General features: G+C 66.5%; 54 protein-coding genes, 2 tRNA genes and 1 pseudogene (2 of these 57 running past the window's edge). 29 read left to right on the top strand and 28 right to left on the bottom strand.

Annotation, left to right across the window (positions count from 1 at the left end):
• A protein-coding gene (gene recG / locus OG405_RS04580) for an ATP-dependent DNA helicase RecG (protein WP_327150390.1) crosses the window boundary here: on the bottom strand, nt 1–1038 show its 5' portion. Its footprint begins 1227 nt before the window's first position; 1038 of the gene's 2265 nt are visible here — the first part of the coding sequence; it begins with the start codon at nt 1036–1038; its stop codon lies beyond the left edge, outside the window.
• A gap of 46 nt (nt 1039–1084) precedes the next feature.
• Nucleotides 1085–2767, bottom strand: coding sequence for a DAK2 domain-containing protein (locus OG405_RS04575; protein ID WP_327152201.1), 1683 nt, complete (start codon nt 2765–2767; stop codon nt 1085–1087).
• A 405-nt stretch (nt 2768–3172) separates the two neighbouring features.
• On the opposite strand from OG405_RS04575, the gene rpmB reads away from it, so the two are divergent.
• Genes rpmB through OG405_RS04560 form a run of 3 tightly spaced genes read left to right on the top strand, consistent with a single transcriptional unit; the run spans nt 3173 to nt 4821 of the window.
• Nucleotides 3173–3364 carry a 50S ribosomal protein L28 gene (rpmB, locus tag OG405_RS04570; RefSeq protein ID WP_011210730.1) on the top strand — a complete coding sequence of 64 codons (192 nt, stop codon included), beginning with the start codon at nt 3173–3175 and terminating at the stop codon, nt 3362–3364.
• Nucleotides 3322–3996 carry a GNAT family N-acetyltransferase gene (locus OG405_RS04565; RefSeq protein WP_327150389.1) on the top strand — a complete coding sequence of 225 codons (675 nt, stop codon included), beginning with the start codon at nt 3322–3324 and terminating at the stop codon, nt 3994–3996. The genes rpmB and OG405_RS04565 overlap by 43 nt, the downstream gene beginning before the upstream one ends.
• A gap of 39 nt (nt 3997–4035) precedes the next feature.
• Nucleotides 4036–4821: an enoyl-CoA hydratase/isomerase family protein gene (locus OG405_RS04560; RefSeq protein WP_327150388.1), complete on the top strand. Its 786-nt coding sequence runs from the start codon at nt 4036–4038 to the stop codon at nt 4819–4821.
• Nucleotides 4822–4879: 58 nt separating this feature from the next.
• Here OG405_RS04560 and OG405_RS04555 read toward each other — a convergent pair whose 3' ends face one another.
• The 4 genes from OG405_RS04555 to OG405_RS04540 are packed head-to-tail and all read right to left on the bottom strand — an operon-like array spanning nt 4880 to nt 7766.
• Nucleotides 4880–5743, bottom strand: a complete 864-nt coding sequence (locus OG405_RS04555) for an alpha/beta fold hydrolase (RefSeq protein WP_327150387.1) — start codon at nt 5741–5743, stop codon at nt 4880–4882.
• Nucleotides 5744–5793: 50 nt separating this feature from the next.
• The gene (locus tag OG405_RS04550) at nt 5794–6033 is read right to left on the bottom strand and encodes a hypothetical protein (RefSeq protein WP_327150386.1); all 240 of its coding nucleotides are present in this window, start codon (nt 6031–6033) and stop codon (nt 5794–5796) included.
• A gap of 36 nt (nt 6034–6069) precedes the next feature.
• Nucleotides 6070–6753, bottom strand: coding sequence for a uracil-DNA glycosylase (locus OG405_RS04545; protein ID WP_327150385.1), 684 nt, complete (start codon nt 6751–6753; stop codon nt 6070–6072).
• Between the two features lie 11 nt (nt 6754–6764).
• The gene (locus OG405_RS04540) at nt 6765–7766 is read right to left on the bottom strand and encodes a thiamine-phosphate kinase (protein WP_327152200.1); all 1002 of its coding nucleotides are present in this window, start codon (nt 7764–7766) and stop codon (nt 6765–6767) included.
• A gap of 249 nt (nt 7767–8015) precedes the next feature.
• Between OG405_RS04540 and OG405_RS04535 the strand changes: the two genes are divergently transcribed.
• Nucleotides 8016–8603 (top strand): DUF3515 domain-containing protein, encoded by a 588-nt coding sequence (locus OG405_RS04535; protein ID WP_327150384.1) that lies wholly within the window; start codon nt 8016–8018, stop codon nt 8601–8603.
• 67 nt (nt 8604–8670) lie between these two features.
• Here OG405_RS04535 and OG405_RS04530 read toward each other — a convergent pair whose 3' ends face one another.
• A complete protein-coding gene (locus tag OG405_RS04530) occupies nt 8671–9792 on the bottom strand; it encodes a D-alanine--D-alanine ligase family protein (RefSeq protein WP_327150383.1) in 1122 nt (373 codons plus the stop codon).
• Between the two features lie 55 nt (nt 9793–9847).
• Complete coding sequence (locus tag OG405_RS04525; protein ID WP_327150382.1) at nt 9848–10843, bottom strand: NAD(P)H-dependent glycerol-3-phosphate dehydrogenase; 996 nt, start codon at nt 10841–10843, stop codon at nt 9848–9850.
• Between the two features lie 30 nt (nt 10844–10873).
• Between OG405_RS04525 and cofC the strand changes: the two genes are divergently transcribed.
• From cofC to OG405_RS04510, 3 genes are all read left to right on the top strand, one after another.
• The gene (gene cofC / locus OG405_RS04520; RefSeq protein ID WP_327150381.1) at nt 10874–11560 is read left to right on the top strand and encodes a 2-phospho-L-lactate guanylyltransferase; all 687 of its coding nucleotides are present in this window, start codon (nt 10874–10876) and stop codon (nt 11558–11560) included.
• Nucleotides 11561–11812: 252 nt separating this feature from the next.
• Complete coding sequence (locus tag OG405_RS04515; protein ID WP_327150380.1) at nt 11813–14002, top strand: RNA degradosome polyphosphate kinase; 2190 nt, start codon at nt 11813–11815, stop codon at nt 14000–14002.
• Nucleotides 13999–14964 (top strand): NUDIX hydrolase, encoded by a 966-nt coding sequence (locus OG405_RS04510; protein ID WP_327150379.1) that lies wholly within the window; start codon nt 13999–14001, stop codon nt 14962–14964. Before OG405_RS04515 ends, OG405_RS04510 begins: the two co-directional genes overlap by 4 nt.
• A gap of 298 nt (nt 14965–15262) precedes the next feature.
• On the opposite strand, the gene OG405_RS04505 is transcribed toward OG405_RS04510, so the two are convergent.
• The 3 genes from OG405_RS04505 to leuC form a co-directional block, all read right to left on the bottom strand.
• The gene (locus OG405_RS04505; protein WP_327150378.1) at nt 15263–15907 is read right to left on the bottom strand and encodes an HU family DNA-binding protein; all 645 of its coding nucleotides are present in this window, start codon (nt 15905–15907) and stop codon (nt 15263–15265) included.
• 156 nt (nt 15908–16063) lie between these two features.
• Nucleotides 16064–16672: a 3-isopropylmalate dehydratase small subunit gene (gene leuD, locus OG405_RS04500; RefSeq protein ID WP_327150377.1), complete on the bottom strand. Its 609-nt coding sequence runs from the start codon at nt 16670–16672 to the stop codon at nt 16064–16066.
• Nucleotides 16673–16720: 48 nt separating this feature from the next.
• Nucleotides 16721–18136: a 3-isopropylmalate dehydratase large subunit gene (gene leuC / locus OG405_RS04495; RefSeq protein ID WP_327150376.1), complete on the bottom strand. Its 1416-nt coding sequence runs from the start codon at nt 18134–18136 to the stop codon at nt 16721–16723.
• 146 nt (nt 18137–18282) lie between these two features.
• On the opposite strand from leuC, the gene OG405_RS04490 reads away from it, so the two are divergent.
• Together OG405_RS04490 and OG405_RS04485 are read left to right on the top strand one after the other, a co-directional pair.
• Complete coding sequence (locus tag OG405_RS04490; RefSeq protein WP_327150375.1) at nt 18283–18984, top strand: IclR family transcriptional regulator; 702 nt, start codon at nt 18283–18285, stop codon at nt 18982–18984.
• 34 nt (nt 18985–19018) lie between these two features.
• Complete coding sequence (locus OG405_RS04485; protein WP_327150374.1) at nt 19019–19546, top strand: pyridoxamine 5'-phosphate oxidase family protein; 528 nt, start codon at nt 19019–19021, stop codon at nt 19544–19546.
• Between the two features lie 645 nt (nt 19547–20191).
• On the opposite strand, the gene OG405_RS04480 is transcribed toward OG405_RS04485, so the two are convergent.
• The 4 genes from OG405_RS04480 to OG405_RS04465 form a co-directional block, all read right to left on the bottom strand.
• A tRNA-Glu gene (locus OG405_RS04480) sits at nt 20192–20264 on the bottom strand.
• A 149-nt stretch (nt 20265–20413) separates the two neighbouring features.
• A tRNA-Gln gene (locus tag OG405_RS04475) sits at nt 20414–20485 on the bottom strand.
• Between the two features lie 220 nt (nt 20486–20705).
• On the bottom strand, nt 20706–22181 hold the full coding sequence (gene gltX / locus OG405_RS04470; RefSeq protein ID WP_327150373.1) for a glutamate--tRNA ligase: 1476 nt from the start codon (nt 22179–22181) through the stop codon (nt 20706–20708).
• Nucleotides 22182–22194: 13 nt separating this feature from the next.
• A complete protein-coding gene (locus OG405_RS04465) occupies nt 22195–22956 on the bottom strand; it encodes a fumarylacetoacetate hydrolase family protein (RefSeq protein ID WP_327150372.1) in 762 nt (253 codons plus the stop codon).
• A gap of 186 nt (nt 22957–23142) precedes the next feature.
• Between OG405_RS04465 and OG405_RS04460 the strand changes: the two genes are divergently transcribed.
• Nucleotides 23143–24360, top strand: a complete 1218-nt coding sequence (locus OG405_RS04460; protein WP_327150371.1) for an MFS transporter — start codon at nt 23143–23145, stop codon at nt 24358–24360.
• 35 nt (nt 24361–24395) lie between these two features.
• Here the strand turns inward: OG405_RS04460 and OG405_RS04455 are convergent, their stop codons facing one another.
• The 4 genes from OG405_RS04455 to OG405_RS04440 form a co-directional block, all read right to left on the bottom strand.
• Complete coding sequence (locus tag OG405_RS04455; protein WP_327150370.1) at nt 24396–24833, bottom strand: Uma2 family endonuclease; 438 nt, start codon at nt 24831–24833, stop codon at nt 24396–24398.
• Nucleotides 24834–24940: 107 nt separating this feature from the next.
• A complete protein-coding gene (locus tag OG405_RS04450) occupies nt 24941–25948 on the bottom strand; it encodes a 3-isopropylmalate dehydrogenase (protein WP_327152199.1) in 1008 nt (335 codons plus the stop codon).
• 229 nt (nt 25949–26177) lie between these two features.
• Nucleotides 26178–27776, bottom strand: a complete 1599-nt coding sequence (serA, locus tag OG405_RS04445) for a phosphoglycerate dehydrogenase (RefSeq protein WP_327150369.1) — start codon at nt 27774–27776, stop codon at nt 26178–26180.
• 285 nt (nt 27777–28061) lie between these two features.
• Complete coding sequence (locus OG405_RS04440; protein ID WP_327150368.1) at nt 28062–28265, bottom strand: cold-shock protein; 204 nt, start codon at nt 28263–28265, stop codon at nt 28062–28064.
• A gap of 362 nt (nt 28266–28627) precedes the next feature.
• On the opposite strand from OG405_RS04440, the gene OG405_RS04435 reads away from it, so the two are divergent.
• Together OG405_RS04435 and OG405_RS04430 are read left to right on the top strand one after the other, a co-directional pair.
• The gene (locus OG405_RS04435; protein ID WP_327150367.1) at nt 28628–28981 is read left to right on the top strand and encodes a hypothetical protein; all 354 of its coding nucleotides are present in this window, start codon (nt 28628–28630) and stop codon (nt 28979–28981) included.
• A 202-nt stretch (nt 28982–29183) separates the two neighbouring features.
• Nucleotides 29184–29555: a helix-turn-helix domain-containing protein gene (locus tag OG405_RS04430; RefSeq protein ID WP_327150366.1), complete on the top strand. Its 372-nt coding sequence runs from the start codon at nt 29184–29186 to the stop codon at nt 29553–29555.
• Between the two features lie 44 nt (nt 29556–29599).
• Here OG405_RS04430 and OG405_RS04425 read toward each other — a convergent pair whose 3' ends face one another.
• Both OG405_RS04425 and OG405_RS04420 read right to left on the bottom strand, forming a co-directional pair.
• The gene (locus tag OG405_RS04425; RefSeq protein WP_327150365.1) at nt 29600–30205 is read right to left on the bottom strand and encodes a ClpP family protease; all 606 of its coding nucleotides are present in this window, start codon (nt 30203–30205) and stop codon (nt 29600–29602) included.
• Between the two features lie 25 nt (nt 30206–30230).
• Nucleotides 30231–30845, bottom strand: a complete 615-nt coding sequence (locus OG405_RS04420) for a ClpP family protease (protein WP_327150364.1) — start codon at nt 30843–30845, stop codon at nt 30231–30233.
• A 269-nt stretch (nt 30846–31114) separates the two neighbouring features.
• Between OG405_RS04420 and urtA the strand changes: the two genes are divergently transcribed.
• From urtA to OG405_RS04365, 11 genes are all read left to right on the top strand, one after another.
• Nucleotides 31115–32404, top strand: a complete 1290-nt coding sequence (gene urtA, locus OG405_RS04415; RefSeq protein WP_327150363.1) for an urea ABC transporter substrate-binding protein — start codon at nt 31115–31117, stop codon at nt 32402–32404.
• Nucleotides 32405–32410: 6 nt separating this feature from the next.
• Entirely contained in the window at nt 32411–33298 is an 888-nt protein-coding gene (gene urtB / locus OG405_RS04410; RefSeq protein ID WP_327150362.1) for an urea ABC transporter permease subunit UrtB, read from the top strand.
• Complete coding sequence (gene urtC / locus OG405_RS04405; RefSeq protein WP_327150361.1) at nt 33295–34413, top strand: urea ABC transporter permease subunit UrtC; 1119 nt, start codon at nt 33295–33297, stop codon at nt 34411–34413. Before urtB ends, urtC begins: the two co-directional genes overlap by 4 nt.
• Nucleotides 34410–35333 carry an urea ABC transporter ATP-binding protein UrtD gene (urtD, locus tag OG405_RS04400; RefSeq protein WP_327150360.1) on the top strand — a complete coding sequence of 308 codons (924 nt, stop codon included), beginning with the start codon at nt 34410–34412 and terminating at the stop codon, nt 35331–35333. The genes urtC and urtD overlap by 4 nt, the downstream gene beginning before the upstream one ends.
• A gap of 5 nt (nt 35334–35338) precedes the next feature.
• Nucleotides 35339–36031: an urea ABC transporter ATP-binding subunit UrtE gene (gene urtE, locus OG405_RS04395; RefSeq protein WP_327150359.1), complete on the top strand. Its 693-nt coding sequence runs from the start codon at nt 35339–35341 to the stop codon at nt 36029–36031.
• 79 nt (nt 36032–36110) lie between these two features.
• On the top strand, nt 36111–36743 hold the full coding sequence (locus OG405_RS04390) for a GntR family transcriptional regulator (RefSeq protein ID WP_327152198.1): 633 nt from the start codon (nt 36111–36113) through the stop codon (nt 36741–36743).
• Between the two features lie 50 nt (nt 36744–36793).
• Nucleotides 36794–40453 (top strand): urea carboxylase, encoded by a 3660-nt coding sequence (uca, locus tag OG405_RS04385; RefSeq protein ID WP_327150358.1) that lies wholly within the window; start codon nt 36794–36796, stop codon nt 40451–40453.
• 2 nt (nt 40454–40455) lie between these two features.
• The gene (gene atzF, locus OG405_RS04380; RefSeq protein ID WP_442790721.1) at nt 40456–42192 is read left to right on the top strand and encodes an allophanate hydrolase; all 1737 of its coding nucleotides are present in this window, start codon (nt 40456–40458) and stop codon (nt 42190–42192) included.
• A gap of 257 nt (nt 42193–42449) precedes the next feature.
• Complete coding sequence (locus OG405_RS04375; RefSeq protein ID WP_327150356.1) at nt 42450–42932, top strand: hypothetical protein; 483 nt, start codon at nt 42450–42452, stop codon at nt 42930–42932.
• 140 nt (nt 42933–43072) lie between these two features.
• Nucleotides 43073–43813 carry an ABC transporter ATP-binding protein gene (locus OG405_RS04370; protein WP_327150355.1) on the top strand — a complete coding sequence of 247 codons (741 nt, stop codon included), beginning with the start codon at nt 43073–43075 and terminating at the stop codon, nt 43811–43813.
• Nucleotides 43810–44598: an ABC transporter permease gene (locus OG405_RS04365; RefSeq protein WP_327150354.1), complete on the top strand. Its 789-nt coding sequence runs from the start codon at nt 43810–43812 to the stop codon at nt 44596–44598. The genes OG405_RS04370 and OG405_RS04365 overlap by 4 nt, the downstream gene beginning before the upstream one ends.
• A gap of 615 nt (nt 44599–45213) precedes the next feature.
• On the opposite strand, the gene OG405_RS04360 is transcribed toward OG405_RS04365, so the two are convergent.
• Both OG405_RS04360 and OG405_RS04355 read right to left on the bottom strand, forming a co-directional pair.
• Nucleotides 45214–45411 carry a hypothetical protein gene (locus tag OG405_RS04360; RefSeq protein WP_327150353.1) on the bottom strand — a complete coding sequence of 66 codons (198 nt, stop codon included), beginning with the start codon at nt 45409–45411 and terminating at the stop codon, nt 45214–45216.
• A gap of 248 nt (nt 45412–45659) precedes the next feature.
• Nucleotides 45660–46574 (bottom strand): annotated as a pseudogene (locus tag OG405_RS04355) (IS256 family transposase); the annotation flags it as partial.
• 261 nt (nt 46575–46835) lie between these two features.
• Here OG405_RS04355 and OG405_RS04350 point away from each other — a divergent pair.
• The gene (locus tag OG405_RS04350) at nt 46836–47720 is read left to right on the top strand and encodes an HNH endonuclease (RefSeq protein ID WP_327150352.1); all 885 of its coding nucleotides are present in this window, start codon (nt 46836–46838) and stop codon (nt 47718–47720) included.
• 170 nt (nt 47721–47890) lie between these two features.
• Here the strand turns inward: OG405_RS04350 and OG405_RS04345 are convergent, their stop codons facing one another.
• The gene (locus OG405_RS04345) at nt 47891–48106 is read right to left on the bottom strand and encodes a hypothetical protein (protein ID WP_327150351.1); all 216 of its coding nucleotides are present in this window, start codon (nt 48104–48106) and stop codon (nt 47891–47893) included.
• Nucleotides 48103–48762 (bottom strand): hypothetical protein, encoded by a 660-nt coding sequence (locus tag OG405_RS04340; protein ID WP_327150350.1) that lies wholly within the window; start codon nt 48760–48762, stop codon nt 48103–48105. The genes OG405_RS04345 and OG405_RS04340 overlap by 4 nt, the downstream gene beginning before the upstream one ends.
• A gap of 371 nt (nt 48763–49133) precedes the next feature.
• Between OG405_RS04340 and OG405_RS04335 the strand changes: the two genes are divergently transcribed.
• Together OG405_RS04335 and OG405_RS04330 are read left to right on the top strand one after the other, a co-directional pair.
• Nucleotides 49134–49946: a helix-turn-helix domain-containing protein gene (locus OG405_RS04335; protein WP_327150349.1), complete on the top strand. Its 813-nt coding sequence runs from the start codon at nt 49134–49136 to the stop codon at nt 49944–49946.
• On the top strand, nt 49943–50134 hold the full coding sequence (locus OG405_RS04330) for a DUF397 domain-containing protein (protein WP_327150348.1): 192 nt from the start codon (nt 49943–49945) through the stop codon (nt 50132–50134). The genes OG405_RS04335 and OG405_RS04330 overlap by 4 nt, the downstream gene beginning before the upstream one ends.
• 133 nt (nt 50135–50267) lie before the next feature.
• Here the strand turns inward: OG405_RS04330 and OG405_RS04325 are convergent, their stop codons facing one another.
• Entirely contained in the window at nt 50268–50738 is a 471-nt protein-coding gene (locus OG405_RS04325; protein ID WP_327150347.1) for an RDD family protein, read from the bottom strand.
• Nucleotides 50739–51036: 298 nt separating this feature from the next.
• Entirely contained in the window at nt 51037–52203 is a 1167-nt protein-coding gene (locus OG405_RS04320; protein ID WP_327150346.1) for a class I SAM-dependent methyltransferase, read from the bottom strand.
• 463 nt (nt 52204–52666) lie between these two features.
• On the opposite strand from OG405_RS04320, the gene OG405_RS04315 reads away from it, so the two are divergent.
• Complete coding sequence (locus OG405_RS04315) at nt 52667–53665, top strand: AraC family transcriptional regulator (protein WP_327150345.1); 999 nt, start codon at nt 52667–52669, stop codon at nt 53663–53665.
• Nucleotides 53666–53994: 329 nt separating this feature from the next.
• A complete protein-coding gene (locus tag OG405_RS04310) occupies nt 53995–55068 on the top strand; it encodes a phosphotransferase (RefSeq protein ID WP_327150344.1) in 1074 nt (357 codons plus the stop codon).
• Here the strand turns inward: OG405_RS04310 and OG405_RS04305 are convergent.
• Nucleotides 55031–55786: an alpha/beta fold hydrolase gene (locus OG405_RS04305; RefSeq protein ID WP_327150343.1), complete on the bottom strand. Its 756-nt coding sequence runs from the start codon at nt 55784–55786 to the stop codon at nt 55031–55033. The two genes, OG405_RS04310 and OG405_RS04305, sit on opposite strands and share 38 nt — an antisense overlap.
• Before the next feature lie 246 nt (nt 55787–56032).
• On the opposite strand from OG405_RS04305, the gene OG405_RS04300 reads away from it, so the two are divergent.
• Nucleotides 56033–56841 carry the 5' portion of an erythromycin esterase family protein gene (locus OG405_RS04300; protein ID WP_327150342.1) on the top strand. The gene runs 130 nt beyond the window's last position, so the window shows 809 of its 939 coding nt (coding positions 1–809); the start codon lies at nt 56033–56035; its stop codon lies off the right edge, out of view.

Genomic DNA, 56841 nt, shown 5'->3' with positions numbered 1-56841 from the left:
CGCGAGCAGCGCGCACTGCTGGCCCGCGTCGATCACCTGGAGCATCGCCTGCAGTGCCACGATTGTCTTACCCGATCCCACCTCGCCCTGCAGCAGCCGGTGCATGGGCTGTTCCCGGGACAGATCTGCGGAGATCTCCCCGATGACCCGGTGCTGGCCCTCGGTGAGTTCGAACGGCAGCCGCTCGTCGAAAGCGGTGGCGATCCCGTCTTCGCGCCGTGGACAGGCCCGAGCCGTGCGGCCCGATACCTCGTGGCGACGTTCGGCCAGCACCAGTTGCAGCGCCAATGCCTCGTCGAAACGCAACCGCTGCCGGGCCCGCTCGATATCGGAGGAATGCTCGGGCAGGTGGATCAGCCTCAGCGCGTCGCCCACCGGCATCAGTTCCCGCTCGTCACGCACGTTCGCGGGCAGCGGATCGTCGAGCGGGTCGAGCTGATCGAGGATCTGCCGGACGCAGGCCAGGATCTCCCAGCTCTGCACCTTCGCCGTCGCGGGATACACGGGAACGAACTCGCGATCGAAGAAGGACATGTCCACCCCGCCTTCGCCCTTCGCGCTCTGCGCGATACCGCGCAGATCACCCCCGCCGCGCACCGTGGTCAGGGTGGGCTCGTCGTCGGTCTCCGGCAGGATCAGATATCCCGGGTGGCTCAGATTCCATTGGCCGGGCCGCCAATAGTCGACCGTGCCCGACATCATGGCCCGGACGCCCGGCCGGATCACGTATTTCACCTTGTCCCCGTTGAAGAACGTGACATCCACACCACGCCCGCCACCGGTGTCCAGTACCACCTTCAGCAGTGAACCCCGCCGCTGCCGCATCGGCCGCAGATCAGCCTTGGTGACCCGGCCGATCACGGTGATGTGCGCGCCGTCCTCCGGCGCCTCCTCGGTGAGTGGCTGCCCCTGGGTGGCATAGCGCAGCGGATAGTGGCGCAGCAGATCTTCCACCGTGTGCATATCGAACGCGTCGGCCAATGAGGCGGCTGCCTTCGCGCCGAGCAGATGGTCGAGCCGGTCGCTCAGTGTCGCCATCGCGTTACTCCTGTCGCCACTGCCCGCCGAAGGGCCCAGCGGATACTCATTCCACACCGATCTGTATCAGGTCCCCCTGCTGACCACCGGAATACACCGTCACCTCGACACCGGGGAATCCGGCGCCGATATGCCCCGTGAGGTCGCCGGCGAGCCCATCGGGCGCGCCGGCGCCGACCAGTAGTGTCACCAGTTCACCGCCCACCCCGAGCATCCGGTCCAGCAGGGTCCGGCCCGCCGCGCGGGGATCTCGGTCGATGACCACCACATCGTGGCCCACCAGGCCGAGACCGTCGCCGGGCGCACAGGTTCCGACCATGGTGAGTGCACGTTCAGCCGCGCGTCGCAGCGCGCCCCAGCGCGTGCTCGCGGCCGCTTCGGACATGGTGAAGGCATCGTCCACGGCGACCCGGGCCCGGTCGTGCACGGCCAGGGCCGCCAGACCCTGGACCATGCTGGCGCTCGGCAACAGCAGTACGTCCCGGTGGGCGTCGCGCGCCGCCGCACCGACTGCCACCAGTTCGTGTGCCGGCAGGGCCCCGTTCGGCAGCACCAGCACTTCGCGATGCGGCAGCTGCCGGATGGCGGCGAGCAGCACCGCCGATTCCAGCGCACGTTCGGCGCTCAGGACTACCGCCCCGCCCGCCTCGAAGAGCGCTGTCGCACCGCCCCCCGAAGCGACGGCCAGGACTCCGCGATCGGCGGGTTCCCGGATGCGCCCGCTGATCTGCCGGACGGCCCGATCGCGCACCTGCCGTGTATCCGCCGCCTCGCACCCTCCGGTGATCACGACGCTGCCCGTACGCGGGCCCGCCGGGACGCCGTCGCCGGAAGCGTAATCCTCGGCGAGATGTTCGATACGGATCCCGTTCACATCGCCCACGGCCAGCCCGGCTTCCACCGCCGCACCCGCGTCCGCGCAGTGCACGTGGGCAGACCAGCCACCCGCGCCGTCGGCTGCCACCACCACCGAATCACCCAGGCCGGCCAGCCGGGAACGTAGTCCGGCGACGAGATCCTCGCGAGCCCCGTCGATCCGGTACATCACCTCGTAACGCTGCGCCGCTTCGCGCCGCACCGAGAGCTTCCGGGAGGCCGCTGCCCGATACTCCGCCCGCACCGGCGCCGCTCCGGTGACCACGGTGACCAACCCGTCCAGCAATACGAGCAGCCCGCGCGCACCGGCGTCCACCACTCCGGCCTCCCGCAGAACCGCCAACTGGTCCCGGGTATCCGCCAGAGCCCGCGCCGCCGCGTCGGCACCGGCGCGCACCACCGCGGCCAGTCCGGGTTCCGCGCACACGGAGGCCGCGGACCCCGCCCGGTCGAGGACAGTCAGAATGGTGCCCTCCACCGGATCGCTCAAGCTCCCTCGCACCAGCGTTGCCGCCCGGACCAGCGCGACGCGGTAGGTGGTCCCGGTCAGCCCGGCCGCCACCGTCGCCTCCGCGATACCGCGCAGCACCTGCGACAGGATGATCCCGGAATTACCCCGGGCCCCGGCGCTCGCGCCCCGCGCGAGCGCCGCGGTGACCGGATGGGCAGGCCGCCGGTCCGGGGCCCCGGCGGCATCGCCCGCGGACACATGCTCCGCTTCCGCCAGGGCGGCACGCATGGTCGCCAGCAGGTTGGTCCCGGTATCGGAATCGGGTACCGGGAAGACGTTGAGGGCATCGATCTCCGCGCGCCGCTGCTCGAGCTCGGCCACACAGATCCGGCTCCAGGCCATGAATTCGGATCCGCCCAGCCCGCCGGACACCGAACCGGTGGCCGGCGCATCGCCGCCGCTCACCTGCCGAGTTTCGGGCACCGCCACCTCGTTCCAAGTCGTCGCCACCGTCGAAGTTGTCGCCACCGAAGTTGTCGCCACCGTCGAACGCCAGGTTAGCGGCCGCTCCCGACACCGTGACCGGGGCCGGGGCGGTTCGCGCGGGTGGCTGCTCACCCCGGTTTGGTGGATCGCAGCGGGTCGGGCTACCCTTGCAGGGTTGCCTGGCGCGGCCCTTCCCGGTCTGCGCTGTCCGATGGTCATCGAATCCGCCGATGCTCGTCGGCGAGGCATGACGACATTGCTCAGGATCGACCACTGTATTGGTGGCAGGTCCCCCATGATGACATGAAGGAGTTCGCGACTATGGCTGCCGTCTGCGACGTCTGCGCCAAAGGCCCCGGCTTCGGTAAATCGGTCTCGCATTCGCACCGGCGCACCAACCGTCGCTGGAACCCGAATATCCAGACCGTGCGGGCGCAGGTCGCCCCGGGTAACACCCGCCGGATGAACGTGTGCACCTCCTGCCTGAAGGCGGGCAAGGTGGTCCGCGGCTGATCACCGGTTCACCGGTTTCAGCCGAGGAGGCCCACAGCTCTTCGATACGACCTCGCCCCGGCTCCGCACAGGAGCCGGGGCGAGGTCGTATCGCTGTCCGGAAGGAGCACCAGACGAGTACGAACACCGACGAGCCGGGCGGCCCGGGTATCTCCTGGCGGCTCGCCCCACTGGGGCCCGCGCATGCGCACGCGCTGGCTGCCTGTCATATCGCTTGCTGGCGCGAGGCCTACCGGGGTCTGGTCCCCGACCATGTCCTGGACGCCTTCGATCTCGAGCACCGGGCCGCCAACTGGGAGCGGATCGCCCGGAACCACTCCGGTCGGATCCTGGTGGCGGAATCGGGTGCCGGCATCGCGGGATTCACCCACTACAGCGCGCCCCGCGACGAACCCGCGGTGGCCGAGCGAGAACTGCAGGCCATGTACGTCCGGGCAGAGTGGTACGGCAGCGGGCTGGCTCGCGACCTGATGGACGCGGTGCTGGAGCCGGACCGCTCGTGTTCGCTGTGGGTTTTCGAACGCAACCCCCGGGCTCGCGCCTTCTACACCAGATACGGTTTCGCCCCCGACGGCACCACCCGGGCCGAACGGTTCGCCACGGCCACCGAGATCCGTATGGTGCGGCGGTAGCGATATCGTCGGCTTGTCGCGCCCAGTAGTGTCGCGGAAATGAGCACCGAAGCCGACTACGTCCGCCACGACGACGGGGTCCTGGAGATCATCCTGTCCACCGCCGCCAAGGGCACCTCGCTGGATTTCGCCGGGGTCGCTGCGGGGGCCGCCGCCCTCGCCGAACTCGGCTCGGATATCGGTGCGGTACTGCTCACCGGTACGGGCCCGAACTTCTGTGCCGGTGGCGATGTGCGCGACTTCGCGGCGGCACAGGACCGTTCCGCGCATCTATATCAGCTGGCCGATACGCTGCATGTTCTCGTCCGAGCGCTGGACAGTGCCCCGGTGCCGGTAGTCGCCGCCGTCCACGGCTGGGCCGCGGGTGCCGGGATGAGCCTGGTCTGCGCTGCCGATATCGCGGTCGGTGGTCCGGGCACCCGGATGCGACCCGCGTATCCGGGGGTCGGGCTGAGCCCGGACGGCGGTATGTCCTGGACGCTGCCGCGACTCGTGGGCGCGGCCAAGGCCCGCGAGATCCTGCTGACCGATGCGGTACTCGACGCCGCGGAAGCTCACCGGCTCGGGATCCTCGCCCGGCTCGCCGAGAGCGACGAATCGGTCCGCGACGACGCCCGTGCGCTGGCACGCACGCTGGCGCGCGGCCCACGCGCCAGCTACAGCTCCATCCGCAGCCTGCTCAGCCGCTCGGCCACCGCGTCTCTGAGCGAGCAGCTGGATGCCGAACGCGATGCGATGGGTGCGGCCGCCGGAAGCCCGACCGGCCGCGAGGGTGTGGATGCATTTCTCGCCAAACGCGCCCCGGACTATTCCGGGCTGAACTGATGCCCGCGCAGCCGGGTTGACTGATGCCCGCGCAGCGTGGCCTGCGCGGTACCGACAGTCAGCGGGAGCGTATGACGAACTTCGCGACCGCCTCGGTGAACGAGTCGTTGTCGTCGCCGGCGGCAGTATGGGCGGCATTACCGATCTCCACCAGTTCTGCGTGCGGTACCAGCTGCATGAATTCGGCGGCGCCCGCAGCGCTCACTACATCCGATTGCAACCCCCGCACCAGCAGTACCGGGATATCGATCGCGCGCGCCGCTCCGTCGAGGATGCGTGCCATTTCGTCGGGGTCGGCGGATTCGTCGCCGAGAATGCCCGGATCCCAGTGCCAATACCAGCGACCGTCACGTTCGCGCAGATTACGCAGCAGTCCCGCGTTGGATTCGGGCCGTGGCCGATGCGGAAGATATTCGGCGACCGCGTCCGCGGCCTCGTCGAGGGTCGCGAACCCATCCGGATTCCTGTTCAGGAAGGTGAGCACCCGGTTGACGCCTTCGGGTTCGGGCCGGGTGACGATATCCACCAGGACCAGTGCCGAGATGGCGTCGCCGCCGGGCGCGGCAGTGGCGAGCAGGCCGGTGATACCGCCCATGCTGGCGCCGACCACGACCACTGGGCCGCCGCCGAGTTGCTCCAGCACCGCGAGTACATCGCCGACCATGGCCTCGTAGCGATAGTCGCGATCCAGTGCCCACTGGCTGTCGCCGTGGCCGCGCGCGTCGAGGGTGACCGCCCGGAGTCCGGTCGCGCCGAGCTGGGCGCCGGTCTGCTTCCAGGAGTGCCGGGTCTGGCCGCCGCCGTGCAGGAACAGCACGGCCGGGCCGTCCGGTGGGCCGTACCGGTCCGCAACGAGCTCGATCCCGCCCGCGCCGCGTAACCGCAGCTGGACGGGATCGAGCAGATTGTTCGCATTACTCACGATTTTCAGCATCGCAAATATGCGGGCGTTACGCCGTACGAACGGGCAAATCAGCAGTCCAGGTCCATGGCGCTCAGGGTTCGCTGGAACAGGCAAGCGCCCTTGGCGTTCACCGAGGCGGAGATGGTCGACGAACCCGTCGAGGTGAAATCCTCGGCGATGGGGCCCGCGGGCTCGGTCACCGGGCTGGCCGGTTCCAGCCGCAGCGGGGCCGCTCCGGCCGTCGCCCCGGCAGCGCCCGACAGGGCGGCGCCCAGCGCGAGCGTGGCGGTGATGCCGCGCAGTTTCATGTGTGCTCCTCTACTTGTTTCTCATTCGACGCCCGCTCACGGCAGGCGCCAGTCCACCGGCTCGGCGCCGAGTTCGTCCAGTAGTTCATTGACCCGGGAGAACGGACGTGAGCCGAAGAATCCTCGTGACGCCGACAACGGTGACGGGTGTGCGGATTCGATACTGGGCACCTCCGCCGCGGCCAGCGCAGGTTTCAGCGAGGCGGCGTCCCGCCCCCACAGCACCGCGACCAGCGGCTCGTCTCGTGCCACCAGAGCGGCAATCGCCTGCTCGGTGACCTTTTCCCAGCCCTTCCCGCGATGAGAGGCCGGAGTGCCCGGAGCGACTGTCAGGACCCGGTTCAGCATCAGCACACCCTGGCGTGCCCAGGGGCTCAGGTCCCCGCAACTCGGGGTGGGATGGCCGAGATCCTTGCTGTATTCCGAGAAGATGTTGGCGAGGCTGCGCGGGACCGGCGAAACATCGGGCGCTACCGAGAAGCTCAGCCCCATGGCGTGCCCCGGAGTCGGGTAGGGGTCCTGACCGACGATCAGCACCCGGACCTCCTCGAACGGCTCCTGAAAGGCGCGCAGCACATTCTCCCCGGCGGGGAGATATCCGCGGCCCGCGGCATTCTCGGCACGCAGGAACTCGCCCATCTCCGCAATACGGTCGGCGACTGGATCCAGTGCTTTCGCCCAGCCCGGATCGATGATTTCCACGAGTGGTTTCGTGCCCATGACCGCACAACCTATCGTGAGTGGTCCGGTTTCGCCGAGTCCGTCCCGGAGAACGCCTCCCAGCCCTGCGGACCGCCCGGGCGCACCCCGTCCACGGTTACCCCCCGACCAGTATGGATACCGCCGACAACGGTCCATCCGGGCGGCGGAACCGAACCGGGCGGCCAGACCCCGGCGAACACATGATCCTCACCCCCGGTCAGAATCCATTGCCGCGCATCGGCTTCCAGCGATCCGGCCAAATCCTCCAGCCCGGTATCCCGCAGCGCCCCCGAGCGCACATCGATGGCGACTCCGGAAGATTCGGCCAGATGCCCGAGATCGGCGAGCAGTCCGTCGGAGATGTCGGTGAGCGCCACCGGCCGATGATCACCGGCCATGGCACCACGGACGAGGTCGTACGGAGGCCGCGGGGCACGGTGCGCGGCGACAGCGGTCTCCGCGCCGGGGTGAGAATCGACGGGGTGCCCGGCCGTGAGCACGGCATATCCGGCCGCCGACCAGCCCGGTCGCCCGGCGATCGCGAGAATGCCGCCCGCTCGCGCGCCGGACCTGGTCACCGGTTGCTCGCCCAGTGGGTCGCCGAAGGCAGTCACCGAGACAACCCACTGCGGACTCCGCACGATATCTCCGCCCGCGATCGATCCCCCCGCCCGCGCCGCCTCGGCCCAGAGCCCGTCCGCGAACGCGGTCACCGAGTCCACCGGAGTCCGGTCCGGTACTCCCAGACCCACCACATAGCCGACCGGTTCGGCGCCCATCGCATAGATATCCGCGGCGTTCTGGGCGATCGCCTTACGTCCGATATCCACCGGCTCCGACCAGTCCAGCCGGAAATGCCGATCCTCGATCAACATATCCGTGCTCACCGCATAGCGACCGCGTGCCGCCGCCAGTACAGCCGCGTCGTCCCCGGGACCCAGCTGTACGGCGGGCCCCTGTTCCCGGCCTGCGTTGATCCGTGCGATGAGGGCGAATTCGCCCAGTTCGCGCACCGTCGGTCCTGTACTGATCGTGGGACCTTCCTCACTCGCTGCTGCCGACGGCGGAGTCGACCGCCGCCTCGGGGAGTCCGGATCGCGGCCCGGGTCCACGAACCGGGACGACCGCACGCCGTACCGCCGCTCCACGGATCCCCGATCCCGCGCGTCCGGCCGGTACTCCCGCGCTCCCCGCACGACGGTACCCTGTGCCCGGTGACCAGGACGGCGGCCGGGCCTCGCGGCCGTGGTACCACCGCACCGACGAAAGGATCGCCGAGGATGCCGGAGCCAACGCCCGACCAGGACACCGACGCCCCGGCCGGCACCGAGCACACCGGATATCCGCCCGCCCTGATCGCGACCGCGGTGGCACTGCCGATCGCATTGCTGATCGGCGTGGTGGTCGCGGCGGTGATCGCGCTGCGCACCCCGGTCGAACGGGAACCGCTGGCACTCGGTCCGATTCCGGCGCCGGCGGCGGCCGGCCCGGCCTGCTCCGCCTTGATACCCGCGTTGCCCGCCGATCTCGGCGACTACACCCGCTCTGTCCTGGTCGAACCCGCGCCCCCGGCGACGACAGCATGGCAGTTACCCGACGGCGGCGAGCCGATCGTGCTGCGCTGCGGACTCGACCGGCCGCTGGAATTCAACCGGGCATCCGCGTTACAGCTGGTCAACGGTGTGCAATGGTTCGAGGTCCGCGACGACGCGGCCGCCACAGCCACCTGGTTCGCGGTGGACCGCGAAACCTATGTAGCCCTGACGGTTCCCGACGGGTCCGGGCCGACGCCCTTGCAAGCGGTATCGGACACCATCACCGCGCAACTGCCGGCGCAGCCGATCGATCCGGGCGAGCTGCCGAACTGAGCGGGTTCGGCACATCCGGCCGAGCGAGCGGGCTCAGCGCAACCCGGGACTCAGCGCAACCCGGGACTCAGCGCAACCCGGTACCGCGCGCCAACGCTGTTTCCACGAGCGTGGTCAGCAGTTCCGTGTAGCCGACCCCGGTCTCGCCCCACATCCGGGGGTACATCGAAATCGGGGTGAAACCGGGCATGGTATTGATCTCGTTGATCACCGGGCCGTCTTCGGTCACGAAGAAGTCGACCCGGGCCAAGCCCTGGCAGTCCAGTGCGCGGAAGGCGCGAACGGCGATCGCCCGGACCTCGTCGGAGATCTCGTCGTCGAGTTTGGCCGGTACATCGAATTCGCAGACATCGTCGAGATATTTGGTGTCGAAATCGTAGAAGGCGGGCCCGGGCTGCTCACCGGCGTCGGCATCGGCCAGATCCTCGGGCATCCTGATCTCGGCGAGCGCACTGGCTTCCACCCGGCCGTCCGGGAATTCCAGCACACCGCATTCGACCTCACGGCCCGCGATGCCCGCTTCCACGATCACCTTGGGATCGTGGGCGCGCGCCGCGGCGATCGCCGCGTCGAGATCGGCCCAGTCGGTGACCTTGGTGATACCGATCGAGGAACCGCCGCGAGCGGGTTTCACGAACACCGGCAGCCCGAGCCGGTCACGCTCCGCGGGTGTCACGCCGGCGGTACCCGGCCGCAGCACGATCTGCACGCCGACCGGCAGACCGTCCGCGGCGAGCAGTTTCTTGGTGAATTCCTTGTCCATACCGGCCGCGCTCGCCAGCACGCCCGGCCCCACATAGGGGATCCCGGCCAGTTCGAACATGCCCTGTACGGTGCCGTCCTCGCCGAACGCCCCGTGCAGCACCGGGAAAACCACATCGATGGCATCGAGCGCGGTATGCGGATCGTCGAGGGCGACCAGTTTTCCGGCCCGGCTGGGATCTGCGGCCAGGATCAGTTCCGGGCCGCCGCCGGTGACCGACGGCAGGGTACGGTCGTGCCTGCTGAGTTCGGCCGCGTCGCCGCCGGCCAGCATCCAGGTTCCCTCCGGCGTGATCCCGATCGGTACCGCCTCGAAACGCTCCGGGTCGAGGTTCCGCAGCACCGCGCCCGCCGACACACACGAGACCGTGTGTTCGTTGCTGCGTCCGCCGAAGACTACCGCCACCCTGATCCGGTTCGGGTTCATGTCCGAACCGTACCCTGCCGGGACACCCGCCGACCGGGCCGGACCGCCGGTGTGGCTATTCCGGTTTTATCCGGCGTCCCAAGAGTTTCTCCAGCGCCGATTGCACCGCCAGCCCTTCGTGACATACCTGGTGAACCGCTTCGGTGAGCGGCATCTCGACATTCTTCGCCGCGGCGAGCGCGCGCACCGATGTGCACGATTTCACTCCTTCGGCGACCTGGCCGTGCGTGGCTTCCTGCGCCGCCTGCATGGAGCCTCCGCTGCCGAGTACCTGGCCGAAGGACCGGTTCCGCGACAGCGGCGAGGTGCAGGTCGCGATCAGATCCCCGATACCGGCCAGGCCGGCCAAGGTCACCGGTTCGGCGCCCAGCGCCACACCGAGCCGGATGATCTCGGCCAGTCCGCGCGTCATCAGTCCGGCGAGGGAGTTGTCCCCGAAGCCCATTCCCGAAGCGATCCCGCAGGCCAGCGCGATGACGTTCTTGCACGCGCCGCCGAGTTCGCAGCCGATCACATCGGTGTTGGTGTAGGGCCGGAAATATCCGGTGACGCAGGCCCGCTGTACGGCGGCGGCCCGCTCGGCGTCGGTACAGCCGATCACCGTGGCCGCGGGCTGCCCGGCGGCGATCTCCTTGGCCAGATTGGGGCCCGACAGCACCGCGATACGCTCCGGCCCGGCACCGCTGACCTCGGCGATCACCTCGCTCATCCGTAACAGTGTGCCGTTCTCGATCCCTTTGGCCAGGCTCAGCAGGGTGGCGTCCGGGCCGATCGCCGGCGACCAGACCTTCAGGTTCGCGCGCAGCGATTGCGACGGCACCGCGAGGACCACGATATCGGCGCCCTCCAGCGCCCGTGCGTAGTCGTCGGTGGCCGCGACCGGCGGCAACTGCACCCCGGGCAGGTAGTAGGGGTTGCGGTGATCGGTGGCCAGTGCCTCGGCGACCTCGGGCCGGCGGGCCCAGATGGTCACTTCGGTTCCGGCGTCCGCCAACACCTTCCCGAATGCCGTGCCCCACGATCCCGCACCCAGTACCGCCGCCCTCGTCATCAGCCCAATATGCCATGACAGGATGGGTCCATGTGCCCGCACACCGTGCACGCCGTCATCGCGGTGAAAACCCTGGAAAGCGCCAAGAGCCGGCTGGCCGGAGTCCTCGCCCCGCCCCTGCGGTCCCGGTTGGTGCTGGCCATGCTGACCGATACCCTGCGCGCCGCTGCGGCAGCCCCGGAGGTCGCCTCGATCACGGTGGTGACGCCCGATCCCGCGGTATCGCGGGCGGCCCGCGCGCTCGGCGCCGCCGTCCATCCCGAACCCCGGGGCGTCACCACCGACCTCGACGGCCTCAACACCGCCCTGGCTGCCGCCGCGACGGCCCTGCGGGACCGGCACGGCGAGGTGGGACTGCTGGCACTACAGGCCGATCTACCGGCCCTGCGCACCGCGGAATTGTCCGCGGTGCTGGCGGCCGCCCCCACCGGAGCCCGCGCCTTCGTCGCCGACCACGCCGGCACCGGCACCGCGGCACTGCTCGCGCCGCCCGGTACCGCCTTGCGACCCCGGTTCGGGCGGGATTCGGCGCACCACCACCACGGCGACGGTGCGGTCCGGTTGCGCGGGGACTGGCCGGGGCTGCGCCACGATGTCGACACGGCCGACGATCTCGCGGCGGTGCAGGCCCTGGGGGCGGGTCCCGATACCGCCGCACTACTGGACGAACTCGGCTGGCCACATCACGTCCGGGAAGCCGTCACCCAGGTCTGCTAGGCGAACCTTCGCCTTCGCTCCGGCCGGGCGCGGTCGGTGGATGGTCTTCGCCCGGCTGCGCCGAACGGGCGGTCGGCACCGCGTGAACGCGAAACAGACCCCAGCGTGAACGCGAAACAGACCCAGCGTCAACGCGGAACAGGCTCCCGCGTGAACGCGAAAAAAGCTCCCGCGTGAACACGAACCGTGCCGGCGCGTGAACGCGAGATAACAGTCATCTACGGCATATGCACGGCGACCGTTTCGTAAGGAATGATCGTAGGTGTGAGCGATACGGAAACCATCAAGCAACAGCAGGTGCTCCCGACCCCACCTCCGGCCGCCACCCAGATACCGGCCGATGGGAACACACCACGTTTGCCGGCCGATCGCTACTTGAACCGCGAGTTGAGCTGGCTCGATTTCAATGCGCGCGTCCTGGCTCTGGCCGAGGACAGTTCGCTGCCGTTGCTGGAACGCGCCAAATTCCTGGCGATCTTCGCCTCGAACCTCGACGAGTTCTACATGGTCCGCGTCGCCGGTCTCAAACGCCGCGCCGAAACCGGGCTTTCGGTCCGGTCCGCCGACGGCCGCTCACCGAATGAACAACTGGCGCTCATCGCGGCCCGCAGTCAGGATCTCGCGGTTCGCCATGCCGAGGTCTTCCTCACCGAAGTGCTGCCCGCACTCACCGATGAGGGAATCGCGATCATCGATTGGGCCGATCTCGACGACGCCGAACGGGAACGACTATCGGCGCACTTCCAGGAACAGGTCTTTCCCGTTTTGACTCCGTTGGCCGTGGATCCGGCCCATCCGTTCCCCTATATCAGCGGCCTGAGCCTGAATCTCGCGGTGACGGTGCAGGACGAGACGACCGGAGGCGAACATTTCGCGCGGGTGAAGGTCCCCGATAATGTGGATCGTTTCGTCCGGGTGCGTCGGCCGGGACCCACCGGCGGCGGCATTGCCGCCTTCCTGCCGATGGAAGCGCTGATCGCGGCACATCTCGAGCATCTGTTCCCCGGTATGACCGTGGTGGAGCACCATTCGTTCCGGATCACCCGCAATGCCGATTTCGAGGTCGACGAGGATCGCGACGAGGATCTGCTGCAGGCGTTGGAGCGCGAACTCGCGCGCCGCCGCTTCGGCTCCCCGGTCCGTCTCGAGGTCTCCGACGATATGACCGAGCACATGCTCGATCTGCTGCTGCGCGAGCTCGAGGTCGATCCCGCCGATGTCATCCAGGTGCCCGGTTTGCTGGACCTGTCCTGCTTGTGGCAGGTCTACGGGGTAGACCGGCCGAAGCTCAAGGACGCGCCCTACGTTCCGGCGACTCCGCCCGCGTTCGGCGAACGCGAGACACCGCGCAATGTGTTCCAGGCCCTGCGCGAGGGCGATGTGCTGGTGCACCACCCCTACGATTCGTTCTCCACCAGCGTGCAGCGCTTCATCGAACAGGCCGCAGCCGACCCACAGGTACTGGCCATCAAACAGACCCTGTATCGGACGTCCGGCGATTCCCCCATCGTGAACGCGCTCATCGACGCCGCCGAGGCCGGCAAACAGGTGGTGGCGCTCGTGGAGATCAAGGCGCGCTTCGACGAGCAGGCCAACATCAAATGGGCGCGCACGCTGGAACAGGCCGGCGTGCACGTGGTCTACGGTCTGGTCGGGCTGAAAACCCATTGCAAGACCTGCCTGGTGGTACGCCGCGAGGGTTCGACTATTCGCCGCTATTGCCATATCGGCACCGGCAACTACAACCCCAAGACCGCACGCCTGTACGAGGACGTGGGATTACTCACCGCGGCACCCGAAATAGGCGCCGACCTCACCGACCTGTTCAATTCGCTGACCGGCTACTCCCGTAAATCGGATTACCGCAATCTACTGGTGGCGCCGAACGGTATCCGCGCCGGAATCATCGCCCGGATCGAACGGGAGATCGAGCTGGCTCGAACGGGTGCCGAGGCCGGGATCCGGTTGAAGGCCAATGCGCTGGTGGACGAACAGATCATCGATGCCCTCTATCGCGCCTCCCAGGCCGGCGTACCGGTGCGCATCGTGGTGCGCAGTATCTGCGGGCTGCGCGCGGGTGTGCCCGGAATGAGCGAGAACATCGAGGTGAGGTCGATTCTGGGCCGAGTCCTGGAGCATTCCCGGATCCTCAACTTCCGGGGACAGGACGAGTTCTGGATCGGCAGCGCCGATATGATGCACCGCAATCTGGACCGCCGGGTGGAGGTCATGGCCCAGGTGAAAGATCCGAAGCTGCGCGAACGGCTCGACGAGATCTTCGAATCCGCGCTGCATCCGATGACACGCTGCTGGGTTCTGGATCCCGACGGTAACTGGAAATCCAGTCCCGACGGCGCGGGTACCGGCCCCGACGGGGACGGTATCGAAGTTCGCGACCATCAGGTGGCGCTCATGCGACTACGCCGTCCGGATCAGCAGTGAACGGCGCGCACACTCCAGCTACCTATCCGGATCCCCGGACGTCAGCCAATATCCTCGCCGCCGGCACTGTGTTGTGGCGACACGCACCCGGTTCCGCGGGCGGTGTGGAGATCGCGGTGATCCGGCGTCCCAAGTACCAGGACTGGTCGCTGCCCAAGGGCAAACTCGACCCCGGTGAGTCCCCCGTGCTGGCGGCTTTCCGGGAAACCGAGGAGGAGACCGGATTGCGGCCCAGGCTGGGCCGCTATCTCGGCAAGGTGACCTATCCGATCACCGGGCACCGCAAGATGAAACGGGTCGACTACTGGGCCGCCGAGGTCGTCGACGGAGAGTTCAGCGCCAACAGCGAGGTCGACGAACTCGTCTGGTGTCCATTGGACACGGTGATGTCGGAGCTGTCGTATCCGATGGACCGGCAGATCGTGCGGGCATTCACCCGGCTACCCGCCGCCACCCATACCTTATTGCTGGTGCGGCATGCCAAAGCCGGACGACGCGACCGATACAAGGGGCCCGACGAACACCGGCCGCTGGAACTGGCCGGCTACCGGCAATCGCTGGCGCTGGTACCGAATCTGCTGTCATTCGGCGCGCAGGAAATCTATTCGGCCGAACCGCTGCGCTGTATGCAGACAGTGGCGCCGCTGGCCGAGGAACTCGGCGTCGAGGTGGAGATCGAACCACTACTGGGCGATATCGGTTATGCCGCCGACCCCGATAAAGCGCGGGATCGGATCCGGTCGCTGGTCTCCGCGCAGCGGGTCCGGGTGCTGTGCAGCCAGGGCGAGACCATTCCGGATCTCGTGCGCTGGTGGGCGCAACGGGACGGGATGCGGTTGTCGCCCGCGCGGACCCGGAAGGGTTCGGTCTGGGTTCTGTCGTTCTCCGGCGACCGATTGGTGGCCGCCGATCATCTCGACCGCTCGTTGTCGGTCGATACCGCGCCCGCCGTCACCGCGTAGAACCGCGGCCCGGCCGGGAGCCGGTATAGAGACGGTTACGCCCCCGGGGATCGCCCGGGGGCTTGTCCGTCTGGCGTTCCGGTTGTGTGGAGTAGCGAGCAGCCGTGCCGTGGCACGACGCGGTTTCGCGTCTCCGAGAACCGTTCGCGTTGTCTCTAGCCGTCCGCGAGTGCGCGCTCGCACCCGGGATCCGGTGGGGTCGAACAGTGCGGTGGGGCCGCACGAGCGGGCCGGGCACACGGGATCCGGTGGGATCCACGCTGTTATCTGTGCGCCGCCGGCACGCCTGACTCGCGGGTCAGCGAGCCCTTTTGGCTGCCTTCTTGGCCGGAGTCCGCTTCGCGGTGGCCGTCTTCTTCGCAGTGGCTTTGGTGGCCGTCTTCTTCGCAGTGGCCTTGGTGGCCGTCTTCTTCGCAGTGGCTTTGGCGGTGGTCTTCTTCGCCACCGTCTTGCGAGCCGCGGTCTTGGTGGCGGCCTTCTTGGCGGCGGTGCTCTTGGCCGGCGCCTTGGTGGCAGTCTTACGTGCCGTTGTTTTGGCGGGCGCCTTCGTGGCGGTCTTCTTGGCGGTGGTTTTCTTCGCCGTTGTCTTCTTCGCTGTGGATTTCTTGGCCGCCACAGGAGCATTGACACCGCGTTTCACCGCAGGGCCGGTTGCCGCGAGCTTCTGTTTACCGGCGATAACCGCCTTGAACTGGGCGCCGGGCCGGAACGCCGGCACCGAAGTGGGCTTCACCTTGACGGTTTCCCCGGTACGCGGATTCCGCGCGACCCGGGCTGCCCGCTTACGCTGTTCGAACACACCGAATCCGGTGATGGTGACGCTCTGCCCTTTGTGTACCGCACGCACGATCGTGTCGACCACGTGCTCGACTGCCGCGGTGGCCGTGCGCCTGTCAGTACCCAACTTTTCGGTCAGAACGTCGATCAGTTCCGCCTTGTTCATTGAATCCTCCGCAGACTAATGGCCCGTCGTCGGACCGACTAGGTACCACGGTAAACCCACATTGGGCAAGAGTCTATGTGCCACGCCAAAATTCATGTGGTCTAGCACACGCCCAGCTACCACGACATCTGAGCGGCCTCTAAGAGGCCGAGAACATTACGCCTGCGAAATAGGTTCCGGCAGGGTCTTTGGTTTCCAAGCCGGCCTTGTCTTTTCGAACTCGGCGATCACATCGCTACGTCGCAGCGTCAGGCCGATGTCATCCAATCCTTCCAACAGGCGCCACCTGGTGTAGTCGTCAATATCGAACGGCAACACGACGGTTCCTGCCGTCACCGTGCGCGCCCCCAGGTCCACAACCAATTCCAGTCCGGGCTGTTCCTCGAGCAACTTCCAGAGCATTTCGACATCATTCTGTGACATTCGTGCTGCCAGCAGGCCGCCCTTGCCCGCATTACCGCGAAAGATGTCGGCGAAACGTGAAGAGATAACTACCCGAAAGCCATAGTCCATGAGCGCCCAGACCGCGTGCTCACGCGAAGATCCGGTACCGAAATCGGGGCCCGCCACCAGCACCGTGCCCTGCTTGTACGGTTCGGTGTTCAGAATGAAGTCCTCGTCACCGCGCCACGCGGCGAAGAGCCCGTCTTCGAATCCCGTACGAGTGACACGCTTCAGATAGACGGCCGGGATGATCTGGTCGGTGTCGACATTGGACCGGCGCAGCGGAACACCGATCCCCTTGTGCGTGGTGAAGGCATCCATCGCAATTCTCCTGTATCAGCTATAAGTGGTTTTCGATATAAGACGGGCTCAGTTCAGGTCCGTGGGGGCCGAAAGTGTGCCCCGGACCGCGGTCGCGGCGGCCACGAGTGGCGATACCAGGTGGGTCCGGCCACCTTTGCCCTGCCGGCCCTCGAAGTTGCGGTTCGAGGTGGAGGCGCAGCGCTGGCCCGGTTCGAGCTGATCGGGGTTCATCCCCAGGCACATCGAACATCCGGCCTGCCGCCATTCGGCTCCGGCCGCGGTGAAGATCTCACCGAGCCCCTCGGCCTCCGCCTGTTCCCGCACCCGCATCGAACCCGGTACCACCAGCATTCGCACGCCCTCGGCGACCTTGCGGCCCTGCAAGACCCCGGCCACGGCCCGCAGATCCTCGATCCGGCCGTTGGTGCAGGATCCGACGAATACGGTGTCCACCGACACCTCGCGCAGCGGCATACCCGGGATCAAATCCATATAGCGCAGCGCCTTCTCCGCGGACTCGCGCGCGGTCTCGTCGGCGATCTGGGCGGGGTCCGGCACATTCGCACCCAGCGGCAGACCCTGGCCGGGATTGGTACCCCAGGTGACGAACGGGGTCAGCGCGCTCGCGTCGATGTGCACCTCCCGGTCGAAAACCGCGTCCTCGTCGGTCTTCAGCGCCTCCCACGCCTCGACCGCGGCGTCCCATTCCGCACCCCGCGGGGCATGGGGGCGATCTTTCAGGAACTCGTAGGTGGTTTCGTCCGGTGCGATCATTCCGGCGCGGGCGCCGGCTTCGATGGACATATTGCAGACGGTCATCCGCCCTTCCATCGACATATTCCGAATGGCCTCACCGCGATACTCGAGCACATAGCCCTGCCCGCCGCCGGTGCCGATTTCGGCGATAACCGCCAGAATGAGGTCTTTACTGGTAACTCCCGGCGGCAGCACACCGTCCACGGTGATGGCCATTGTCTTGAACGGCCGCAGCGAAAGGGTCTGCGTGGCCAGCACATGCTCGACCTCGCTGGTACCGATTCCCATGGCCAGCGCACCGAAAGCGCCGTGTGTGGAGGTGTGGCTGTCACCGCAGACCACGGTCGTACCCGGCTGAGTCAGCCCCAGCTGCGGACCGACGACATGGACGATGCCCTGTTCACGGTCACCCATCGGGTGCAGCCGGACACCGAATTCCGCGCAGTTGCGGCGCAGCGTTTCCACCTGGATACGGGAAACCGGGTCCGCGATGGGTTTATCGATATCGATGGTCGGGACATTGTGGTCCTCGGTCGCGATGGTGAGGTCGGGGCGGCGCACCGGACGACCGGCGGCCCGCAGACCGTCGAAGGCCTGGGGGCTGGTCACCTCGTGCACCAGATGTAGATCGATGTAGATCAGATCGGGTTCGCGCGCCTCGCCCTCACCCTCACCGCGGGCGACGACGTGCTGTTCCCATACCTTCTCGGCCAACGTACGTGGCATTGTGCGATCACCTTTCGGGCTCGGCATCCGAACTGGGTCTGAACCTGGCAGCGGATACGCGCTAGCTGGAATCCTGCGACCCTTCCAGGACGCCACCTGGGCTGTTCGTAATGGCATCTCAGAATGCAGGACGCTAATATCGTTGTATGAGACAGCATAGCGGTATCGGCGTCCTGGACAAAGCGGTGGCAGTGTTGTATGCGGTCGCCGAGCAGCCATGCGGTCTCAACGAACTGTGCGAGCGCACCGGCCTGCCCAGGGCCACCGCGCACCGCCTCGCCGTCGGCCTGGAGACCCATCGCCTCCTGGCCCGCGACGGCAACGGCGCCTGGCGCCCAGGCCCGGCCCTCGCCGAACTCGCCGTCGGCGCCGCCGACCCATTGATCGAAGCCGCCGGATCGATTCTGCCCAGGCTGCGCGAAATCACCGGCGAAAGTGTCCAGTTGTACTGCCGCGAGGGCAACGAGCGAGTGTGTATCGCCGCACTCGAACCGCCCGCCGGCCTGCGCGATACCGTGCCGATCGGCTCCCGCCTGCCGTTGACAGCGGGGTCCGCGGCCAAGGTACTGCTCGCCTGGGCCGATCCCGAACTGCAGCGCACGGTGCTGGGCGACGCGATGTTCACCGACCGTACCCTCGCCGAGGTCCGCAAACGCGGATGGGCGCAGAGCGCCGGCGAACGCGCTGCGGGAGTAGCGAGCGTTTCTGCGCCCGTCCGCGACCAGCAGGGCGCGGTGGTCGCCGCGGTCTCGGTATCCGGCCCCATCGACCGGATGGGCCGCCGCCCCGGCGCCCGCTGGGCGGCAGACCTGGTCGCGGCCGCCGATGCCCTGCACCGCCGACTCTGAGCGGCAGGCAGATGCCGTCACTTATGGTGACCTGATGGGAGTGAAGCAACGGTCACAGATCGTGATGACCGATACCGAGATCACCGATTTCCTCACCCGCAGCCGCGTCGCCACCCTGGCATCACTCGGCGCGGACGGAAAACCACACCTCACCGCCATGTGGTACGCGCTGATCACCGATCCGGAGCGGCCCGACGCGATCCCCGAACTGTGGTTCGAGACCAAGGGCAAATCCCAGAAGGCAGTCAACCTGCGCAGAAACCCCACGGTCACCTGCCTGGTCGAGGCCGGGAAAACCTACGACACTCTGCGCGGCGTCTCCCTGGAAGGCCGCGCCGAGATCATCGACGACCCCGCGAAACTGTTCGCCGTCGGGGTCGGCGTCTGGGAACGCTACACCGGCCCCTACACCGATGACATGCGTGAATACGTCGAGGGAATGCTCAACAAACGAGTCGCCGTACGCATCGTCCCGGACCGGATCCGCAGCTGGGACCACCGCAAACTGGGCCTACCCGCCATGCCCCTGGGCGGGTCCACCGCCAACGCCCTGGACGACTGATACCCCGGGTGCTGCCCAGCGGCAGCACCCGGAACCCCTCGGGCCACACCCGGAAACCGCCGTCATCCGGCCCACCACCGACCCGAATCCGACCGAGCGAAACCTGTGCCCCCGAGCCGGCCCGTCGACCCGAACCGTCCACGGTAGGCCCCACACACCAGGCCCGGAGCCACAACGGGCCCGCACATTCGAAAGAAGACAGTCCGGCCGATATAGCCGCGACCGGCCGTCATTTTCGAAGCAGAACCGCCCCACGGCGAATTCCCAGAAGCACAAACGCACATACCGCCGAAGAGCATGAAGCTCACATCAGTTCCAGACACCCGACCCCGGCACACCCGAACGTATCCAGTCCGAAAAGGGGGCCCTGGGGCGCAGCCCCGGCAACACATCCAGGAGATATCCCGTCCCGAAAAGGGGGCCCTGGGGCGCAGCCCCGGCAACACATCCAGAAGGTGTCCCGTCCCGAAAAGGGGGTCCTGGGGCGCGCAGCCCCGGCAACACCCCAGGACTGTCTCCCAGTCCCTGAAGGGGGTCCAGGGGGCGCCGAGCCCGCCTGGGCGGGGTGCGGGGGTTGCACCCCCGCAAGACATTGCGAAACAGCAAAGGCTCATGCTCTCCATGAGCATGAGCCTGCTAGCTGAGTAGCCCCGACGGGATTTGAACCCGCGCTACCGCCTTGAGAGGGCGGCGTCCTAGGCCGCTAGACGACGGGGCCAGGACTTGTGATCAACTCCTGGCTGGAGTGGATCGCGGATCTCTCGATCCGAAGCTCGATCAGCGTAACCGACCGGGCGGCGGCGACCAAATCGCCTGGAAAACTCGTTCGACACCGCATCTGGACGATGAAGCTGAGAGCGATCTCCGCTGGGGTACCAGGACTCGAACCTAGAATGGCTGAACCAGAATCAGCTGTGTTGCCAATTACACCATACCCCAATGACCTGGGCTTTCGGCTTCACCGCTGGCCGCGGTGACACCGTCGTTCCGGCCGAGGAAGAGAGTACCAAACTGCTCGGGGGAAACTACAAATCGCCTGGTCACGCCGCCACATCAGGTAGGTAACGGTCGATGCGGGACCGTCGGTCGATGTTTTCCGGCCCCGTGCGGGCGGAGACCGTCCCCGGCAGCGCCGGGGACGGTCTCGTGCCGTCGGTGCTCATTCGGCCGGCGGCGCCCATTCCCGGCCATCGCGCAGTCGCCGCATGGTGAGCTCGCGACCGAGCAGTTCCATCGATTCGTAGAGTGGCGGACTGATGTGGGATCCGGTCACCGAAACCCGCACCGGCGCGAATGCCTTGCGTGGTTTCAATTCCATTCCGTCGATGAGCGCGACTTTCAATGCGTTCTCGATCTCGGCCGCAGTCCAGGAGACCAGCGGTTCGAGCGCGGAAATTGCGGCGTCCAATACCGGTACGGCGTCCGGTCCCAAATTCTTCTTGCCCGCGGCGGGGTCGATGGTGAACTCATCCGTGGGTGCGAACAGGAATCGCAAGAGACCCCATGCGTCGTCGAGAACGACAATACGTGTCTGCACCAGATCCGCGGCCGCGGCGAAAGTCTTCTCGTCCGTTCCGCTGCCTATATATCCGTGGTGCGTGAAAAAGGTGCGCAACCGTCCGGCAAAGTCGACCGGCTCCAGCAAACGGATGTGTTCGGCATTGATCGCGTCGGCCTTCTTCTGGTCGAAGCGCGCCGGGTTCGAATTCACTTTCGATATGTCGAAGGCTGCCACCATCTCGTCCATGGAGAACACATCGTGGTCGTCGGCGATACTCCAGCCGAGCAGCGCGAGGTAATTGAGGAGCCCCTCGGGAATGAATCCACGCTCGCGGTGCAGGAAGAGATCGGCTTCCGGATCACGCTTGGACAGCTTCTTGTTGCCCTGACCCATCACGAACGGAAGGTGGCCGAATTCGGGAGTGAAATCGGCGACCCCGATACGCCGCAGTGCGGCATAGAGCGCGATCTGGCGCGGTGTCGAGGAGAGCAGATCCTCCCCGCGTAGTACGTGGGTTATTCGCATGGTCGCGTCGTCGACCGGGTTGACCAGCGTATAGAGCGGGTCGCCGGTGCCGCGGGTGAGCGCGTAGTCCGGAACGGAGCCGGCTTTGAACGTGGTTTCACCGCGGACCAGATCGTGCCAGGTGATATCGGTGTCGGGCATGCGCAGCCGGATCACCGGGGGCCGGCCCTCCGCCTTGTATTCGGCGATCTGCTCGGCGGTGAGGTCGCGGTCGAAATTGTCGTAACCGAGTTTGGGATCGCGTCCGGCCGCCTTGTGGCGTGTCTCGACTTCCTCTGGTGTGGAAAAGGACTCGTAGGCTTCGCCGGCCTCGAGAAGTTTCTTTACCACGTCGCGGTGGATATCGCGGCGCTGCGACTGCCGGTAGGGCGCATAGGGCCCGCCGATTTCCGGACCTTCGTCCCAATCGAGTCCGAGCCAGCGCAGCGCGTCCAACAACGCCTGATAGGACTCTTCGGAATCTCGTGCGGCATCGGTGTCCTCGATACGGAAGACGAAGGTGCCGCCGTGATGGCGAGCGTAGGCCCAGTTGAACAGCGCCGTGCGGATGAGCCCGACATGCGGTGTCCCGGTGGGCGACGGGCAGAAACGGACCCGTACGTTTGTCATGTCTCTCTTTCGTTCAGCGTTTTGCGGCAACAGGATTGGTCAGCGTACCGATTCCGGCGACGGTCACCGACACAGTTTGGCCGTCTTTCATCGGGCCGACGCCCTCAGGTGTTCCGGTGAGGATCACATCACCGGGCAGCAGGGTCATCACACGGGTGACCCATTCGATGATTTCCGGGATATCGTGCAGCAGCAGCGATGTGGTGCTGCGCTGGCGTACTTCGCCGTCGAGTTCGGTGGTGATCGCGAGGTCAGCGGGATCGAGCTCGGTTTCGATCCACGGCCCCAGGGGGCAGAAGGTGTCGTAGCCCTTGGCCCGGGTCCATTGGCCGTCCTGGGCCTGCTGGTCGCGGGCGGTCACGTCGTTGGCGACGGTATAGCCCAGGATGACGTCCTTGGCCCGGGCGGCGGGTACATCCTTGCAGGGGCGCCCGATGACCACCGCGAGCTCGCCCTCGTAGTCGACGCGGGAGGAGCTGGGCGGCAGGATGATCGGGATATCGGGTCCGATGATGGACGTGTTCGGTTTGATGAAGATCACCGGTTCGGCCGGTGCCTCTCCGCCCATCTCCGCGGCGTGGGACGCGTAGTTCTTTCCGACGCAGATCACTTTGCTGGCGAGGATCGGAGCGAGCAGGCGGATATCGGGCAGCGGCCAGCTGCGGCCGGTGAACGTCGGGGTGCCGAACGGATGTTCGGCGATTTCCTTTGCGGTCTCGCCTTCGATGGCGACGAACGCGACCCCGTCGGGGCTGGCAACTCGACCTAGACGCATGACCGAAGTCTATCCAGCCGGGTTCACCAGCCCGAATGCGCCCGACCGGTCGGTCCGGCCGACGGTGAGAACCGCGACACTACTCGGGGGCTCCACGGCCCGGAGGTGTACCGTGGCCGAGGTAAGTTCATCGATTGAGAATTTCATCTCATATAATGAGATGCTCTCGTTTCGAGATGGGGAACCATGGCGCACAGTTCATCGGCGGCCGTCCCGATCGCCGCACCCGGTAGGCAGGTATCCCCCGCCCACCGCTGGTTCATGCTCGTCTTCGGCGTCTTCGCCCAGACCACCAGCGCGATCTTCGTCCACGGCGTCCCATTCCTGCTTCCCGCGCTCACCGCCGGCGGGATGCCGCTGCCCACCGCCGGCCTGCTCGTCGCCATGCCCACCGTCGGTCTGTGCTGCGCCCTCATCGCCTGGGGCTATCTGGTCGACCGGGTCGGCGAACGTATCGCCCTGGTAGCCGGGCCACTGATCATGTGCGCGGCCGGTGCCGCAGCCGCTTTCACGACCAGCTACCCGGCCCTCGGGGTCCTGCTGTTCCTCGGCGGTATCGGTGCCGCCAGTACCAACGGCGCCAGTGGCCGGGTGATCGTCGGCTGGTTCCCGCCCGACCGGCGCGGCCTGGCCATGGGAATCCGCCAGACCGGGCAGCCCATCGGTGTCGGGATCGCGGCGATATCCATTCCACTGGCCGCGCAGAGTTTCGGGGTCGCGCCCGCGCTGAGCGTCCCCGCGATCCTGGCCGGACTGGCCGCCGTATGTTGTCTGCTTGGGATCATCGATCCACCCCGTCCCACGCGAGCACAGGCCACCGGCGCCAACCCTTACCGGGGCAGCAGCACACTGTGGCGAATCCACGGCGTCTCGATCCTGCTCGTCGTCCCCCAGGCCACCGTCTGGACCTTCGCTCTGCTCTGGTTGCACCGCGACCTGGGCTGGTCCTTGGCGGCCGCCGGGGCCTTGGTCACCGGCACGCAGATCCTGGGCGCGCTGGGCCGGATCGGGGCGGGCGCCTGGTCGGATCAGGTCGGCAGCCGGATGCAGCCACTACGTCAGGTCGCGATCGCCGCGGTCGCCACAATGGCGTTGCTGGCACTGACCTCCTGGACCCACTGGTGGTGGGTGGCCGTCCCACTGCTGGTCGTCGCCTCGGTGGTGACGGTGTCCGACAACGGGCTGGCGTTCACCGCCATCGCCGAACGCGCCGGGCCGTTCTGGAGCGGCCGTGGTCTGGGCATCCAGAACACCGGCCAGAACCTGACAGTCGCCGCGGTGCCGCCGGTATTCGGAGCGCTCATCACCGCGACCGGTTTTCCCGCCGTCTACCTCGCGGCGGCAGCCTTGGCCGCGGTAGCGATCCCACTGGTTCCGGTGGCGTCGGAAAAACCTCTGGAGTAAGCACCGACCAGTTGTTCATCCAGTGGCCGGGCCGGTTAGTACTGCGAGATTCCCAGCGCCGCGTACTCGCGTACCTTCCGCACTCGGTCGGTACGTTCGCTGCCGCTCCCGGGCGATACGACCTCGACGGCCAGCAGGATGTCGGTACCCGGGATCAGTTTCGGCGATTCGTCGACGATCGCGGCTCGCGCGACTGCTCGGGGAACTACGAAGATGTCAGGCTTCCGGATACCCGTCGGAGTGCTGACTTCCCATTCACCGCCATCGCACACGAATACATCAGCGCGATCGGCGGCGGTTCTGATCAGGCCGGCCAGCGACCAGCCGATGAAGCTGTGTCGCGCCCCCGCTGCCACCTCGACCAACCACCCGTCTTCGAGTTCGAAACCCTTACCGTCCTCCGGCAAGTCGTACAGATCCAGCACTGTGTAGGGGCCGAAGCCGACATCACTGGTGGCGTGCCACGCGGTCATGCTGCCCTCCAAGCCCTCGGGCCGTCCATCGGGGATACACCCAGGTATCCCCGATGGTATCGGACCCCCGAACCGATTTCGTCCGCGAAGATACAGATCGGCCTAGGTCAGAGGGCGGCGGCGATCCGGTCGCCGATCGCGGTGGTCGACGCGGTACCGGTCCGGCCGGACAGATCCTCGGCGACCGCCTCCTGAATACGGACGGCGGCAGCGGTTTCGCCCTTGTGCTCGAGCAGCAGCGAGACCGAGAGAATGGCCGCGGTCGGGTCGGCCTCGGACCGGCCGGCGATATCGGGGGCACTGCCGTGCACCGGTTCGAACATGCTCGGGTTGGTGCCGGTGGCGTCGATATTGCCGCTGGCCGCCAGGCCGATACCACCGCTCACGGCGGCGGCGAGGTCGGTGATGATATCGCCGAACAGGTTGTCGGTGACGATCACATCGAAGCGGCCCGGGTCGTTGACCATATGGATGGTGGCGGCGTCGATGTGCTGATAGGCGACCTCGACATCACCGAATTCCGCACCGACCTCGTCGACGGTGCGCTGCCACAGCGAACCGGCGAAGGCGAGCACGTTCGTCTTGTGCACCAGCGTGAGGTGCTTGCGGCGGGTCCGCGCCTTGGCGAAGGCGTAACGGACCACTCGTTCGACACCGAACCGGGTGTTGGTGCTGACCTCGGTGGCGACCTCGTGCGGGGTGTCCACGCGGATCGCGCCACCGGTGCCGGTGTACGGGCCCTCGGTACCCTCGCGGACCACCACGAAGTCGATATCCGGGGTGCCCGCCAGCGGGCTGGCGACTCCCGGGTACAGCTTCGAGGGGCGCAGGTTCACATGATGATCGAGCGCGAAACGGGTGCGCAGCAGCAGGCCACGTTCCAGGACTCCGCTGGGTACCGACGGATCGCCGATCGCGCCCAGCAGGATGGCGTCGTGCTGTTTGAGTTCGGGCAGCACCGATTCGGGCAGGATCTCGCCGGTGGCGTGGTAGCGCTTGGCGCCCAGATCGTATTCGGTGCGCTCGACTCCGGGCAGCACCACATCGAGCACCTTGAGCGCCTCGGCGACGACTTCCGGGCCGATACCGTCACCAGGGATCACGGCGAGTTTCATGACAACCACGCTTTCTACGAACGACGAGGCCGCGAACAGAGCGGGACGCGGCTGCCGGGCCGGGTGCGGCTTTGTCGCGGCGATGTCCCGACGCGGCAGTGTCCTGTCGGTGTCCTGTCGCTGCGACGGTGTCCGGGTACCGAACGCCCCGGGCAATGCGGCCCGGGGCGGAGCGGTGCCCATCGGTGCGCGCCACCCACCGGCCCGGGCGGTAGCGCGCACGGTTACCTCAGAAGAGGTCGACCAGTGCGACCTTGGCGGCGCCGACCGCGGTGGCGATCTCCGACCGCACCGCCTCGGACACCTCCTTGTTGACCCGCAACACCACCGTGGCGCCTTCTTTGTTGGCGTCCTGGGTGAGCTGAGCGGCGAGGATATCGACCCCGGCGGCGCCCAGTGCGGTGCCGACCCTGCCCAGGGCGCCCGGCTTGTCCTCGTAGTTGAGGACCGCCAGGTTGATGCCCTCGGCGCGCATATCGTAGTTGCGGCCGTTGATGTTGACGATCTTCTCGACCTGCTGCGGCTCGGTCAGCGCACCCGCCACATTGATGGTGCGGCCGTCACCGAACACCGCGCGCAGATCCACCAGGCTGCGGTGGCTGGGGCTCTCGGTCACCGTGGTCACCTCGGCGGTGATCCCGCGGGCCTGGGCCAGCGCCGGCGCGTTGACGAAGGTCACCTGATCGTCGACATGGGCGGAGAACACTCCGCGCAGTGCCGCGAGCTGCAGCACCTCGACGTCGGAGGCGGCCAGTTCACCGCGCACCTGCACCTCCAGGCTCACCGGCAGTTCGTCGGCGAGCGCACCGAGCAGTGCGCCCTGCTTGCGCACCAGGTCCAGCCATGGCGCGACCTCATCGCCGACCGTACCGCCGGTCACGTTGACCGCGCCCGGTACGAACTCACCGGCCAGGGCCAGCAGTACCGATTTGGCGACATCGGTGCCCGCCCGGTCCTGGGCCTCGCTGGTGGAAGCGCCGAGATGCGGCGTCACCACGACCTGCGGCAGTTCGAACAGCGGGCTGTCGGTGCAGGGCTCGGTCTCGTAGACGTCGATACCGGCGGCCCGCACGTGACCCGAGGTGATCGCCGCGGCGAGCGCGGCCTCGTCCACCAGGCCACCGCGCGCGGCGTTGACGATGATGACGCCCTTCTTGGTCTTGGCGAGAGCGTCCTTGCCGAGCAGGCCCTTGGTCTCCGGGGTCTTCGGCAGGTGGATGGAGATGAGGTCGGCCCGCTCGAGCACCTCGTCGAGGGTCAGCAGTTCGATACCGAGCTGCGCGGCGCGTGCCGGGGAGACGTAGGGGTCGTAGGCGACGATCTTGGTCTCGAAAGCTGCGAGACGGGCCGCGAACAGCTGCCCGATACGGCCGAGGCCGAGCACGCCGACGGTTTTGCCGAAGATCTCCACACCGTTGAAGCTGCTGCGTTTCCAGGTGTGTTCGCGCAGGGTGGCGTCGGCGGCCGGAACCTGGCGGGCCGCGCTCAGCAGCAGGGTGACGGCGTGCTCGGCGGCGGTGTGGATATTCGAGGTCGGCGCGTTGACGACCATCACGCCGCGTTCGGTGGCGGCGGGGACATCGACATTGTCCAGGCCGACTCCGGCCCGGGCCACGATCTGCAGGTTCTTGCCCGCCTCGAGGACTTCGGCATCGACGGTGGTCGCGGAGCGGACGAGCAGCGCATCGGCTGCCGGCACCGCGGCCAGCAGTGCGGGCCGATCCGGGCCGTCGACCCAACGGACCTCGACACCGTCACCGAGCGCGTCGACGGTCGACTGGGCGAGCTTGTCGGCGATCAGAACTACAGGACGGCCTGCTTGGCTCACAGTGGGGTACTCCTGGATGTGGGGACGGCCAGTTGACGGGCCCAAGCTTAGTTCGGACCGATCCGGCCATGTCCTGCCCCCTGCTGTCGGCGCCCGTCGACCTGCGCGAACCAAACGGACCGGGTGTGCGGAATCACGCGCGTATCCCTGCTCACCAGGCCGGGGTGACGCCTGGCCCGGGTAGAGCGCCGGCATCCGCGGCAATGCCTGCCGCCGCACCTACCCGAAAACGACGCGCGGCCCCGCACCTCTTCGGTGCGGGGCCGCGCTGCATCGTCACATCACTCAGATGGAGCGAACGTCCTGAGCTTGCGGACCCTTCTGGCCCTGCCCGATCTCGAACTCCACCCGCTGGCCCTCTTCGAGGGTCCGGAAACCGTTGCCGGATACCGCGGAGTAATGCACGAAGACGTCAGGTCCGCCCCCGTCTTGCGCGATGAAGCCGAAGCCCTTCTCGCTGTTGAACCACTTCACACTGCCTTGAGCCATGATACTTACTTCATACTTTCTGTTGCGAGCCCGACGGATCACGGTCGATCCGTCTGATCTCTCTGACAACGATGCCACGATCGGCAGAGTTCCTCCACCGCGAAAACCCCCCACTGTGAGGGAGAACGCGACTTCCGGAGGCCGGGTATGACACCCCGGTGAGAGCGATCCACCGCACGGACGACCCGCTCCTCCACCCGTACCGGCGTCCCGGGGGAATCCCGTAGTACCCGGGGATGATTCTTCGACCGAATCCGCCGAAGGACTGTGACATTCGTGACCGTTGCGCAAGAGTGAGGGTCTATCGCTTTTCGGCCGGTCGTCCCGGCTGTGCCGGAGGGCACAGTACGAGAGGATTCGAAGTGTTACGCAGCAACCGAGCACAAGCGACACGTCGGGCGACCGCCCGGATCGTCGTCGCGGGTGCCATCACTCTGCTCCCGCTGGCCGCCCTGGCGGCTCCGGCGATGGCCGACCAGGCGGCCCCGGCGCCGGGCTACACCCAGGTCGACCGGGATCGGCACGGGGACCGCGACCGCGACCACCACCGGGACCGCGACCGGGACCGCGACCACCACCGGGATCGCGATGGCCGTTGGGATCGCGACGACCGTTGGGATCGCGACCATCACCGGGACCGGCACGGCGACCGCGGCTGGGAGGATCCGGCGAACTGGGCCCGCCACCTGTTGCGCGGTCTCTTCGGCAGCAGCTGACCGAGGGCGGGCCCGCGGCTACGCGGGCCCGCGTCGGTCGACCGGCGATCCACCGCGTGCTCAGGGGAACGGGGCCCGCTCGGCCGCTGCGGTCATGTTGTACGCGAGGCGATTACGGTGCCGCTTCCCGCACGCTCGACCCGGCTGTACGCCCGTAGCGTAATTCGCCCGTACCAGCACATCCACCTCCTAGGCTCGGTCCATGACCGAGCCCCGCAGACTCCAGGCGATCCCCGGTGGACGCGCCGAGCGGCCGCCCCGGCAGCCGGTGGACCCGCCCGAACCCTTGTGGCGCGAGATCCTGGGCGGACAGTTACGTACGCTGCGCACCGAGAAACGGGAAACGCTCGCGGAAACCGCAGAGCGAGCAGGGATTTCGCCACAATATCTTTCCGAGATCGAACGAGGCCGCAAGGAACCCTCCAGTGAGATGATCGCCGCGCTGGCGGGCGCCCTCGGTACCTCCCTCGGCACGCTCACCGAGCAGGTGGCCGACGAACTCCGGGCCCGACGGCAACCCGTCGCGACCCGGCTGCCGGGCGCTGCCCCCACCGTGCTGCTCCGAGCGGCCTGACCGGCCGGAGCCCTTGCCCCGCGCCGGCGTCCGGCCCGCGCCGGTCATCGGGCGGGGGCCGAACCCCGCGGTTCCAGCACCGAATCGACCAACCCGTATTCCAGGGCGGCCGTCGCGGTGAACACCCGGTCGCGGTCGGTGTCGTGCCGTAACTGTTCCGGAGTCCGGCCGGTGTGGCGAGACAGGATTTTTTCGATCTCGGCCCGCATCCGCACGAGTTCGTCGGCCTGCAGAATGAGGTCGGGGATGGCACCCTGCCCGCGGGCTGCCGGCTGGTGCAGCACCACCCGGGCGTGCGGGAGCATCGCCCGATGGCCGGGCGCACCGCCGGCGAGCAGGACCGCCCCTACCGCGATCGCCTGGCCGACACAGGTGGTGTGCACCGGGGCGCCGATATGCTGGATCGTGTCGTAGACCGCCAGCATGGAGGACAGGTCGCCGCCCTCGCAGTTCACATAGAAATCGATCTCCTGGCCGGGGCTCTCCGATTCCAGGTGCAGCAGTTGCGCGATGAGCGCGTTCGCGACCCCGGAGTCGATGGGCGTGCCGAGATAGACGATGCGTTCGGCGAGCAGATGTGAATAGATATCGGTGATCCGCTCACCGCGCGGATGCCGGGCGATCACATTGGGAATCGTGTAGGTGCTCATGCTGCCTCCTCCGGCCGCGCCCTGGTCATGCTGTGCCCGCCGAGATCCCGATCTTCTGCCGTTGGGGGACCACCTGGCCGAAATCGCCGACGATATGGTCGATGAAGCCGTACTCCTGGGCCTGGTTCGCGCTGAACCAGCGGTCGTGCAGCGAATCCTCGTAGACCCGTTCGTAAGGCTGACCGGTATCCGCGGCGATCAGACCCAGCACGGTTTCCACCGTGTAGCGCAGATCGTCGGCCTGCACTTCGACGTCCACCGTGGATCCGCCGATACCGGCCGAGCCCTGGTGCATCAGGATCCGCGCGTGCGGTAGCGCGAAGCGTTTTCCAGGGGTCCCGGAGGAGAGCAGGAACTGGCCCGCGCTGCAGGCCAGTCCGAGCGCGAGGGTGGACACCGGAGTGGGCACCAGCCGCATCACATCGCGGATGGCCAGCATCGCCGGAACCGAGCCGCCTGGTGAATGGATCCACAGCGAGACAGCGGCCTCGCCGTCCTCGGCGGCGAGGGTGAGCAACTGGGTCGCCAGCAGGGTGCCGTTGTCGTCGTCGAGTGGGCCGTCCAGGACCAGGATGCGCCGGGACAGCAGTTGCTCCCGGGCGCGCCAGCCGAACAGTGGTGATCTGTCGTCGTGAGCCATGGTTCTCAGGTTGCCGGAGCGCGCGGTCGAGCGGGAGTGCGCACTGCTGTGAGCGGATCTGCTCTCAGCAGCGCGGCCGCGGCCCGTAGGACGATCGATACTCGAGCTTCACGCTGCGATACGTGGCCGAAACACAGCCTCCTTACCGTAATTCCTCGTATACGTCGCTGTATACAACGCCGAATACGAGCAAGTCAGCGGGCTGACCTTTCCTGAGTGGAGGCCGAACGGTCATGAATGCAGCCAGAACCGAAGAATCGGGAAAACCCATGACAGTCGCGGCATCACGCCCCGCACGTAACCGCCGCGAACGACGGCGGGCACGCACCCTCCTCGCTCTCCCGGCCGCCCTCTGCGCGACCGCGCTGGTGGTCACCGCGTGCGGTAGCTCCGCCTCGGATCAGGCCGGCGCGAACACCGCATCCTGTGTCGATACCGCCGGCCCCACGATCAAGGTCGGTTCGCTGAACTCGCTGTCGGGCACCATGGCGATCTCCGAGGTCACCGTCCGGGATTCGATCAGATTGGCGGTGGACGAGATCAACGCCGCCGGCGGCGTCCTGGGCAAGCAGATCCAGCTGGTCGGCGAGGACGGCGCCTCCGAGCCGACAGTCTTCGCGGAGAAGGCGGAAAAGCTGATCAGCAGCGACTGCGTCGCCGCGGTATTCGGTGGCTGGACCTCGTCGAGCCGGAAAGCCATGCTGCCGGTCTTCGAGGACCGTAACGCCCTGCTGTACTACCCGGTCCAGTACGAAGGCCTGGAATCGTCGGAGAACATCTTCTACACCGGCGCCACCACCAACCAGCAGATCGTGCCCGCCCTCGACTATCTGAAGGGCCGCGGCGTGAAGTCGCTCTATCTGGTGGGCAGCGACTACGTCTTCCCGCAGACCGCCAACCGCATCATCAAGGCCTACGCGGAGGCCAACGGGATCGAGATCAAGGGCGAGGACTACACCCCGCTCGGCTCCACCGATTTCTCCACCATCGTCAACAAGGTGCGTGCGGCCGACGCCGACGCCGTGTTCAACACCCTCAACGGCGATTCCAATGTCGCCTTCTTCCGCGAGTACAAGAACGTGGGCCTGACCGCGAAGGATATGCCGGTGGTCTCGGTATCCATCGCCGAAGAGGAAGTCGGCGGTATCGGCGTGCAGAACATCGCCGGCCAGCTGACCGCCTGGAACTACTACCAGACCGTCGAGAACCCGCAGAACAGCACGTTCGTCAAGGCGTACCAGGCGAAATACGGCGCGAACAAGCCGACTTCGGATCCGATGGAGGCCGCCTACGTCTCGGTCCACCTGTGGAAGAACACCGTCGAGAAGGCGCGATCCTTCGCGGTCGCGGATGTGCAGAAGGCAGCGGGCGGCGTCACGTTCGAAGGTCCCGAAGGCCTGGTGACCATCGACGGCGAGAACAACCACATCACCAAAACCGCCCGCATCGGTGAGATCCGGCCCGACGGCCTGATCTACAGCGTGTGGGATTCCGGCCGGCCCGTCGAACCGGACCCGTATCTGGCCGGTTACCCGTGGGCCGAGGGACTCGGGGGCTGACGCACCGTGGAAGCAGTCATCGGCCAGCTGTTCACCGGTCTGAGTCTGGGATCGATCCTGTTGCTCGCCGCCCTGGGCCTGTCGTTGACCTTCGGTCAGATGGGGGTCATCAACATGGCCCACGGCGCGTTCATCATGGCGGGGTCCTATACGGCCTACACGGTGCAGGAATATCTGGTCTCCAATGCCGAGATCGCCCTGATCGTCTCGCTGCTCATCGGGTTCGGCGTCGGTGGCCTCATGGGTGTGGTCCTCGAGGTGACGCTGATCAAACGCATGTACGACCGGCCGCTGGACACCCTGCTGGTGACCTTCGGTGTCGGCCTGATCCTGCAGCAGGCAGCACGAGACATCTTCGGTGCGCCGGCCGTACGTGTGGTCACCCCGGAATGGCTCGGCGGCGGGGTGGAGATCCTCGGGGCGGTCGTCCCGAAAACCCGGATCTTCATCATGCTGCTGGCGGTGCTCTGCGTGACCGCGATCGCGGTGACCATGAAGTACACCGCGATGGGCAGGCGTATCCGGGCCGTTGTCCAGCATCGTGATCTCGCGGAAACCAGTGGGATATCCAGTCGCGGCACCGACATCACCACGTTCTTCATCGGTTCCGGGCTCGCCGGGGTAGCCGGGGTGGCGCTGACACTCATCGGCTCCACCAGTTCCAACACCGGCGCCGCCTATCTGGTGGACGCGTTCCTGGTGGTGGTGATCGGCGGCCTCGGGCAGATCCGGGGCGCGGTGATCGCCGCGGTGACGCTGGGGCTGTTGAACTCGTTCATCGAATACAGCACCACCGCCTCGGTGGCGAAAGTCATCGTGTTCGTCGTCATCGTCATCTTCCTGCAGGTGCGCCCGCAGGGACTGTTCATCATTCGGTCGAGGAGTCTGGTATGAGGGGATTCTTCACGAACCGCTGGAAAGTTTATTCGGGATTTGTGGTCGCCGCCGTACTGCTTTTCGCGGTGGCGCCCGCGGTGCTCTCGGATTTCCGGCTCAACCTGCTGGGTAAGTTCCTGTGCTTCGGTATCGTCGCCGTCGGTATCGGATTGGCCTGGGGCCGCGGCGGCATGCTCACCCTGGGGCAGGGCGTGTTCTTCGGGCTCGGCGCCTACATCATGGCCATGCATCTGAAGATCTCCGACGCCCAGTTGCGCGGCGACGATGTCCCGGATTTCATGCAGATCGCGGGGATACGTGAACTACCCGGGTACTGGGTGCCGTTCGGTTCGCCGGTGGTCACGATCCTGGGCATTCTCATCGTGCCGCCGCTGGTGGCGGTGCTGCTCGGGCTGGGCGTGTTCAAACGCAAGGTCAAGGGCGCCTATTTCGCGATCCTGTCGCAGGCACTGGCGGCGGCGTTCGCGATCCTGCTGGTGGGTCAGCAATCCACCGGCGGAAGTAACGGACTCAACCGTTTCCGCAGTTTCTTCGGGCTCGCTCTCAACGACCCGGTCAACCGGCGACTGCTGTTCTTCATCGCGGCGGGCACCCTGCTGGTGATCGTCGCGCTGACGCGGCAGCTGATGTACAGCCGCTACGGCGAACTGCTGGTCGCGGTGCGCGATCAGGAAGAGCGAGTGCGTTTCCTGGGCTACGACCCGGCTGATGTGAAGGTTGTCGCCTACGCGGTGGCGGCCCTGTTCGCCGGAATCGCCGGGGCGCTGTTCGTCCCGATCGTCGGGATCATCTCCCCGGCCGATATCGGGATCGTGCCCTCCATCGCGTTCCTGACCGGTGTCGCCATCGGCGGCCGCACCACCCTGCTCGGCCCGGTCCTGGGCGCGATCGCGGTGGCCTGGGCGCAGACCGGCCTGTCGGAGAACTTCCCCTCCGGGTGGGTCTACGCGCAGGGTGTCCTGTTCATCGTCGTGGTCGGTTTCTTCCCGGCGGGTCTGGCGGGTCTGGTCACGCTGGTGCGGCGCCGTAGACGCGACGACGAGAAGGACCCGGCACCACCCGGTCCGGCACCCGAGCCCGCACCCGCTACCCCGGTAGGAGTGTCGTCATGACCGAGCAGGCGAAGACGATGGCCGGCGCACCGGTCGCCGGTGGAAACGCCGGTATGCACAGCGACTACCTCGAGGTCCGGGGCCTCAGCGTCGAATTCGACGGATTCAAGGCGGTCTCGAATGTGGACCTGACGCTTTTCCAGGGAGATCTGCGGTTTCTCATCGGCCCCAACGGTGCCGGAAAGACCACCATGATCGATGCGATCACGGGTCTGGTCCCGGCCACCGGGTCGGTACAGAAATCCGGGGTCGAAATGCTCGGTAAAAAGGTGCACCAGATCGCCCGGCTGGGTGTGGGGCGCACCTTCCAGACCGCGAGCGTCTTCGAGGAACTGTCGGTACTGCAGAATCTCGATATCGCCGCGGGCGCGGGCCGCTCGATCTGGACCATGCTGCGCCGCCGGCCGGCCGAGGTTTCCGAATCCATCGAACAGGCCCTGGAGACCATCGGTCTCACCGCGTTGCGCGACAAACCCGCCGGAACCCTGGCGCACGGCCAGAAACAGTGGCTCGAGATCGGCATGCTCCTGGTGCAGGACGCTTCGGTACTGCTACTGGACGAACCGGTCGCGGGAATGAGCCAGGAGGAGCGCGAAGAGACCGGGAACCTGTTGCGCCGCATCGGCGGTCAACGCACGGTCGTCGTGGTCGAACACGATATGGACTTCATGCGCAATTTCGCCACCTCGGTGACAGTGCTGGCCCGCGGCGCGGTGCTCGCCGAGGGATCGGTGGCCGAGGTCCAGGCCGATCCAGCGGTACAGGAGGCATACCTGGGCACCGCGGCGGTCGCGGAGGGGCACGGCGGGGGCGAGTCGCGCCCGCCCGATGCGCACCGCGTGGGCGAGTCGGGCCCGGAAGCGGAAGCCGGGCGCGATCACGCAGCGCCCCCACTCGGGCGCAATGGACAGGGAGAGTGACCGGGATGCTGGAACTCATCGACGTTCACGCCGGATACGGCCGCACCGAGGTCGTGCACGGGATCGGGATAGAGGTACCGGCCGACGGTGTGGCCGCGATCATGGGACACAACGGCGCCGGGAAGACCACCCTGCTGCGCGCGGCGGTCGGACTCGTCCGCACCGGTAAGGGCAGGATCCGCTTCGACGGTGCCGATATCACCTCCCTGCGGCCGAGCGCCCGGGTCAAACGCGGACTGGCCTATGTCCCGCAGGGCCAGCAGTGCTTCGGTCATCTCACCACCGCCGAGAATCTGCGGGTGGTGGCCGACGGCCGTAGACGCGGGCCCGCGCTGATCGACGAACAACTGGATCTGTTTCCCGCGCTGAAGGATCTGCTCGACCGGCGCGCCGGATTGCTCTCCGGTGGGCAGCGTCAGCAGTTGGCCATCGCCCGCGCGTTGATCACCGAACCCCGCATGCTGATCCTCGACGAACCCACCGAGGGCATCCAGCCGTCGGTGGTCGCCGAAATCGAGAAAACCGTCACCGAACTGGTCAAAGGCGGTGGGCTCGGGGTGTTGCTGGTGGAACAGCACATCGGTTTCGCCCTGCGGGCCGCGAGCCGGTACTACGTGCTGGAGAGCGGCCGGGTCACCGCTACCGGGGAAGGCGGGGCCGGGGCTGTCGAGACCGTCCGCGCCGCCATGACTCTCTAGGCTGCGCGTCGTGACCGAACTGCGAAGTAAACGCGAATCACGCAGCGACACTGTGTACAAGGCGCTGCGCGACGAACTCATGGCCGGTGCGCTGGCACCGGAGGAGCGGCTCGGCGAGGAACGGCTGGCCGAACGCTACGGTGTCTCGCGCACTCCGGTGCGCGAGGCCCTGGCCCGGTTGCAGGCCGACGGTCTGGTGGAACGCCACGACGCCGGACTGTTCCCCTACCGTCCGCGCCTGGACACCCTGGGCGACTACTACGAGTTGCGGATCACCCTCGAGGTCCAGGGCATCGCCCGTGTCCTCGACGATCCGGAGCTCGGCCACGAACGTAGGGTCCTCGGACCCGAGATCGACCGCTGGCGCACGTTCCGCACCGCGCCCCCGGATCCGGACGCCGGTTTCGTCGACGCCGACGAACAGTTCCACACCGTCCTGCTCGACTCTTCGGGCAACCATGCCCTCACCGACGCCCTGCGCGCGGTGAACGCCCGGATCCGCCCGGTGCGGATGTTCGACTACCTGACCCCCGATCGCATGCTCGCGACCATCGAGGAGCACATCGCCATCGGCGAGGCCGTTCTCGACCGTGATCTCACCGGCGCCCGGGAGCAACTCCTCGCCCATATCGACCAGTCGCGGCGCGTGGTGGCCGACCGCGCCGGTCAGGTGCTCCAGCTGACCCGCATGGCCCGCGCGACCAAAACCTGAAATTCCCGGCTACTCCGGTAGCCGCACTGTCCACGCCGAGAGGACCGACCGTGACCGAGACCGCCCCGCAGTTGTATACGCCGTTGCATACACCCTTGCCCGCATGCCTGCTGATCGCCAACCGCGGTGAGATCGCTTGCCGCATCCTGCGTACCGCCCGGCGGCTGGGAATCGAGACGGTCGCGGTGTTCTCCGATGCCGACGAGGGTTCGCGACATGTACGGGCGGCCGATCGCGCGGTCCGGCTCGGCCCTGCCCCGGCCGCCGACTCCTACCTGCGGGCGGACGCGGTGATCGAAGCGGCACTGTCCGCCGGCGCGACAGCCATCCATCCCGGCTACGGATTCCTCTCCGAGAACGCCGATTTCGCCACCGAGGTGGAGGCCGCCGGGATCGCGTTCGTCGGCCCGGCCGCCGAGCACTTGCGGCTCTTCGGCGACAAACACAGCGCCCGCGAGGCAGCGGCGGAGGCCGGTGTTCCACTGGTCGCCGGTAGCGGGCTGCTCACCGGACTCGACGAGGCCCTGGCAGAAGCCGAGCGCATCGGATACCCGGTGATGCTCAAGGCCGCCGGGGGCGGCGGCGGTATCGGAATGGCCGCCTGCGCGGGTCCCGGCGAGCTCACCGAGGCCTATCGACGAGTGATCCGGCTGGCGCAGAAGAACTTCGGATCCTCCTCGGTATATCTGGAGCGTTTCGTCGCCCGGGCCCGCCATGTGGAGGTGCAGATCTTCGGTGACGGTCACGGTCGGGCCGTATCACTGGGCACCCGCGATTGCAGCCTGCAGCGGCGCAATCAGAAGGTCATCGAGGAGGCGCCCGCCCCCGGCCTCCCCTACACCGTGAGCGAACGGCTCCTCGAGTCGAGCCGGAAACTGCTCGGCGATGCCGGCTACCGCTCGGCCGGCACGGTCGAGTTCATCTACGACGTCGACCGCGGCGAGGCATCGTTCCTCGAAGTCAACACCCGGCTCCAGGTCGAGCACCCGGTGACCGAAGCCGTGACCGGGATCGATCTGGTGGAGTGGATGCTGCGCCTGGCGGGCGGGGATTCCGCGTTCCTCGATGCGATCCCCGACGCCGGCCCGCCGATCACCGGCTACGCCGTGGAGGCCCGCGTCTACGCCGAGGATCCCGGTAACGACTACCGCCCCGGCGCCGGCACCCTGACCGGTGTCGAGATCCCCGCCGCGCCCGCACGCGTGGAGACCTGGGTCGAGACCGGTACCGAGATCAGCCCCTTCTACGACCCACTGATCGCCAAGATCATCACCTCCGGGGAGAGCCGTCCCGAAGCCCTGCACCGGCTGCGCGCAGCGCTCGACGAGACCCGCATGTTCGGTATCACCACCAACCTGCCCCAGCTCCGGGCCGCCGCCACCAGTTCCCCCATGCTCGATGCCCGGCACACCACCGCGACCCTCGGCAGCCTGGCCACCATCCGCCCCCGCCTGGAGATCCTGCGCGCCGGCGTCTCCACCACCATCCAGGATTTCCCGGGCCGCCTGGGTCTCTGGAATGTCGGGATCCCGCCGTCGGGCGCATTCGACGATCTGTCCTTCCAGCTCGCCAATCACGCTGTCGGTAATTCCCTGGGCGAGAACGGGCTCGAGGCCACCCTGCTGGGTCCGCGGATCCGGGTCACCGACACCACTGTCCTGTGCGTGACCGGCGCCGAAGCCCCGGTCACCGTGGACGGCGAACCGGTCCCGATGTGGGAACCGGTCACCGTCCCCGCCGGTTCGGTCCTCGATATCGGCGCCCCCCGCGACACCGGCCTGCGTACCTACCTCGCGATCCGGGGCGGCATCCTCGCCCCCGACTATCACGGCAGCGCCGCCACTTTCACTCTCGGCGGGTTCGGCGGTATCACCGGCCGGGCAGTCTCGAGCGGCGATATCCTCGGCATCAAACCCGACGCCGGCGGTCTCCTCGAGCCCGCGCCGATCCCGGCCGGGGAACGTCCGGAGTTCGGCCACACCTGGTACGTAGGCGTCGGCGAGGGCCCCCAGCCCGCCCCCGATTACTTCACTTCCGCCGATATCGCCCAGTTCTACGACGCCACCTGGCAGGTGCAGGCGCACGCCAACCGCACCGGCCTGCGGCTGGCCGGCCCCAAACCGGCTTGGTCGCGCACCGACGGCGGCGATGCCGGCCTGCACCCCTCCAACCTGCACGACTGCCCCTACAGCGTCGGCGCCCTCAACCTCTCCGGCGACACCCCGATCCTGCTGGGTCCCGACGGTCCCAGCCTGGGCGGTTTCGCGTGCCCGCTGACCGTGATATCCGCGCACCGCTGGAAACTCGGCCAGATGCGCCCGGGCGACCGGGTGCGTTTCGTCCCGATCGCCGACGAGCGAACCGGCGCGTTCCGTTCTTCACCCGCCCTGCGCGGCCGCGGCCTGCCCACCCCCGAACTCCTCGGGTCCCGGGAAGAAGACAACGGAGTCCTCGGCCGCCGCGACGCCGGTACCGGCACCCCCGAGGTCAGATACCTGCGCGGCGCCGACGACAACGTGATGATCGAATACGGCCCGATGGAGCTCGATCTGGGTCTGCGGATGCGGGTCCACGCATTGAGCGAACGGCTCGAAAAGGCATCCATCCCCGGTCTGATCGATATCACCCCCGGTGTGCGTTCCCTGCACCTGCACTTCGACCCCGATGTGATCGACCAGCGCACCGTGGTCCGCCTGCTCGGCGAACTCGAGGACGAGATCCCCGATACCGCCGACCTGCGCGTCCCGAGCCGGCATATCGAACTGCCGCTCTCCTTCGACGACCCGACGATCGCCGCCGCGATCGAACGCTACGGCCGCGGCGTCCGCGCCGAAGCGCCCTGGCTGCCGTCGAATATCGAGTTCATCCGCCGGATCAACGGCCTGGACAGTGTCGAGGAGGTACGCGATATCGTCTTCGACGCCCAGTACATGGTGCTCGGCCTCGGCGACGTCTACCTCGGCGCGCCCCTGGCCGTCCCGCTGGACCCCCGGCACCGCCTGGTGACCACCAAATACAACCCCGCCCGCACCTGGACCCCTTCCGACGCGGTCGGTATCGGCGGCAAGTACCTCTGTGTCTACGGTATGGAATCTCCCGGCGGCTATCAGCTCGTCGGCCGCACTGTCCCGATCTGGTCGGGTTACCGGCAGCGCGCGCCGTTCGAATCCGGTAAACCGTGGCTGTTCCGCTTCTTCGACCGCATCAGCTGGTATCCGGTCGCGGCCGATGAACTGCTCGAACTGCGTGCCGAAATGGCGGCCGGCCGTTTCGAGATGCGCACGAGCGCAGGGGAATTCGCCATGGCCGAACATCTCGCGTTCCTGAACGAGAACTCCGCCGATATCGCCGCCACCGAAGAGCACCGGCAGGCCGCGTTCGGCGCCGAACGGCAGCGCTGGGAGGCGAGCGGCGAACTCGACGCCCAGGCCGATCGCACCGCCGAACCCGAACCCGTCGAAGACCTCGCCCTGCCCGAGGGCGCCTATCTGGTCGCGGCACCCATGATGGCCAATGTCTGGCGCGTGGAGGTCACCACGGGCGAGCACGTCGAGGCCGGCACCACACTGCTCGTCCTCGAGGCGATGAAGATGGAGCTGCCGGTGGTCGCGGAGGTCTCCGGCACCGTGCACACCATCACCGTCGGGGCAGGCGATCAAGTCACCACCGGCGCCCCCCTGGTCGCCATCGAAACCGAAGGAGCGGCATGACAATGGAACAACTACCGCTGGTGGACCCGGCGGCCCCGGCCTCGGTCGCCCCTACCGAGAAGGTGGCCGGCGCCTACCGGACCATCCGCGAACACGACCGGCCCGAAATCTGGATCACCCTGCGTGCCGAGGCCGAGGTCCTGGCCGAGGCCGCCGCGCTCGAGGACCGGCTCGCCCGGGGTGAGCGGTTGCCGCTCGCGGGGTTGCTCCTCGCCGTCAAGGACAATATCGATATCGCCGGTATCCCCACCACCTGCGCCTGCCCCGGCTTCGAGAGAACGCCGGAGCGCACTGCTCCCGCTGTGGCGCGCCTGCTCGAGCAGGGCGCTCTGGTGCTCGGCAAAACCAATCTCGACCAGTTCGCCACCGGCCTCGTCGGCACCCGCAGCCCCTACGGCGCGGTCCGCAACGCGTTGTTCCCCGACCGGGTGTCCGGTGGCAGCAGCTCCGGTTCGGCGGTGGCGGTCGCGCTCGGCATGGTCGACGCCGCGCTGGGCACCGATACCGCGGGCTCCGGCCGGGTTCCGGCCGCGCTCAACAGCATCATCGGGATCAAACCGACCCTCGGACTCGTTCCCACCACCGGTGTCGTCCCCGCCTGCCCCGACTACGACGTGGTCACCGTTTTCGCCCGCGATCTCACCCTCGCCGGCGCGGTGACCGCGGCCATGATCGGCCCCGATCCCGCCGACCCCCGTTCCCGTCCCTGGCCGGCCGACACTCCCCTGGGCGCCCCGGCCCGCGCCACACTCGCGATACCCGCCGACCACAACTTGACCGCCCTCACCCCCGCCTACCGCGCCGCCTTCGACGCGACGGTCGCGCGCTGGATGGCAGGCGGCGGCGAGGTGGTGACAGTGGATATCGGCGAACTGCTCGATGCCGCGAAGCTCCTCTACGACGGTGCCGTCGTGGCGCAGCGTTATGCCGCGATGGGTGAATTCCTCAGCGGTGCGCCCGAAGGCGCCGATCCGGTGGTCGCGAAGATCGTCGCGGGCGCTGCCCGCCCGGCCGCCCACGAATACGTCACCGATCTCGGCCGCCTCGCCCACGCGAGGGCGGCCGCGCGCCGGCTGTTCGACGAGTATCCCGCCCTGCTGCTCCCCACCACGACCGAGCATCCGACCCTGGCCGCCGTCGGAGCCGAACCGGTGGCGATCAACACCCGCATGGGCACCTTCACGAATTTCTGCAACCTGCTCGACCTGGCCGCGGTCGCGGTACCGGGCGCGGAGACCGCCGACGGCGACCCCTTCGGCGTCACGCTGGTGACCCCCGCATTCGCCGACCAGATCGGTATCGACCTGGCCGCCCGGCTGCTGGACACGCCCGCACCGCTGCTCACCGATACCGGCACCGACCTTCTGGTCGTCGGCGCCCATCTTCGCGGTCTCCCGCTACACCATCAATTGGAGCAGGCCGAAGCCCGATTCCTGGGCGAGGTCGCCACATCCACCGCGTATCGCATGGTCGCTCTGCCCGCCACCCCACCGAAACCGGGCATGCTCCGCGTGGGTACCGGTTCCGGCAGTTCGCTGCCCGGCGAGCTGTATCGGCTCTCCCCCGCCGCGCTCGGGACGTTCCTGAGCACTCTGCCGGCCCCGATGACGCTCGGGAAGGTCGAATTGGATTCCGGACAGTGGGTCACCGGCTTCGCCTGCGATTACGAATCCGCCCGCGACGCGACCGATATCACCGAACACGGAGGGTGGCGCAACTACCTGGATGCCGGTCGCTGACACCGATCGACCCGGGAAGGCCCGCCGTCCGGCCTGTCGCACTGTCCGCCCGCTCTCGGACATGCGACCGTGGCGCGGGCAACCTCTCCCAAACTTAGGATTGACTAACCTAAAGTCCGCCGCTAGCGTTTCGCTTTATCCGAGTGGATTCCGCGCTGCGTTCACCCACCCGGGCAGTGCCGGCGGACGAGGTACGCGATACCGCGAACACCGCCTCCGGCGCATCGGTTCGCAGGTTTGTCTCAGAAGGGGCCGTCATGTCCAGATTCATCAGAATCGCCGCTGTCTGTATTCTCACCGCACTCATGGGATTCGGACTGGCGCAACCCGCGTCGGCCGATTTCTCCATCCGGGCCTCCCAGGCATCGGATCTCTACGTCGGCGACAACGTACCGACCCTGGCGCAGATCGAAAGGCAATTCGCCGCGTTCTGGAACCCGAATATCGGCATGGACCCGAAGGTCGAAGTGAGCTACAACGGCCCCTCGGCCCGCCCCGCCCTCGAGCGGGTCATGGAGTCCAGCAAGACCATGGATTTCTTCTCCATCCAGGGTCGTGCCATCGGCCCCGTGAACGTTTCCGGTAACACCATGACGGTCACCGTCGAGGGTCTGATGGCGGGCTTCCCCGCGCAGAGCACGCTCTACCACTACATCCGCGAAGGCGGTCTGTGGAAATTCGACTGGAAGTCCATCTGCCAGGGACTCCAATGCCAGGGTAACCCCTCCTTCGGCTACTGAGCCCCCGCACACCTGCCGGAGCGGCGCCCCGAAATCATCGGATCCGGGTGCCGCTCCGCCCGGGCGCGCGCCATCTCGAGCCGGAACCCACCGAGACTTCGATTCCAGCAGGTTTCAGCACCAGTCACCCAGGAATTCATATGATCAGCGTTCGTGGCGTTTCCAAACGCTTCGGTGCGAAACTCGCCGTCGACAACGTCACCTTCGAGGCCGGGCCGGGCTCGATAACCTATCTTCTCGGACCGAACGGTGCCGGAAAAACCACGGTGATGCGCATGATCGCCGGCCTGGCTCACACCAGCTCCGGCACGATCTCGGTCAACGGCAGCGGGCTGCGAGATTTCCGCAGCACGATCAACGAAATCGGTTTCAGTCTGGGCGCTTTCGCCCGCAATCCCGGGCACACCGCCGAACAACATCTGCTGTGGCAGGCAAGGTTGGGCGGCCTGCCGAAATCGGAAGTCGCGCCGGTACTCGATCGAGTCGGCCTCACCCGGGTCGCGAAGCGCTCGGTCGGCAAATTCTCCTACGGCATGCTCCAGCGCCTCGGCATCGCCTCCGCGCTCCTGGGCGACCCGAAGACCCTGGTTCTCGACGAACCCGCCAACGGCCTGGATATCGAAGGCATCATCTGGCTCCGCGAACTCCTCCTCGGCTTGGCCGCCGAAGGCAAATGCCTACTGGTGGCCTCCCACAACCTCACCGAAGTGGAGATCACCGGCACCCGCGTGGTCATCATGGGCAAGGGCGAAGTCCTGTCCGATACAAGTAAGGACGAACTGGTGGCGGCAGGGTCCGGACCACGCCCCTTGGAATCGGCATACGTCGAAATCACCGAGAACAGCGTCGAATACGTCGCGACCGGAGGTGCGAAGAAATGATCGCCACCTATCTCGTCCGCGCCGTCCGCAGCGAAATAGCCAAACTTTCCTGGCGCAGCTCGGTCTGGTACGCCATCGTCCCCCTCGCCGTCGCCATCCCGATCGGCCTCAACTTCGGTATCGCCAAAGCCACCGAAGCGAACAAACTCAACGGCGCCGGCGGAATGGACACCAACAACGCCGCCTACTGGATCCTCGTCTTCTCCGCCTTCATCCTCATGGCGGGCGGGGTGTCCTCGCTGTGCGCGGAATTCAAGGACAACACGGTCGAAACGGTTTTCGGCATCCAGACCCGGCGCTGGATCCTGCCCATCGCCAAACTGATCGTCTTCGGTGTGATCGCCGCCCTCGCCGCCCTCGTGGTCACATTCCTGATCCTGTGGGCGTTCCCACAGCTGTTCCCCGAGATCTGGGGCAGGGTCGAGGTGTTCTCGGCCGACGGGGTCAAGCTGTTGATCGGAGTCCCGGTCTACACGCTGCTGATCACCGCGCTCGGCTTGGGAGTCGCCGCGCTGGTCCCGAAGCCGGGGTTGGTGGTCATGATCGTGCTGCTGTGGAAGTTCGGGGTGGAGGTGTTCGTAACCTTCGTGCCCGGGGATCTGGGTGTGACTCTGCAACAGTTGTCGCCGTTCAAGAACGGCGAGCTGGGAGTCGGACAGTTGGCGACCATCGAGAGCCTGTTCGGTGGGCAGAACGGATCGCTGGCGTATTTCGCATTGGTCTGCGTGGCAATTTTCGGCGTAGGTACGGTCCGGCTCTCCCTCACCGACACCAAGGGCTACTGAACAGCGACGCTCCAGCTCGGCCGCGTACTGGTCGCCCTCCTGGGTGGAGGATACGAATGGCTGTGGTCGACCGAGTCGAAATCGCGTTTCTGGCAGCGCCGGTGACCGTCTATCGATTTTCGATCCTGTGGCATACCGGCGCCACTCGTGGTCGAACGCTGTTAAACCGGCCCGAACAGTCTCGACCGGTCGCCACCCGATACGTCCGTCACTTCGTACCGAAGAATGCTCGACCTTGCGACCCTGCTCATATGGCTTTGAGGACACCCTCTAGACCATCCGGGTCGGACCGGGGAGATCCCCGGCCCCACCCGAAGATCGACACTCACTCACGTCACTCGGTATGAGACGTATCTCGGCGAGGTTGGCTCGAGGTCGAAGTTACTCTTTCGGTTCTTCCGAGTAGTAAACGGTGATCGACGGCCATGGACCGTTGGCGGTGATCTCGTTGTGCAAGACCAGGTCTTGCACTGTCACGTTGCCTAGGCTTTCGATCGAGTCGGCCACTGTCCGCAACAACGCGACGACATCACCCTGGTTGTCTCCCGCCGGATTCGACTGAGAGAAGTGAGAGATTGTGTACCGCGGAATTGTCATTCTTCCTCGCTCCTTCGGCTACTTCTTCTTACCGCGCTTCTGCTTGTTTCGGTCGCCCTCGTACTTCTCTGCCTGCTGGATCTTCTTCTGGGCACGGTTGTAGTCCCCCACATCGTAGGGTCGTCCCGCGTTCTTGTTATCCACGGCAGCCTGCTCCTCCGGCGACAGCTGAGCGGGCTGCGGTGCCGCGTGCATGATGCCTACCCCAGGGGGCATGGCCGCAGCCTGCGGTGTGACAGCGGACCCGAGGCCAAGCGCGGAGAGTACGATCATTGCCGCGACGAGTATCTGCCGATTGTTGTTCATGTAGCTAACCCTTCGGTGGTGTTCAGTGCGTTGCAGACCGTGCGGGAACACGGATGCTCCGGGGTTGGGGATTTCCGCTCCCCAGCCCCGGGTCTGCGCCCCTATTCGTACGCAGACCTAGCGGTCAAGACCATGGCTTCTGGCCGTGTCTAGTTCCGTTACAAGATCAGACGTTGTTCTCGGTCGATCGGTTCCACGACTTCCAAGGAAGTTCTCCATTGCCCGGCATCGGCTTCAGAGATCAGTTCAGAATGAACTTTGAGGTTGCCTTGCGGTGCGCCGCAGCATGTTTGACAATCCCAGTGTGGGTGATGCGGTAGTGACCGACGCGTTGTGGGCCAGGCTGGAACCGTTGATTCCGGTGCGGGAGAGACGCTTCCGGTACCGAGCCGCCACAGGGCCATGACCGGGCCGCGTTGGAAGGCATCCTGTACGTGGTTCGCACGGGCATCGGATCCCAGCAGATCAGCTCGTGCGGTGTCGAGATGCTGCGCCACTTTCGGCAACTTCCCGTCCAGAGCATCCAACATTCGGGCGTATTGGGCAGCAACCGATTCCGGGTCGGCTTGGTCGAACACCGAATGCAGCAGAGTCCACACCCAGGGCCACGAAGTTTTCGGGCAGGCCGACATCAATTTGACCGTCTAATGGGTCCTGCATCGCTGCTAGGCCACGCCCGGCAGGGTCGCGCCGATCGCCGCGACGAGACCGGCGTGGGCGTCGGAGGTCACGAGTCCGACGCCGGTCAGGCCGCGAGCGACCAGGTCACGGAAAAACGCCAGCCAGCCGGCACCGTCCTCACCACTGGTGACATGAACCCCGAGGCTCTCGCGGTAGCCCTCAGCGTTGACACCAGTCGCGACCAGGCAATGCACGTTGACCACACGCCCGTTCTCCCGGACTTTCAGCACGAGAGCGTCGGCGGCGACGAACGTGTATGGCCCTTGATCGAGGGGGGCGGTGCGGAACGCTTCGACCTGGGCATCGAGTTCGGCGGCCATAATCGACACCTGCGACTTCGACAGCCTGGTCACCCCCAACGATTCGACGAGCTTCTCCATCCGCATCATCGACGACGGCCCCGGAAGGCCGAACCGGACAGGCTCGCTGGCCCACGGGCGCAGAACAGCCTTCACTCGCTCCGGATCGACCGGTTCGGAATGTCCCAGACGTCTCTCACCTCGCTCGAGGTTGCCCGAGAAGATGGGAATGCTGACCCCAGTACAGCTCCAGGGTCTATCGGCAGCCCGAACCACACACATAAGCTGTTGCTGCTCGGCAGATCTCGCGGCCGAGGCTCGACGCCGACAAGGCAACCCTGGCAGACTTCGTCCGTGGAAATCAGCGCTGAAGCCGTGCTACGCCAGGCAATATTCGATCACCTGAGCGAGCTGGTACGCGAGACTCCCGTCGTGACACGACAGCAACTTTGGGACTTCTATGTCGATGGTGAACAACACCAACTCGTCGACCGCAATCGAGGAATACGCAACCCGAGGGATATGGTCGCGACGCTCTCCATCATGTCGGACCCCAACAGCAAGTACGCGGACGAAGAACTCGGCGGATCCTTGTTTTCCTATGCTTACCGAGAGGGCACGACTGCAGGTGACAACAAGAAGCTACGTCGGGCGTACGAACTGGGACTACCACTGATTTTGCTTCGAAAGATTGAAACCGGCGTGTACCTCCCGATCTTTCCCGTATACGCGATAGGCGATGATCCGGACAACCGCAGATTCCTGATTGGGCTGGATGAGAGCCTCCGGTCCATCAAGGACCCGCTCGACCTTCAACCACTGGAACGACGCTACGCAGAACGAGTGATCAAGCAGCGACTTCATCAGCCCGAGTTTCGAGGACGTGTACTACTCGCATACAGGAGCGAGTGCGCTGTATGCAACCTGAAACATGGAGCGCTACTCGATGCGGCCCATATCATCGCGGATACCAAGCCGCACGGTAGCGCCGATGTCGATAATGGTCTGAGCCTCTGCAAAATCCACCATTCAGCTTACGATCTCAACTTCTTGGGAATTTCCCCTGACTACGAGGTGCATATCAACGAGAGTTTGCTGCAGGAGAAGGACGGACCCATGCTGAAGCACGGGCTCCAAGAGATGCACGGGCGTGAACTTTCGATACCTTCGAAGCGAGCGGAAAGGCCTGCAAGAGATCGGCTTGCAGAAAGATTCGATGAGTTCAACCGAGAAGCGTGACCTCCACGACTCTTCGGCGGCCCGTCATGTGACGCGTGGGTCGCGATGGCGAAGGCCTTCCGCCGCGCGGCGCCCGGAGGAAGGCCCGGATTCGTTCCTCGATCGGTGCCCGCCGATGATTCGCAGTTCGGGATCGGCAGGAACACAGAGCGCCTCGGGCAGGTTCGGGGTCAACCGTACAGGTAGAGCCCTTCACACGGGAGACGTGGAAGACCGGCCGGGTCCTCACGGAGTACGGCAGCGGTGTGGGTGCCGTGGTGCGCGGTCCACTCCTGGAGGAAGCGTTCGGCGGCGGTGCGGTGGGCTCGGTAGTCGAGGCGGAGGCCGTGAAGGAACACTGTGAGGCGAACGTCGGCGCCGAGCGATTGGGTTGCGAAGGCGCTCATGGCTGCGCCTGGGTGAGACCAGTGAGCAGTCGTTGGAGCATCGCGACGTTTGGGCACCTGCTCGAGGTGGTCGACCCGACCGGCAGGTAAGGGAGACCGCGGGCGGCGGCGCGTTCGCGGGGGCTGCGGGTGGCGGGGACGAGTTTGCCCGTCTCGACCAGTAGGGCGAAAGCGGCGGCCTTGCGAGGGCAGTCCAAGGGATTGCAGGTCAGGTGGGTCTGCATGATGCGGTGCGCGTCGGCGATGCGCAGCCGGGTATCGGGTTCGCTGTGCCAGACCTCGGGCAACCAGATGGGTTGACGCGCTAGTCCTTGTGGGTTCGTGCCGACTTTCATCCAGAGCTGTTCCGGGAACACCGTGATGAGGTCGCAGGCGTCGCAGAAGCGGCCGGGGTGGTTTTCGATATGCGCGAGGTCGGGGATGATCAACGTCGTTGTGCTGGTGGCGCGGACGATATCGAGGACGTGGCCGATAGCGTCCGGAACGGAGTCGGGGCCGAGTCGGACAATGTAGATCAGCGTGTGCCCCTGCCGTCGGGCGAGCCGGCGGATGGCTTCCGTGACGCGGGTCCGGCAGGGCGAGAAATCGCTTCGGAAGTAGCCGATCGCGCGGGGACGGTGCGGGTGCCGTATTCGGTTTTCCGTTCGTATCGTCATCTATTCGAATCCTTTTCGGAGATGCGTATGTGTTCGATGACCGGGCATGGGCATTTCCGCCTACAGCGGCAATTCGGTGGCCGGCAGGTTCCTGAAAATTGGCGATGAAAGTATTTGCACTCGGAGACTATTGGAGCTTCCGAGTCATCGGTGTGGATATAGTAGACACCGAAATGAGTTTGCTGAGAAGGCTATTCGGGGCAATCTGGCGAAATCACCGGTCGCCCAGTATGGATAGGTCCAGAAAACATAGGTCCGTACTGGACCACGACGGAGTAGCGAGGGTGGGCATGGCTATTGGTTCGACTCTTCCGCGACGCGCACTGGGTCGGCGGCTTCGCGAACTTCGATTCCAATCGAAGAAGAGTCAGTTGGCCGCAGGCTTGGCGATCGAGGTGTCCAAGCAAGGAATAGGGCGGCTGGAGGAGGGGCAACCGGTTCGAATCAGTACCGCGCAGTTCCGGGACCTACTGGAGTTCTACGGGGCAGGCGACGAGGTGAGAGATGAAGTGCTGGGCCTCGTACAAGAGGTGAAGGTGGCGAAGGGCGATCCGTCGCGCGGATGGTGGCGCACCTACGCCGATGTGGTGAACCCGCACTTCGACCATTTCATGAGTCTCGAGCAGGCGTGTTCCCAGCTGACCGCATTCCAGTTGACGTTGCTACCCGGATTACTCCAATCACCCTCCTATCGGCGATGGATTGTGACGATGACCAACCCGACTATGGCGACCGTCGATGTGGAACGCCAGTTGGAGCTCACCGCTCGTCGGCAACGTCGGCTCCATGAGGTACCGGACTTTTCGCTGAACGTGGCGGTCTCAGAGGCGGTCTTGCGGCACCAGGTCGGCGGGCCGGAAGTCATGAGGGAGCAGCTACAACATCTCATGTGCGTGTCCGAGCTGCCGAATGTTTCACTTCGAGTGATCCCGTTCGACGCAGGCCCACACTTCGGCCTGGTGGTTCAATCCTTCACGCTGTTCGAATTTCCATCTCTCCGTGCTGGTCACCCGCCAGAGCCCCCGGTCGCCTTCGTGGAGGGATTCACCGGTGCACTGTTCCTCGAAGACGACGAAACGATCATCCGCCACAGGGAGGCGGTGGCGAGTATCCGAGCGGTAACGTTGGAAGAGGACGACACCCGGAGTCTGATGCAAGTAATCGCAGAGGAGCATGTCGCGTGAGCAGGGGTTTATTCGGAGCGGACTGGTTCAAGAGCAGCTACAGCCAAGCGGGCGGCGACTGCGTGGAGGTCGCGCATCTTGCAGACGTGGTCGGTGTTCGTGATTCGAAGAACCCCGCTGGTCCCGCGCTCGTGTTCGCCCCGGCCGAGTGGGATGCGTTCCTCCGGGTGATCTCTTCCGGTAGTTGAATGCCGCAGCTGCCGGTGGTGGTGTGCCCCTGCCCTGAGCAAGGCGATGGACGGCCGATCCGGCGGCTGCCCACAATCAAAGATCGGCGGTGCGCAGGGCACCGCCGATCTTTGTTCAGCGCAGTGACCAGGTCTACGTGTCGATGACCTGAGTCCCACCTGCCGCGTTGTCGTGCCAACCCTGCTTCGTCGGGCTCGAGCTGATCGTGAACGCGATGGCGATCGCCGCGATGAACCACAGCAAGCCGCCCACCCACGGAATCAGGTTCAGCAGCATGTAGGCGTTGCGGATCGCGGAGTCCTTGAGGCTGGGTTTCGGTGCCGCACCCGACCCGTTGACGTGCAGCGAGAGCAGTTTCTTACCCGGGGTCGAGCCCGAGGACACCTCGAAGACGACGAAGTAGAGCCAGCCGAAGGCGGCGCCCGGGAGTACCGAGACCCAGTCGGGAGTGTCCCAGACCGAGCCGAGGAGCCAGAAGAAGAGGGCGCCGATGATGCCGGCGATGATCCAGTCGACGAACCTGGCCACCGCGCGTTTGCCCAAGCCTGCCGGTTTGATACTGGTGGTGGGGCTGAATGCGGGGTCGAATCCACCTGCGGTCATCACGCCTCCTAGCGAACGCTGTGTGACTCGGTTGCCTGTTCGGTGCTGATCACGGCATATCGATCTCCAAGGATGTCATACGCACAGGTAGCGGCGGCTCCTCCGACACTGATTCGTGTCCAACCCGAGTTGGGTATTCAACCTTTCCGAAGTGCGAAAACAGTGGGTTCGGCGACCTGGGGGCGACCGACGGTGCGCATCGACTCGTATATATTTGCCCAGCGATAGCGGTAGTCGGGTTCGGTATGCGCGCGCTCGGACTGTCGAGGTGCCAAGCTGCGGGGGTTGCGCCGCTGAGTCAGATCTCGGCGGGGGACGAATCGGGTACCAGCCGCCACAGCGAGGTGACTTCCCGGGCTCGGGCGATGTGGAGCGGATCGGAACTGTCCGCGGCGCGGGGATGTCGTGGGGAGGTGTCGTATCGGGCGAGGACCCGCAGTCCGGCGTCGGCGACGGCGGCGAGCAGTTCGGCGCGGGTCCGCAGGCCGAGGTGTTCGGCGAGGTCGGACAGGATCAGCCAGCCCTCGCCGACCGGGGTGAGGTGCGCGGTGAGGCCGTCCAGGAAGCGGCGGAGCATAGCGGAACCGGGATCGTAGATACCGAGCTCGAGGTCCGAGGTGGGACGCGCGGGCAGCCAAGGCGGATTGCATACGACCAGGTCGGCGCGACCGGAGGGCCACAGATCGGTTTCGTCGACGCGCGTGCGATCGGCCAGGCCCAGACGGCGCAGGTTGGCGCGGGCACACACCACCGCGCGGGGGTTGATATCGGTGGCCACCACATGTCGCGCGCCGCGCCGGGCCAGTACGGCGGCGAGTACCCCGGTGCCGGTGCCGAGATCGAATACGACCGGCCGCGGCGCGCTCGGCGGTAGTGGCGCGTCGGCGACGAGATCGATGTATTCGCCGCGGACCGGCGAGAAGACTCCGTAGGCGGGGTGGACACTCGTCCGCAGCGCGGGAATGTCGACACCTTTCAGATGCCACTGATAGGCGCTGAGGACGCCGAGGACCTCGGGCAGCGATACGCAGGTCGGCCCGGTGTCATCGGCGGCCGGGGGGCCGTAGGCATGGCCGCACGCGTCCCGCACGTCGGGCGCTCGGCGCAACCGCAGGGAGTGGTCGGGCTCGAGCACGACGAGCAGCCGTCCGAGCAGTTCGGCACGTCGGGCCCGCGCCGCGCGATGGCTGTGGAAGAGCGCCGCGGCGTCACCACCACCACCACCTCCACCACCGCCACGGGCGTCGCGGCGCAGCCGTCGATCCAGAGCGCTCATGAGCTGACGGGCGTTGTGGAAATCTCCTCGGTACAGCAGACCCGTCCCGGCACGGCCCATGCGGTATGCGGACTGCGCGGAGATCCGATCGTCGACGACGACCACCTGTTCCGGCGGGGGCGCGGCGTTCTCGGAATACCAGCGGGCGGAGCGAGTTTCATCGTTCTCGGTCCAGCTGATGGTGGACATGTGTACTCCTGCGAGGTCGAGGGCATCCGGCTCGGCGATGCTCCGATTCGGGAATACGACAGGTCTACGCGCTGATCAGCAGCAGGTCAGGACAGGTCGTTCCCGCGTCGAAGCGCGGGAGCGGTGTTCTCCTACTACCTGGCCCGTGATCACGGCCGATCTCTCCGTCGTGTGGGTTCATCCTCGCATGGGCGCCCATCCGGCCCGCACTCGGTAATGGTCAGGTGGCCGCCTCGGCGGAATTTCGCCGGATGCGAACAGACGCGGCTCGACACCGGGGCATCACCTGCCGGGGCACGACGAACGGTGCCTGTCGGCGGGCGAAACGCGCCTATGTCTCCGGCACGCCGCGCTGATACCGAGTTCGACGGCGGGACCGGCATTTCCAGCTCCGGTGCCCGCCTCTGGATCAGGTTATGGTCGATGCGCTCCGGGCATTCCGGTGAGAATTCGTGCTGGTTAGGTGTATTCGCAATTGGATACGGTGGAGAGCGTCTCGTTCCCGAACTTCATACTGGACCGGACCGGCGTGAGTCCGGCGGTGCGGCGTCAGCTCGCCCGCGCGGCGGGACTGCCGGAGTGGGTGCTGAACACCGCGGACACCATGGTGTCCAGCAATTATCAGCTGCGGTTGTGGGAATCGCTCGAATACGAACTGGCCGAACCCGATATCGCGCTGCGTGTCGGCGCGAGGAACACCCTGGGTCATTTCGGCGTGCACGACTATCTGTTCAGCACCGCGCCCACACTGGGTGAAGGCCTGGCCCGCTCCGAGGAATACGCCGGCCTGATCACCACCAATGTGGGTTTCGCGGTGCTCGGCGACTCCGAGGATGAAGCGAACGCGAATATCCGATTGCTGAGCGGGCTCGGCCGGGGCCGGCAACTGGCCGTCCAATTCGCCCTGGCGGCGGTGGTGACCCGGGCGCGCAATGCGACCGGGCGGAATGTGCATCCGATCCGGATCCGCTTCCGGCAGCCCCCACCGCGACGGCACGACCGGTTCGTCGAGATGTTCGGGACCCGGCAGGTCGATTTCGGTGCCCCGACCGATCAGATCACCTTCCGCGCGTCCGATCTCACGCTGCCGCTGCGTACCGCTGATCCGGTACTCGCCGATATCCTCCGCCGGTACACGGCGGCCCTGCCGCCACCGCCGCGACTCGAGGTCACCTGGGCGGGGCAGGTGCATCAGGCGCTCACCCTGCTGCTGGGTGACGGGCGGGTGACCATCGACCGGGTCGCGCGGCATCTGGCGACGAGCCGGCGCAGTCTGCAGCGGCGGCTGACCGATGAGGGCACCACCTGGACGCGCGAACTCGACCGAGCCCGCGCGGTGCTACTCGAGCGGCGGGTCCGGCTCAGTCCGGACGATACGCAGACTGCGCTGGCTCGGCGGATCGGCTATTCCGATCCGGGCACGCTGCGGCGGGCCAGACACCGCTGGTCGGCACAGGGCTGACGCGGCAGGTGGGCGGGACCGCGCCGCACGCGGGGCGAACGGCGCCATTTCACAAGGTCGTCACAGCACCGAAAGCGACGAATACCCGCAGGTGAACAATATTGTTCGAGTCGACCGCCCGGGGTGGCCGACCGATGCGGCGGCGGCTCTCACTGACCCATACTTGCCATCCGCCGGGCGGTTGTGCGGCGTCACGAGCCGGGAAGGGCGATGGGATGGATGCGACAGCTATAAACGGTCGGTCGGAGGGTGTGCTCCCGGGGGTGCTGAAACTGGGCGGGCACGTACTGGCGGAGAAGGTGCCGCGGAGCCTGAACGGCAGGATTCCGATGCGCAGGAGCGAGGTCGACACCGAATGGTTCGACCGCGTGCTCACGGCCGATCACCCGGGGGCACAGGTGGAATCGTTCGATATCGTGGACGCGGACGCGGGAACGACCAGCCGATGGAAGGCCACCGTCCGCTATAACGAGGCGGGCCGCCGGGCGGGACTGCCCGAGCACCTGTTCGCCAAGACGACTCTGACCTTCACTCAACGGCTCACGCAGTACCTGGCGCATGCGCTACCCGGTGAACCGGGGTTCTTCCAGCATCTTCGACCGGGGCTCGATATCGAAGCGCCCCACGGGTATTTCGGGGCTGCCGATACGCGCACCGGACGATCGCTGACCCTGCTCGAAGATGTGAGCGTCTCCCGGCAGGCGCGGTTCTGCACACCGTTGGAGCGGGTCACCCGGGAGCAGATGGAGGATCTGCTGGCGAATATGGCGCGCTGGCACGGGCACTACTGGCAATCGCCCAGGCTGAACGCGCACGACTGGTTGAAGACACCGGGCGCCCATTTCCGGAATTTCGATCGGCTCCTCGGTATGCGGAAGCGGGCGGCGGTCGGCTTGAAACGCGCCCCCGAAATCGTCCCCGGCACTTTGCCTCCGGTGCAGGACGATCTCTACGAAGCCTGCGGTCGCGCTCTGCTGATCGCCGAACAGGGACCCCACACCCTGCTGCACGGCGACCCACATATCGGCAACGCTTATATCTGCGGCGACGGCAGTATGGGGTTCACCGACTGGCAGCTGGTGATGCGCGGCAGCTGGGCATTCGATGTGGCTTATACGATCACCTCCGGGCTGGAGGTCGCTGATCGGCGAGCCTGGGAGCGTGAACTGATCGCCTTCTACATCGACCGCCTGTGCGCGGCCGGTGGACCCGCACTACCCCTCGAAGCCGCGTGGCTCGCCTACCGGCAGCAGTCGCTCTACCCGTATTTCGCCTGGATGATCACCATCGGGCGCAGCGCCCTGATGCCGGAATTCCAGCCGGCCGAGGTCTGCCGGGCGATCGTGCACCGCACCGCCACCGCCATCATGGATCTAGAAGCGCTGACGGCTGTGAATCGTTGAACGGGGTGGCGCGGGCACTATCGCAGCCGTCGGCGATATCACGGATCAACCGGGCGAAGCGCCGCGGTTCGGCGAGCGGTAGATAGTGCCCGGCTCCCGGCACCACGAGCAGCCGCGACCGGGGCGAGGCGGCCGCGAAGCGCTGCTCGTGGCCACGGAAGTGATCCCGGCTCCCGTTGATCAGCCAGACCGGGCCGGAATATCGGGCGAGTTCGGCGAGCGGATCGAAGGTCCGCACAGCGTCGCCGATATCGGGCAACACCTCGCTGGCGATTCCGCCCGCCGCGACGGCACGGGCGACCGGTGCGGGGAGGACGGCGGCGAAGATCCGGCGGCTGAGCCGCTCGCCTCCGTCACGCTGAGCCGATAGGAGCGCATGTGCCATCCGGAACGGAAGTGCCAGTGCGCTGTTCGGAATACGTGTCGAGCCGGCGACAACCAGGCCGGCGACCTGTTCGCCGAGTTCAGCGGCCGCCGCGATTCCGATGTGCCCGCCCAGCGAGTGACCGACGACCAGTGCACGGCCGCCGACCGAATCCACCGCCGCGCGAACGGTGTCGATCGCCGCGGGCATCGTGAAGCGTTCGCCGCGGCGTAGGCCGTGCCCCGGAAGGTCCGGAGTGACCACCGTCCGCTCGGTCCCGATTTCGTCCACCACGGAAACCCAGCACCGTCCGCTCAAGCGGATTCCGTGCACCAGAACCACCGGGATACTCATGAGACCTCCATATGCAACGCAACGTTGCGTTGTACTGTAGCTCGGCAATACCCGCAACGCAACGGGTAGTCGTGGCATTCGCCGGAAATTGGGCGAATACGACGTAGTCGCTTCGACTACCAGCAGCGCCTACCGCTGACCACGGTGTTCCGCGCGCGGGCATGTTGCCTTCCAGCGACGGGCCGCTGGGGGCGCGTCGACAGCCTTGCTTGACCTGAAGTTAACTTCAGGTATCAGGATGGCCGCATGACCATGATCGACACTCCGAGGCAGTGGATCGAGCAGCACGCCCATCCGCTGGCTACTTTCGAACCCGCTGCGCCACTGAACGACCTCGCGCCACTGGGCGACCTAGCCCGGAACGCGAACGTAGTCGCGCTCGGCGCAGCGACCCGCGACACACATGAGTTGTCCGTCCTCGCCCACCGAATGCTGCGGTTTCTGGTCGAGGAATCGGGGTTTCGCACTGTTGCTCTGGAAGGCGACAGCGCAGCGAGTAGCGCGATCAACGACTATGTGGTCGCCGGCGTCGGTGACCCGCGCGCACTGATGGCGAATGCTCGGACCTTCTGGCGGACCCAGGAGTTGCTCGATGTCGTCAAATGGCTACGGCGCTACAACATGCGACATCCGCACGACCCGGTTCGGGTTGCTCAGGCCAGTGATGCCGTGCCACCTTCATACGACCTCGGTGACATCGAACGATTCATGGCGGAGGAGGTTATCCGCTGGCACGAACGGACCGGAGAGAAGATCGTCTACTGGGGCGGTATGGCGCATACGGCCGATGGCATGTCGCGGACGATCCCGATGTCGGGGCAACGGATCGCTCATCGCAACGCCGGCAGTTACCTTCGGCAGCGCTTCGGTGCCGGCTATATCTCCATGGGATTGATGTTCGATCATGGGGTCGGCGCACAGAACTATCCCACGCCGCCAACAGATTTCATAGACTCCACGCTCGGCGACACTGCTCTTGATGCCTACCTTTTGAACCTGGCGATGATCAGCTCCGCTCGCGCCCAGCCGTGGCTGACCGAGCCCGCGAAGTCGCG

Source organism: Nocardia sp. NBC_01329, from assembly GCF_035956715.1.
In the GTDB taxonomy this organism is placed as follows: Bacteria; Actinomycetota; Actinomycetes; order Mycobacteriales; family Mycobacteriaceae; genus Nocardia.
The sequence above is the reverse complement of the archived record's forward strand: the minus strand, read 5'-3'. Positions and strand labels throughout refer to the sequence as shown.

Excerpts from the sequence above, each read along its gene's own strand:
- OG405_RS04505 (WP_327150378.1), bottom strand. The coding sequence starts at position 15,907 with ATGAACAAGGCGGAACTGATCGACGTTCTGACCGAAAAGTTGGGTACT.
- OG405_RS04325 (WP_327150347.1), bottom strand. The coding sequence starts at position 50,738 with ATGACCGCAGGTGGATTCGACCCCGCATTCAGCCCCACCACCAGTATC.
- OG405_RS04455 (WP_327150370.1), bottom strand. The coding sequence starts at position 24,833 with ATGACCGCGTGGCACGCCACCAGTGATGTCGGCTTCGGCCCCTACACA.
- OG405_RS04560 (WP_327150388.1), top strand. The coding sequence starts at position 4,036 with ATGAGCACCGAAGCCGACTACGTCCGCCACGACGACGGGGTCCTGGAG.
- OG405_RS04460 (WP_327150371.1), top strand. The coding sequence starts at position 23,143 with ATGGCGCACAGTTCATCGGCGGCCGTCCCGATCGCCGCACCCGGTAGG.
- atzF (WP_442790721.1), top strand. The coding sequence starts at position 40,456 with ATGGAACAACTACCGCTGGTGGACCCGGCGGCCCCGGCCTCGGTCGCC.
- urtD (WP_327150360.1), top strand. The coding sequence starts at position 34,410 with ATGACCGAGCAGGCGAAGACGATGGCCGGCGCACCGGTCGCCGGTGGA.
- OG405_RS04530 (WP_327150383.1), bottom strand. The coding sequence starts at position 9,792 with ATGAACCCGAACCGGATCAGGGTGGCGGTAGTCTTCGGCGGACGCAGC.
- OG405_RS04320 (WP_327150346.1), bottom strand. The coding sequence starts at position 52,203 with ATGTCCACCATCAGCTGGACCGAGAACGATGAAACTCGCTCCGCCCGC.
- leuC (WP_327150376.1), bottom strand. The coding sequence starts at position 18,136 with ATGCCACGTACGTTGGCCGAGAAGGTATGGGAACAGCACGTCGTCGCC.
- leuD (WP_327150377.1), bottom strand. The coding sequence starts at position 16,672 with ATGGATGCCTTCACCACGCACAAGGGGATCGGTGTTCCGCTGCGCCGG.
- rpmB (WP_011210730.1), top strand. The coding sequence starts at position 3,173 with ATGGCTGCCGTCTGCGACGTCTGCGCCAAAGGCCCCGGCTTCGGTAAA.
- OG405_RS04450 (WP_327152199.1), bottom strand. The coding sequence starts at position 25,948 with ATGAAACTCGCCGTGATCCCTGGTGACGGTATCGGCCCGGAAGTCGTC.
- OG405_RS04535 (WP_327150384.1), top strand. The coding sequence starts at position 8,016 with ATGCCGGAGCCAACGCCCGACCAGGACACCGACGCCCCGGCCGGCACC.
- urtC (WP_327150361.1), top strand. The coding sequence starts at position 33,295 with ATGAGGGGATTCTTCACGAACCGCTGGAAAGTTTATTCGGGATTTGTG.
- OG405_RS04305 (WP_327150343.1), bottom strand. The coding sequence starts at position 55,786 with ATGAGTATCCCGGTGGTTCTGGTGCACGGAATCCGCTTGAGCGGACGG.
- OG405_RS04370 (WP_327150355.1), top strand. The coding sequence starts at position 43,073 with ATGATCAGCGTTCGTGGCGTTTCCAAACGCTTCGGTGCGAAACTCGCC.
- OG405_RS04365 (WP_327150354.1), top strand. The coding sequence starts at position 43,810 with ATGATCGCCACCTATCTCGTCCGCGCCGTCCGCAGCGAAATAGCCAAA.
- OG405_RS04440 (WP_327150368.1), bottom strand. The coding sequence starts at position 28,265 with ATGGCTCAAGGCAGTGTGAAGTGGTTCAACAGCGAGAAGGGCTTCGGC.
- OG405_RS04390 (WP_327152198.1), top strand. The coding sequence starts at position 36,111 with ATGGCCGGTGCGCTGGCACCGGAGGAGCGGCTCGGCGAGGAACGGCTG.
- OG405_RS04420 (WP_327150364.1), bottom strand. The coding sequence starts at position 30,845 with ATGGCTCACGACGACAGATCACCACTGTTCGGCTGGCGCGCCCGGGAG.
- OG405_RS04485 (WP_327150374.1), top strand. The coding sequence starts at position 19,019 with ATGGGAGTGAAGCAACGGTCACAGATCGTGATGACCGATACCGAGATC.
- OG405_RS04340 (WP_327150350.1), bottom strand. The coding sequence starts at position 48,762 with ATGACGATACGAACGGAAAACCGAATACGGCACCCGCACCGTCCCCGC.
- OG405_RS04550 (WP_327150386.1), bottom strand. The coding sequence starts at position 6,033 with ATGAAACTGCGCGGCATCACCGCCACGCTCGCGCTGGGCGCCGCCCTG.
- urtA (WP_327150363.1), top strand. The coding sequence starts at position 31,115 with ATGACAGTCGCGGCATCACGCCCCGCACGTAACCGCCGCGAACGACGG.
- OG405_RS04430 (WP_327150366.1), top strand. The coding sequence starts at position 29,184 with ATGACCGAGCCCCGCAGACTCCAGGCGATCCCCGGTGGACGCGCCGAG.
- OG405_RS04525 (WP_327150382.1), bottom strand. The coding sequence starts at position 10,843 with ATGACGAGGGCGGCGGTACTGGGTGCGGGATCGTGGGGCACGGCATTC.
- OG405_RS04375 (WP_327150356.1), top strand. The coding sequence starts at position 42,450 with ATGTCCAGATTCATCAGAATCGCCGCTGTCTGTATTCTCACCGCACTC.
- OG405_RS04345 (WP_327150351.1), bottom strand. The coding sequence starts at position 48,106 with ATGAGCGCCTTCGCAACCCAATCGCTCGGCGCCGACGTTCGCCTCACA.
- OG405_RS04465 (WP_327150372.1), bottom strand. The coding sequence starts at position 22,956 with ATGCGTCTAGGTCGAGTTGCCAGCCCCGACGGGGTCGCGTTCGTCGCC.
- OG405_RS04515 (WP_327150380.1), top strand. The coding sequence starts at position 11,813 with ATGATCGTAGGTGTGAGCGATACGGAAACCATCAAGCAACAGCAGGTG.
- OG405_RS04425 (WP_327150365.1), bottom strand. The coding sequence starts at position 30,205 with ATGAGCACCTACACGATTCCCAATGTGATCGCCCGGCATCCGCGCGGT.
- urtE (WP_327150359.1), top strand. The coding sequence starts at position 35,339 with ATGCTGGAACTCATCGACGTTCACGCCGGATACGGCCGCACCGAGGTC.
- gltX (WP_327150373.1), bottom strand. The coding sequence starts at position 22,181 with ATGACAAACGTACGGGTCCGTTTCTGCCCGTCGCCCACCGGGACACCG.
- OG405_RS04360 (WP_327150353.1), bottom strand. The coding sequence starts at position 45,411 with ATGCCCCCTGGGGTAGGCATCATGCACGCGGCACCGCAGCCCGCTCAG.
- OG405_RS04545 (WP_327150385.1), bottom strand. The coding sequence starts at position 6,753 with ATGGGCACGAAACCACTCGTGGAAATCATCGATCCGGGCTGGGCGAAA.
- OG405_RS04490 (WP_327150375.1), top strand. The coding sequence starts at position 18,283 with ATGAGACAGCATAGCGGTATCGGCGTCCTGGACAAAGCGGTGGCAGTG.
- cofC (WP_327150381.1), top strand. The coding sequence starts at position 10,874 with ATGTGCCCGCACACCGTGCACGCCGTCATCGCGGTGAAAACCCTGGAA.
- OG405_RS04310 (WP_327150344.1), top strand. The coding sequence starts at position 53,995 with ATGCGCAGGAGCGAGGTCGACACCGAATGGTTCGACCGCGTGCTCACG.
- OG405_RS04575 (WP_327152201.1), bottom strand. The coding sequence starts at position 2,767 with ATGGCCTGGAGCCGGATCTGTGTGGCCGAGCTCGAGCAGCGGCGCGCG.